General features: G+C 60.8%; 32 protein-coding genes and 1 pseudogene. 24 read left to right on the plus strand and 9 right to left on the minus strand.

Annotated features, from left to right (window positions below):
* The 12 genes and pseudogenes from NKG60_RS29640 to NKG60_RS29695 all read left to right on the plus strand — a co-directional run.
* Positions 1-902: pseudogene (locus NKG60_RS29640) on the plus strand (type VI secretion system baseplate subunit TssF); the annotation flags it as partial.
* The gene (tssG, locus tag NKG60_RS29645) at positions 866-1,927 is read left to right on the plus strand and encodes a type VI secretion system baseplate subunit TssG (RefSeq protein WP_352976345.1); all 1,062 of its coding nucleotides are present in this window, start codon (positions 866-868) and stop codon (positions 1,925-1,927) included. The pseudogene NKG60_RS29640 and the gene tssG, both read left to right, overlap by 37 nt.
* Complete coding sequence (gene tagH, locus NKG60_RS29650) at positions 1,924-3,396, plus strand: type VI secretion system-associated FHA domain protein TagH (protein WP_352867001.1); 1,473 nt, start codon at positions 1,924-1,926, stop codon at positions 3,394-3,396. Before tssG ends, tagH (NKG60_RS29650) begins: the two co-directional genes overlap by 4 nt.
* 3 nt (positions 3,397-3,399) lie before the next feature.
* Positions 3,400-3,855, plus strand: coding sequence for a type VI secretion system lipoprotein TssJ (tssJ, locus tag NKG60_RS29655; RefSeq protein ID WP_352867004.1), 456 nt, complete (start codon positions 3,400-3,402; stop codon positions 3,853-3,855).
* 39 nt (positions 3,856-3,894) lie between these two features.
* On the plus strand, positions 3,895-5,229 hold the full coding sequence (gene tssK, locus NKG60_RS29660) for a type VI secretion system baseplate subunit TssK (RefSeq protein ID WP_352867007.1): 1,335 nt from the start codon (positions 3,895-3,897) through the stop codon (positions 5,227-5,229).
* Positions 5,230-5,233: 4 nt separating this feature from the next.
* Complete coding sequence (icmH, locus tag NKG60_RS29665) at positions 5,234-6,556, plus strand: type IVB secretion system protein IcmH/DotU (protein WP_352867010.1); 1,323 nt, start codon at positions 5,234-5,236, stop codon at positions 6,554-6,556.
* A gap of 1 nt (position 6,557) precedes the next feature.
* Complete coding sequence (gene tssM / locus NKG60_RS29670) at positions 6,558-10,094, plus strand: type VI secretion system membrane subunit TssM (RefSeq protein WP_352976349.1); 3,537 nt, start codon at positions 6,558-6,560, stop codon at positions 10,092-10,094.
* Positions 10,076-10,618, plus strand: a complete 543-nt coding sequence (gene tagF / locus NKG60_RS29675; RefSeq protein ID WP_352867016.1) for a type VI secretion system-associated protein TagF — start codon at positions 10,076-10,078, stop codon at positions 10,616-10,618. The genes tssM (NKG60_RS29670) and tagF overlap by 19 nt, the downstream gene beginning before the upstream one ends.
* Positions 10,618-11,721: a DUF2169 family type VI secretion system accessory protein gene (locus NKG60_RS29680; RefSeq protein WP_352867017.1), complete on the plus strand. Its 1,104-nt coding sequence runs from the start codon at positions 10,618-10,620 to the stop codon at positions 11,719-11,721. Before tagF ends, NKG60_RS29680 begins: the two co-directional genes overlap by 1 nt.
* Positions 11,718-12,740: a 3-oxoacyl-ACP synthase gene (locus NKG60_RS29685; RefSeq protein WP_352867019.1), complete on the plus strand. Its 1,023-nt coding sequence runs from the start codon at positions 11,718-11,720 to the stop codon at positions 12,738-12,740. Before NKG60_RS29680 ends, NKG60_RS29685 begins: the two co-directional genes overlap by 4 nt.
* A complete protein-coding gene (locus NKG60_RS29690) occupies positions 12,740-13,687 on the plus strand; it encodes a DUF4150 domain-containing protein (protein ID WP_352867021.1) in 948 nt (315 codons plus the stop codon). Before NKG60_RS29685 ends, NKG60_RS29690 begins: the two co-directional genes overlap by 1 nt.
* Positions 13,687-14,610, plus strand: coding sequence for a beta propeller repeat protein (locus tag NKG60_RS29695; RefSeq protein WP_352867022.1), 924 nt, complete (start codon positions 13,687-13,689; stop codon positions 14,608-14,610). Before NKG60_RS29690 ends, NKG60_RS29695 begins: the two co-directional genes overlap by 1 nt.
* A 1-nt stretch (position 14,611) precedes the next feature.
* Here the strand turns inward: NKG60_RS29695 and NKG60_RS29700 are convergent, their stop codons facing one another.
* Genes NKG60_RS29700 through NKG60_RS29710 form a run of 3 tightly spaced genes read right to left on the minus strand, consistent with a single transcriptional unit; the run spans position 14,612 to position 17,722 of the window.
* Positions 14,612-14,959, minus strand: a complete 348-nt coding sequence (locus NKG60_RS29700; protein WP_502911902.1) for a hypothetical protein — start codon at positions 14,957-14,959, stop codon at positions 14,612-14,614.
* A complete protein-coding gene (locus NKG60_RS29705; protein ID WP_352867023.1) occupies positions 14,959-15,381 on the minus strand; it encodes a DUF6484 domain-containing protein in 423 nt (140 codons plus the stop codon). The genes NKG60_RS29700 and NKG60_RS29705 overlap by 1 nt, the downstream gene beginning before the upstream one ends.
* A gap of 10 nt (positions 15,382-15,391) precedes the next feature.
* The gene (locus NKG60_RS29710; protein ID WP_352867025.1) at positions 15,392-17,722 is read right to left on the minus strand and encodes a type VI secretion system Vgr family protein; all 2,331 of its coding nucleotides are present in this window, start codon (positions 17,720-17,722) and stop codon (positions 15,392-15,394) included.
* Positions 17,723-17,998: 276 nt separating this feature from the next.
* Between NKG60_RS29710 and tagH (NKG60_RS29715) the strand changes: the two genes are divergently transcribed.
* The 3 genes from tagH (NKG60_RS29715) (at position 17,999) to tssM (NKG60_RS29725) (ending at position 24,438) form a co-directional block, all read left to right on the plus strand.
* Entirely contained in the window at positions 17,999-19,054 is a 1,056-nt protein-coding gene (gene tagH / locus NKG60_RS29715) for a type VI secretion system-associated FHA domain protein TagH (RefSeq protein WP_352867027.1), read from the plus strand.
* 457 nt (positions 19,055-19,511) lie between these two features.
* The gene (gene tssL, locus NKG60_RS29720; RefSeq protein ID WP_352867054.1) at positions 19,512-20,852 is read left to right on the plus strand and encodes a type VI secretion system protein TssL, long form; all 1,341 of its coding nucleotides are present in this window, start codon (positions 19,512-19,514) and stop codon (positions 20,850-20,852) included.
* 22 nt (positions 20,853-20,874) lie between these two features.
* Positions 20,875-24,438: a type VI secretion system membrane subunit TssM gene (gene tssM, locus NKG60_RS29725; RefSeq protein WP_352867029.1), complete on the plus strand. Its 3,564-nt coding sequence runs from the start codon at positions 20,875-20,877 to the stop codon at positions 24,436-24,438.
* A 67-nt stretch (positions 24,439-24,505) separates the two neighbouring features.
* Here the strand turns inward: tssM (NKG60_RS29725) and NKG60_RS29730 are convergent, their stop codons facing one another.
* Both NKG60_RS29730 and NKG60_RS29735 read right to left on the minus strand, forming a co-directional pair.
* Positions 24,506-25,339 (minus strand): RES family NAD+ phosphorylase, encoded by an 834-nt coding sequence (locus NKG60_RS29730; protein WP_352665786.1) that lies wholly within the window; start codon positions 25,337-25,339, stop codon positions 24,506-24,508.
* A complete protein-coding gene (locus NKG60_RS29735; RefSeq protein ID WP_352976355.1) occupies positions 25,336-25,938 on the minus strand; it encodes a DNA-binding protein in 603 nt (200 codons plus the stop codon). The genes NKG60_RS29730 and NKG60_RS29735 overlap by 4 nt, the downstream gene beginning before the upstream one ends.
* Positions 25,939-26,475: 537 nt before the next feature.
* Here NKG60_RS29735 and NKG60_RS29740 point away from each other — a divergent pair.
* Genes NKG60_RS29740 through NKG60_RS29755 form a run of 4 tightly spaced genes read left to right on the plus strand, consistent with a single transcriptional unit; the run spans position 26,476 to position 32,686 of the window.
* Complete coding sequence (locus NKG60_RS29740) at positions 26,476-27,249, plus strand: PP2C family protein-serine/threonine phosphatase (RefSeq protein ID WP_352665788.1); 774 nt, start codon at positions 26,476-26,478, stop codon at positions 27,247-27,249.
* A gap of 5 nt (positions 27,250-27,254) precedes the next feature.
* On the plus strand, positions 27,255-29,837 hold the full coding sequence (locus NKG60_RS29745) for a serine/threonine-protein kinase (protein ID WP_352665789.1): 2,583 nt from the start codon (positions 27,255-27,257) through the stop codon (positions 29,835-29,837).
* A 12-nt stretch (positions 29,838-29,849) separates the two neighbouring features.
* On the plus strand, positions 29,850-30,356 hold the full coding sequence (locus NKG60_RS29750) for a DUF1036 domain-containing protein (RefSeq protein ID WP_352665790.1): 507 nt from the start codon (positions 29,850-29,852) through the stop codon (positions 30,354-30,356).
* A complete protein-coding gene (locus tag NKG60_RS29755; protein WP_352665791.1) occupies positions 30,353-32,686 on the plus strand; it encodes a M23 family metallopeptidase in 2,334 nt (777 codons plus the stop codon). The genes NKG60_RS29750 and NKG60_RS29755 overlap by 4 nt, the downstream gene beginning before the upstream one ends.
* Before the next feature lie 224 nt (positions 32,687-32,910).
* On the opposite strand, the gene NKG60_RS29760 is transcribed toward NKG60_RS29755, so the two are convergent.
* Positions 32,911-33,447, minus strand: a complete 537-nt coding sequence (locus tag NKG60_RS29760; protein WP_352665792.1) for an OmpA family protein — start codon at positions 33,445-33,447, stop codon at positions 32,911-32,913.
* 187 nt (positions 33,448-33,634) lie between these two features.
* Here NKG60_RS29760 and NKG60_RS29765 point away from each other — a divergent pair, with 187 nt between their 5' ends.
* Positions 33,635-34,228, plus strand: a complete 594-nt coding sequence (locus NKG60_RS29765; protein WP_352665793.1) for a DUF6931 family protein — start codon at positions 33,635-33,637, stop codon at positions 34,226-34,228.
* 1,325 nt (positions 34,229-35,553) lie between these two features.
* Here NKG60_RS29765 and NKG60_RS29770 read toward each other — a convergent pair.
* Both NKG60_RS29770 and NKG60_RS29775 read right to left on the minus strand, forming a co-directional pair.
* Positions 35,554-36,804, minus strand: a complete 1,251-nt coding sequence (locus NKG60_RS29770; protein WP_352665794.1) for a caspase family protein — start codon at positions 36,802-36,804, stop codon at positions 35,554-35,556.
* An 11-nt stretch (positions 36,805-36,815) separates the two neighbouring features.
* On the minus strand, positions 36,816-38,081 hold the full coding sequence (locus NKG60_RS29775) for an OmpA family protein (RefSeq protein WP_352867040.1): 1,266 nt from the start codon (positions 38,079-38,081) through the stop codon (positions 36,816-36,818).
* Positions 38,082-38,467: 386 nt separating this feature from the next.
* Here NKG60_RS29775 and NKG60_RS29780 point away from each other — a divergent pair, with 386 nt between their 5' ends.
* The 4 genes from NKG60_RS29780 (at position 38,468) to NKG60_RS29795 (ending at position 41,246) form a co-directional block, all read left to right on the plus strand.
* Entirely contained in the window at positions 38,468-39,421 is a 954-nt protein-coding gene (locus tag NKG60_RS29780) for an NAD(P)/FAD-dependent oxidoreductase (protein ID WP_352665796.1), read from the plus strand.
* Between the two features lie 91 nt (positions 39,422-39,512).
* Positions 39,513-39,818 carry a hypothetical protein gene (locus NKG60_RS29785; protein ID WP_352665797.1) on the plus strand — a complete coding sequence of 102 codons (306 nt, stop codon included), beginning with the start codon at positions 39,513-39,515 and terminating at the stop codon, positions 39,816-39,818.
* Between the two features lie 668 nt (positions 39,819-40,486).
* Positions 40,487-40,684 (plus strand): hypothetical protein, encoded by a 198-nt coding sequence (locus NKG60_RS29790; protein ID WP_352665798.1) that lies wholly within the window; start codon positions 40,487-40,489, stop codon positions 40,682-40,684.
* Positions 40,685-40,988: 304 nt separating this feature from the next.
* Positions 40,989-41,246 (plus strand): DUF982 domain-containing protein, encoded by a 258-nt coding sequence (locus NKG60_RS29795; RefSeq protein WP_352665799.1) that lies wholly within the window; start codon positions 40,989-40,991, stop codon positions 41,244-41,246.
* A 282-nt stretch (positions 41,247-41,528) separates the two neighbouring features.
* Here the strand turns inward: NKG60_RS29795 and NKG60_RS29800 are convergent, their stop codons facing one another.
* Complete coding sequence (locus tag NKG60_RS29800) at positions 41,529-41,894, minus strand: low affinity iron permease family protein (RefSeq protein WP_352665800.1); 366 nt, start codon at positions 41,892-41,894, stop codon at positions 41,529-41,531.
* Positions 41,895-42,237 lie beyond the last annotated feature (343 nt).

Here is a 42,237-nt window from a genome sequence, read left to right on the forward strand (position 1 = left end):
TACGCGCGCGCGCTCGGCCCACCCCGGGGCAGGGCCTGCCTCCCGACCGCACGCGAGCGGGGGACTGCTAAATCTTTCGGGTTGGCGGCGCCGCGCCCGCCCACAGCGAGGGGAGCGACGCCGCAATCCCGGAGCTCTTCAGCCTGGGACAGAACCGCGGCAGCGGTTGGGTTTATTCCACCGAACGGCGCCCACGCCGCCCGACGGAGGAAGAACGGCGCGACGGCCTCACCCGCACTTCATACACCGGCGACGACGTTTTCCTGGCGATTTCACGTCCGGCGGAAAGTCCAGCGAACCGGCCGCTGAAGCGCCTCGACATCGTGGCGCTCTGCACCAACCGCGATCTGCCGATTCTTGACGACAACCCTACCTTGACTCTGGAAGCCGGCGATCCGGTCGAAACGATCCGGCTTCTCGGCGCATTGCGCCCGCCTCGCCCAGCCATCCCCGCAGCGCTGCCGGCGGGCGCGGCGGGTGAATCGCGAGCTGACAATCTCGCCTGGCGGCTTGTAGCGCAGCTCGCCCTCAACTTTCTAAGCCTTGCAAAGGAAGGTCGCGGCGTCGATCCGCTGCATGCGCTGCTTGAGCTTTACGCCGACAGGGGAGACCCGAGCCTCGCCCGCAATGTGCACTCGATCGTGCGTATCGACTCCCGGTCGGTCATCGAACGGCTGCAGATCGATGGGCCGATGTGCTTCGGACGAGGCACGGAGGTGACATTGCATGTCGATCAATCGGTTCTGGCGGGGCAGAGCACCTTGCTGCTTTCGGCCTTGCTGGCACGGCTGTTTGCCCGTCATGCCGGAATAAACGGCTTTGTGCGAACCCGCACATGGCTGCTGCAAAAGCAGGAGGATGTGCCATGGCCGATGACGCCCGGCAATCGCTACCTGATCTAGACAAGCCTGGCCGGTCAGAAATGCTGTCGGATGCATTCGACTTCTTCGAGTTGTTGCGGCGACTCGAACGAAGAGGCGGGCTGTTCGGCTATTCCGGCCCGCCGGAGCGCGAGCCCTCGCGGCTCGGGCAGCATGTCCGTCTCAGCTTTTCCGCCAAGGACCTGGCAGAATTCCGCGAAGCGACTGACAAAGCGCCCGCTCGGGTTACGGTCGCAAACATCGGTCTGATGGGACCTGAAGGTCCGATGCCCCTGCATTTGACGCGCTGGGTACTCGATCGCCTGTCGCAACGCTGGTTCACCGGCGCCGATGCGCAGCAGACCAGCGACACGACGTTCATGGACTTCGTCAACATTCTTCAGAGCCGCATGATTGCGCTGTATTACAGGGCGTGGGCGGACGCCCATCCGGCGGTTCAGGTCGAGCGCCGGGTAGGTGGGCGCGTTCGCGCCATGCTTGAAGCCATGGCGGGAATAGGGCTTCCCGGCACCCACAATCCCGAACTGGACCCCGTGAAGGTGCGCCAGGCCGCCTCGCTTGCCAATCAGGTCGACGGCCCCGAGCGGCTGACGCTGTTCCTGGCTGAGGCGTTCAAGGTGCCGGTCCAGATCAGGGAGTTCATCGCTGCCTGGATGACCATACCAGCCGCGCTCCAGACCCGGCTCGGCAAAGCCTACGCAGGGCTCGGTCGGGGAGCGACGATCGGTCCGCGCGTCTTCAACCGTCAAAGCAGGATCGAGCTCCGCGTCGGCCCGCTGGGCTATGAGGAGTTCAAGGCGTTCCTGCCGGGCGGTCAACGCCTCAAATTGTTCAAGCAAGCCGTTAGCGACATGGTCGGCGAATCGCTCGACGTCGATCTACGCATCGTGCTGGCGCGCGATGCCGTTCCGCCGCCGCGTATTGGAACCGTGCAACTCGCCCGGACCGCGTGGCTTGCGCGGCCCGCTGAAAGGGGCGATGCTGACGACATGCGGCTGCGGACATTAGTCGGCTGGCGGCAGGAAGGGGCGGAGGTCGCGGCATGAGTCTGCTGCTGACGCTGGAGCAAGGGCCACGCACCCAGGCGGTACGGCAGACCCGGCTTGACGAGGGGGAACTGGTGATCGGCCGCAGCGCCGACGCCGGCTGGCAGATCGACGATCCCGATATGTTCGTTTCACGCGCCCATTGCAGGATCACTGGTGGGCGCGATGGATACTTCGTCACCGATACGTCGAGCAGCGGATTGTTCATAGACGACTCCGACAGCCCGCTCGGCGCAGGCAAGTCGACGCGTCTTCGCAATGGCATGCGGCTGAAACTGGGCGATTACATCGTGCATGTCGATCTGCAGACGTCGAGTGCCCAAACCACAGCAGCAGCCGCAGCCCCAGTTCCGGAGCGCTCACCGCCGGCGTCTCGGGCGCCGGTCAGCATCGGCCGTGATGATTTCTTTTCAGCCGCCGTGGAAGAAGAGCCGCAGCGGCCACGTCCAGCCGAGCTGCCGAACCCCTTCGAGCAGCCGATCCCGGGAGCGTTCGAGCGCGCCAATTCCAGACAGCGCAGCTCGCCTGCTTTCGACGACCCGTTCAGCCTCGATCCGGTCGCAACACCGGGGTCCAAAGGCAGCGCAAACTATCCAGAACCAGCCAGCGCACCCAAGCAGACAGACCCATTTGGCCTCGAGTCGGGAGCGTTCCCCAACGGCTCAACGGAGCCCGCGACGGCAAAGCTGCCGGAATTCAACGACGACTTCGGTTTTGGGCCAGCGGCGGCCAGCCCGGGAAGCGATGCGCGCTCGACCGGTCAGCGCGAGCGCGACACCCCGCCACTGCAAGCGGCCAATTCCTGGGACCTGCCCGTGCGAGCGGCAGATGCCCCTCCCCCGATGCGGGCAGGCGCAGCCGCCAGCCCCGCCCGCCAGCCGCCTGCGAGACAGCACGCCGACATGGCGCTTCGCACCGCATTCCTGCGCGGTATGGGTGTGGCGGAAGCCGATTTTCCCGGGCGCGACGCCGTCGCCGAGATGGAGAAGTTCGGCCGCGAATATCGGCTTATGATGGAAGGATTGATGCAGCTGCTGCGCAAGCGCGCCGAAGAAAAAGGAAATGCCCGCGTTGCCCAGACAATGGTCGGAGCCTCCGAAGTCAATCCCCTCAAGTTTCTGCCGACGGTCGACGACGCAATCGTGACGCTTATCGCGGAGCGCAGCCCCGGGTTTCTCGCCGGCGAAGCGGCTATCGCGGATGCGGTTCGCGACCTCGCACAACATCACGTACGCGCCTGGCGCGGCGTGCAGGCGGCCCTGCGGCGGATGGTCGACCGTTTTGAGCCGGCTGCCATCGAAGAAGAGCTGAAATCGAGTTCCGCGATCGGCACGCTGTTGTCGGGCGGGCGCGGCGCCAAGCTGTGGGAGCTCTACCAGAAACGCCATCGTGAAATCGCCGAGAGCGCAGAAAAGAGCTTTCTCGGCGAAATCGGCGCCGATTTTCGGGATGCATATGAGGAGGAGTAAGACATGATCGATCGACGCGAATTTATCGTTGCCTTGGGTGCGACCGGGCTGCTTACGGCCTGTCAAAGCGCCGGGCCGCCAAAACCGTCGGTCATCACCGTGAAGCTGACAGGAGCGGCCGGCATGAACCCTGGACCAGGTGGCGGCGACCGGCCAGTGACAGTGCTGGTCATGCGGCTGCGCAGCACCGGTAAGTTCAACGCCGCCGACTACTTTGCCTTGCAGGGGGATGCCGGCTCGGCACTGGCAGGCGATCTGATCGGATCCGACCAGATTGCCGTCGGGCCTGGAAAAACCGCGACCAAGACCATTACAGTTGAACCGGATGCGACGGCCCTGGGCTTCGTTGCACTTATCCGTGAGCCTGGCGGGCGAAACTGGCGGACCACCAAATCGGTTTCGCCCGGATCAAACTTTACGGTCAATGTCACACTCGGCAGCGGCGGCATTTCCGCCTGACGGCCAAGGCGAGGGGAGCTCGATGCAGAGAGTAGCCGGATGAGCGATGCAAACAGGGTGCTGTGGTCCGAGGGCCTTTTTCTGCGGACCCAGCATTTCCAGCAGCAGGATCGTTTCTTTGAGGCGACTGTGCGCGGCGCGTTGGAGGCCGGCCAGCTGCATACGTTCGGCTTTCAGCGATTGACCCTGGATAAGGCATTGCTCGATGCCGGCCAGATCTCGATCCTGTCTGCACGAGGCATTTTCCCGGACGGAACCCCCTTCTCCATTCCTGATCTGATGGACGCGCCGCGTCCGCTGCCGGTCACCCCGGATACAGGCGCCGGCCCGGTGCTGGTCGCCTTGCCGCTCGAGCCGGCCGGCGGGGTTGGCTTCGATCCCGCGCATGCGCCACCCAGCGGTGCGCGATATCATGGACGGATCGTTTCGGTGCGCGATGCCGTCCAGGGCGGTTCAGACCCCGAAGAAATCGAAATCGCCCGGCCGCAATCGCTGTTGCTTGCACCCGGCAAATCGGTCGGCGGCTATACCGCCCTGCCCATAGCCGACATCAAGGGGATTCGAGCCGATGGCGGCGTTTCGCTGGACGAGACGTTCCTGCCACCGGCCCTGGTTACTGGTGCAGTGGCCTGGTACCGGCAACTGCTTCTGGAAGTTGTCACAGGCCTCGACCAGATCGCCGAGGCGCATGGCAAGATGGTCATGGGCGGGCCCGGGCGCAGCGTCGAAGACCTGTTGATGCTCAACCTCGCCAACGCGGCGCGTCCGCGACTGGCCCATATGCTGGCGCAGGATGTTTTCCATCCGGCCGAACTTTACCTGGAACTGGTCGGGCTTGCCGGTTCGATGGCGACCTACGGCTCGAGCGCGCGACGACTGGGCGAGCTGCCGGCTTACGATCACATGGCGCCCGGCCCACCGTTTTCGGCGCTGGCGGATGCGTTGCGCTCACTGATCCTGAGCCTGCGCTACGTTGAGCCGAAATCGCGCGCGCTGCCCGTCATGCGCCATTCGACCAATGTTTGGAAAATCCGCATCGACAATCCGAAGCTGCTGGTGGCCAGCCGGATCGTCATCCGGGTCGGTTCGGAACTGTCGGAGGACGCGCTACGCAAGATATTCGTCAACCAGGCGACCGTAGGCTCGGCGGATGAGTTTGAGGGCCTGTGGAAGTCCCGCCTGCCTGGCATCCCGCTGAAACCGCTTCATTCGCAACCGCGCGAGATTCCTTACGACGGCGATCGGCTCTGCCTTGAGCTCGATCAGAAAAGCGAGCACTGGGCATCGCTGCTCGGTGCCCCAGGCTTCGTCATTGGCGTTTCGGGTGTACTGCCGAGCGAACCGCAGGTGGACTGCTATTCGGTGAACAGGTGAAACCATGAGCCGGGATGATCCTTTCGGACTGTCGGAGGATCGCGAACGCACTCGCATCAGGCTGACCGGCACGCCGATGCCGCGACCGATGGCGGCATCCTTGCCGGGCGGGCCGGTTAAACGCTCGCGCACCCACCCGAACGGCCTTGTCAACGCCTTCGCACCCCTGCTCGAATTTGCGCCTGAGCTTGAAAGCGCGCTGCCACCGGAGAATCCGGAGGTGTTACGCACCCGGCTGCTGGAAGAACTGGTTCGGGCACGCGACACGGCAATGGCGGCGGGGTCGTCGATGGAGCGGGCCGATCAGGCAGCCTGGGTGGTGGCGGCCTTGCTCGACGATCTGGCCCTGAACACGCCCTGGGGCGGAGCCAGCGCGTGGCCGCGTCAGCCGCTTGTGGTCATGTTGCGCGGCGATGTCGACGCCGGCACGCAGTTCTTCACACGGCTCGACGAACTGGAACGCCATCCGAACCGAGACCGCGAATTGCTGGAACTCCAGTATGACTGCCTGGCACTCGGTTTTCGCGGCAAGTATCGCGTGCCCGGCCGGTCGGGCGATCGCTCGCTCAATGCCGTTCGTGTGGCCGCGGCACGTTTCCTGCGCGATGCCGACGCCGAGAATGCGCCGCTGTCGCCAAACTGGAAAGGCGTCATCGCATCCGACGAGCCGCAGCGCTTCATTGTTCCGATCTGGGTGATGGCCTTGGCCGCGGCGGTCATCGCCACCGCGACCTATGTCGGGCTCTCGATGGGACTAAGCAGCCAGGCGGTGGAGCTTTCAGCGCTGGTCCGCGCATTGCCGCCGCCGACCCGTGGCGACATCAGCCGCGTATCGCCAACCGTCGATGTCCCGCCGCCGGAGACTGTGGATTTCGCGCTGCTGCCCGAATTTGAGGCCGGCGCGCCGGGCAATCTCAGATCGGCTCTGAGCGGCACGGAGAGCGTTTCGCTGGCCAAGCTGGTCATCCAGGCCTCCAGCCCCGAACTGTTCCAGTCCTCGCGGCCAACACTGACGGAAGGATTCGAGCCGCTGATCGGCTCGATCGCCAAGGTGATCCTGGCCAATCGGGACCTGATCGGCAACATCACCGTGGTCGGACATACGGACGGCGTGCCTCTGCAAAGAACCAATCCGCTGTCGACCAACCAGCGACTTTCCGAGGCTCGCGCCCAGACCATTGCCGACATGCTGGTGCAAAACGGAGTGCCGCAGGAACGCGTCCATTCCGAGGGCCGGGCAGCCACGGATCCAGTGGCCGATGACGGCACGCGCGAGGGCCGGGCCCTGAACCGGCGCGTTGAGGTGCTGGTCGAAAAGAGGCTGTGAGATGTTCATCCTGCGCTTCCTCTGGGCGGTCCTGACATCACGCTGGCTGTGGACACTGATTGGCATCACGCTGCTTTCCTTTGTGATCTGGGTATTCGGGCCGATCGTCAGGGTCGGCCCCTACGACCCTTTCGCCTCCGACAATGTGCGTATCGTCATCATCGCGCTGCTGGTCATCTTCTGGCTGATCTGGCTGATCGCTGCCCAGCGTCGGGCGATCCGTGCCAACCGTATGTTCGTCGCCGAAATCGCCGCGCCGGCGGTAGAGAAACCACTCAGCCCCGGCGAAGAGAATGTCGCTGCCGTCGGAGCCAAGTTCGGCGAGGTCATGGCCGAGTTGAAGCGCCGCAAACTGGGCGGTCGCAAGTTCCTGCGCGAGATGCCCTGGTACGTGATCGTCGGACCGCCGGCCACCGGCAAGACCACAGCCTTGCGGCAGTCGGGGTTGAACTTTCCGATCGACCTGACCGACGACCTGCAAGGGGTCGGAGGCACGCGCAATTGCGACTGGTTCTTTTCGGAGAGCGCCGTTCTGATCGACACTGCAGGCCGCTATGTCCAACAGGAGAGCCAACCCGACGTCGACGCGGTGGAGTGGCTGGGCTTCCTCGACCTTTTGAAGAAGCACCGGGGCCGTCGCGCGCTCAACGGTGTGATCGTCGCGCTTTCGATCGATGTGCTTTCGGAGGGCGACGACGCCATCAAGGCGCATGGCCGCAAGATCCGCCGTCGGCTGGCCGAGCTCAACGATCGCCTTGAAATCCGCCTTCCGGTCTATCTGATGCTGACCAAAGCCGACCTGATCAAGGGGTTCGAGGCTTTCTTCGGCGGCTTGTCGACGGCTGCGCGCGAGCAGGTTTGGGGCACTACGTTCGCACTCGACGCGCATGTCGATGCAAAGACCATCGAGCGGGAAATCGCGACGTTAGCAACCGAGCTCGAGCGGCGGCTGGTGCCCCGGCTGGAGGACGAAGACAAGCTTGCTGCCCGCGCCGAAATCTTCAGGTTTCCCGCCCAACTCGCCAGCCTGTCCGAGCCGATCCAGGTACTGATCGAGGCGATGTTCGGGGAAAGCAGGTATGAGGAGGCCGCCTGGCTGCGTGGCCTTTATCTGACGTCGGCGACCCAGGAAGGGGCGCCCATCGATCGGCTGACCGCGGCGCTGTCTGCCTCCTTCGGCCTTCCGCCGCGCCGGGCGTTGGCCGCGCCGCGTGTCGATAAACGCAGCTTCTTCCTGAGGAACCTGCTTACAGAAGTCATCTTCAAGGAAGCCGGCCTAGGCACCTTCGATCCGCTGGCGCAACGCCGCCGTGCCTGGATCTGGCGTGGCGCGGCCGCCGCCTGTGCCGCAGCCGCCCTGCTGGTCAGCGGCCTGTTCACCTGGTCCTATTACGACAACCGCAACGCGATCACGGCCCAGGCAAGCCAGTTCGAGGCGCTGCAAACGCCACTGACCTCGGCCGCGGCAAACCCGGCATCCGTAGAACAGCCTGCGATCGATGGCGCTCTCAGTGCGATGGATGAAGTCGCAAATGCCCGCACCCCGCCGCCTGGCGCGGCACAGGATTTGCTGGGGCCATCAGCCTCGGCGGAACTGGTGCGGGCACAGACCGACACTTACGATCATGCTTTGCGCAACGTTCTCGAGCCGCACATGGTGGCGCTGCTCGAGGCGACGATGTGGCGGCAGATCCGCGACCCGGACTTCATGCTTGGCGCGCTGAAGACCTATCGCATGATGACCGGCCTTTCTCAGATGGATCCGGATTTCGCCCAGAGCTGGTGGGTCAACAGTCTGCCCGAATTCGCCGCGGCTGCCCCCTTTCCGACAGCTGACGCCGAACAGCACCAGCTTGCCGCGATCCGTCGCATGGCGGTTGACGCCAGTTATATCGCTCCGGACCAGGCGCTGGTTGCCGAGGCACTGAAAACCGTCTGCACGATTTCCTTGCCGGCGCGTGCCTATAAACAATTGCTGGCCGACCCGGCGGTGACTGCGCTCAAGGAATGGATTCCTGCCAACTTCGCCGGCCCCAACGGCGCCAAGGTCTTTGCGCGGCGTTCCGACAAGACGCTTAGGGTCGGCATTTCGGGAGCGTTTACCTATGCCGGCTTCCATGACGCCATTCTCGACCGGGTCGAGGATGTCGCCGCCCAGGCAGCACTCGACCGGGCAGTGTTCGCCGGCGGTTGCTCGGAAAATTCCGAAACCTCGGTGTCAGCGCTGTCAGAAGATATTCTGAAGCTTTATTACGACGACTACATCGCGCAATGGGACAGCTTCCTGCGCGACATGAGGCTGGCGCCATTGACCGATCTCAACGTCGCCAGTGAGAACCTCAAGGACCTTTCAAGTGCCGACTCCGCGCTGAAGCGCCTGGTCACCGCGGTGGTCCAGGAGACCGAGCTTACGCGATCCGATGAAGCGCCGACAAACGACAAGGCAGCGGCGGCAGGTGGCTCGAAACTGCTTGGCAAGCTGGGCAAGCTCGGCAAGATCGTAAAAACCGGAGCAAAGCTTTTGCCGCGTGCCGGCTCCGCCGACGAGGTGGATCTTACCGGCAGTCTGGTGGCCGAGCATTTCAAGCCGCTCAAGGGTGCCATTGCCGAGGTCGACGGCCAGCCGCCGGCGCTCGACGCCGCCATTGTCGCGCTTACCGCACTGTCCAACGTGCTGCAGACGGTGACGGCCAATCCCGATCCTCAGGACGCCATCAAGAAGCAGGGCGGCCTCGCCGAACTGACTGGAGCGGTTGCCAGGCAGGCGCAGATCCTGCCCGACCCGATCGATGATTGGTTGGGCGGTATTGCCGGCGATACTAGCGGCCTGACACAGAAGGCGGTCACCTCGGAGCTCAACGCCATCTGGCGCGCCGACATCCTGCCGTTCTGCCAGGCAGCACTCAACAACCGCTATCCTTTCAGCCCTGACAGCGCCGTAGACGTCAATGTCCGCGACTTCGCCCGTCTGTTCGGACCGGCAGGGCTGATCGACACCTTCATCAACGACCATCTGATCAGCTATGTCGACACGTCGGCGCAGCCATGGAAATGGCGTGCCGATTTCGGCCTCGACCCGTCGGCACTGGCCGCGTTCGAACAGGCAAGGCGGATCCGCGATGATCTCTTTCCGGCCGGTACAGGCCCGCTGATGAGCTTCACACTCGAGCCGAAGGATTTGTCGCCTAATGTCGCGCGCGTGACACTCAACCTCGATGGCCAGAACCTCGTCTACTATAACAACGCAACGAGGCCGCAGCCGATGACGTGGCCCGGCAAGGACGGCACGGGCGTCATCTCGCTTGCCTTCCAGCCGATCGATGGCTCGCCCGAGATCTTGCTCAACGAGACCGGCAGCTGGGCGTGGCTGAGGATGTTGCGCAGCGGTCGCTTCACCGGCACCTCGCTGTCGGACGTCTACAGCCTGCGCCTGGGCACCAAAGGCATGTACGCCGATTTCCAACTCAAGGCCGCCAGCGTCGAAAACCCCTACAACCTGCAGATGTTCAAGAAGTTTTCATGTCCGCCGCAGATATGATCCTGCCCGGCTTTTACGGCAAGATGCCTGCTACCGGCGATTTTGTGACGCGGCGGCTGCCAGGAGATTTTGTTCGCGCCTGGGACCGCTGGTTGGCGCAGCATGTCGTCCCGCTCATTGGCTCGGAATCCTGGCCGCGGAGCACCGCGCTGCAGTTCCTGTCCGGTCCGGGTTTTCTCGGCGCATCGGCAGGCATCATCGTGCAGAGCGCCGACAGGGTTGGCAGGCAGTTTCCGTTGAGCGTCGTCGTGCAGCTTTCCGAGGCTCCCGTCGAGCTTGCCTATGCCGATGCATGGTTTGCCGAGATCGAAAGGGTGGCCATAGCCGCCCAGGGCGGCGAGCTGACGCCGGATGAATTGGATGGCGCGCTGGCTGCGTTGCCAGTACCGCAGGTTGAACCGGGCGAAGAGCTCATCAGCGATATGGTGATGTGGACAGCGCGTTCGGACATTTTCGACATCGACCCGCTGTCGCCTCAAACGACGCTGGAGCAAATCTTCGCGGCGAGCTGGGAGACCAGCTGATGCAGATCTGGAACCAGATGGGCTATCCGCACCAATTCACCATGGGCATGGACAAGGCCGGCCATGAATGGATCGTCGTGGTGGTGAAGGGCACGTTCGACTTTCCCGCGACGCCAGGCGGGCCGGCCCAAAAATCTGCGGAGCAAGTGCCACTCGTCTTTGCCGACATCCAGACGGGAGAGCCCGGCTACTCCGCCACGCTCTGGGAGACCGACTTCGCTTTTCGCAAGCCGCGTTGTGATGTGATCGCCAATGGCTTTGCGTACGCACCGGGAGGACGTCCGGCCGAACGTGTACCGGTCGGCATCAAGGTGGGCCATTGGTCGAAATTGTTCGAAGCCGTCGGCCACCGCGAGTGGCGCGCCATCGGACCGGTGTTCACCTCCACCGCCCCGCAGCCATTCCTGAAACTGCCGATATCATATGACGTCGCCTGGGGCGGCGTCGACAGGCTGGACCCGGAGGACCAACTTCCGGCCAGCTACAAGTACAATCCGGTCGGAACCGGCTGGTCGCGCACGAAGAATCAGCGTCTCATTCCCGGCCTACGGCTGCCCAATACGCAAGCTGTCGGCGAAGAAATCCGCTCGCCGTTCGGCGACTACAAGCCGATGAGTTTTGGTCCGATGGGACGCGGCTGGCCTGGACGGATCGAATATGGCGGCACCTACGATCAGAACTGGATCGACAACATTTTTCCCTTCCTCCCGCCAGACTTCGACGAGCGCTATTTTCAAATGGCGCCGCCCGACCAGCAGATCGATTCTCCGCGTGGCGGTGAAGAGGTCCAGTTGGTCAACCTGACGCCTGAAGGACGCGTGAGTTTTCGGCTACCCTCGACGGCACTGCCCATCGCTTTGTTCAAGGGCCGGCAAAAGGCTTACGAGGCCGACATTTATCCTGACACCGTTCTCCTCGAGCCCGAAGAACGTCGCTTCTCGCTGGTCTGGCGTATATCGCAACGCATTCAGCGGACCATCATCGATTTCTCAGAGTGCTGGGTCGGCCCGCCGACGCCGGCTATGCTGAGAGCGAGGAGCAAGGGGAAACGTTATATTCGCATAAACCACATCACGCCGGTGCGAGAGAGCGAAGCCGCATGAGCACGAGGCTCGACATCGTCTCGATCGGCATGGTGACGGCTGTCGGCCTCGACGCGCCGTCCGCCTGCGCTGCGATGCGGGCACGACTCGATGGATTCCAACAGACGCGGCTTCTTGGGTCCGCCGGCGAATGGCTGACCGGTGCGCCGATCCCGCTGCCGCGCAATTGGATCGGCGACAGGCGCATGGCGCATTTGGCGGCCGGCGCAATTTGTGAAGCATTCGACAGCGTAGCCGAGGCGCGCGGCCAGACAGCACTGATCCTATGCCTTCCCGAGGAGGACAGGCCTGGTAGGTATGTCCGCGATGATTCCGGTTTGCTCAGGAGCATTGCCGAGATCGTCGAAATCGAGCTGCATCCAAGCTGCAAAATAATCGCGCATGGAAGACCTTCCGGCATTGTCGCGTTGGATCATGCTCGACGGCTTCTGGCGTCAGGCGATGTGCCCTTTGTCATGATTGCCGGCGTCGACAGCTATCTAACAAGTCAGACGGTCACCCATTATCTTTCACGCAACCGCATCCTTACGCCTCGAAATCCTAACGGGTTCATACCCGGCGAAGCGGCGGCGGCGGTGATTTGCACCCAACATGGGCAAACAGGAATGCGGCTGTTCGGGCTTGGGCTCTCACGCGAGAACGCGTCGATTTACAACACCGAAGATTTGCCATTTCGCGCCGACGGCATGACGGCAGCCTATCGAGCGGCGTTCGAAGAAACCGGAATCGAAATGAACCGCCTCGGATACCGTATCGCCGATCTCGTAGGGGAGCAGTACTGGTTCAAGCAGAGCGCGCTGGCCAGCCTGCGCATGCTGCGCGGCCGGCACGAATTCCAGGACATCTGGTCGCCCGGAGAATCCCTCGGCAACATCGGAGCCGCCGTGGTGCCTCTCATGCTCGGCATGGCTTTTACCGCAGCGCGCAAAGATTATGCCGCGGGAAATCCGGTTTTGATTGAGGCATCAAACGATGCTGGCGCCTGCGGCGCAGCAATCGTCGCAGGGAGGCCGCTGTGATGGGCGCAGTGTTCGCCAACGGCTTGGAAATTTCCGGCAAGGCTGTGAACGCGCAGACGATCGCCGCATTCCCCGACGTCTGTTTCACACCGCCGGAAAACCCGGCAACGCCGCCTGGAGTACCCATCCCCTACCCCAGCTTCGGAATGGCCAGCGACACCGAGCAAGGCACAGGCACCGTCAAGATCGGCGGCAAGACCGTCAACATCAAGAACAAGTCGGACCTATCCAGAACATCCGGAACCGAGGCCGGCTGCGCCGCCAAGAAAGGCGTTATCACATCAAAGAATACCGGAAAGGGCTACTTCAATTCCTGGTCCAACGATGTGAAGTTCGATGGCGAGCCGGTCATCCGCATGACGGATCTGGCCACCAACAACCATGCATCGCCCATCGGAAATACGGTTACGTGGCCGCACACCGCGGCAATAAGCGTCAATGGGCAAGACTGCGCGACAATTTTGAACAGCGTTGGGATATACATCCATCAACACAAGGATTCCGATTGCCAGCACCCGACCGAGTCCGAGCACTGCTTCGAGAATCAGATGTTCCAGCGTAGTCGCGGCGGCGACAACTATTCCGGCTGGGGAAACTACGACGTCGACACAGCGCCCTGCATCTGCATGGAATCCTACAAGAAAACCAAGACCGGATATCGCAAATCCGGCTCCGGGTCGAAACGCGGCTCGCCGCACAACAAGAAGACTAAAGATGTCCGCGATTTCTTGAAGAAAAAGCGCAGCCCGACCCTAGGCGATGCGATCAAGAAGGTGCAGCAAGCGGTCGGCGACCATCATGAAAAGCTGCAGAGCTGCACAAAACAGGAGAAGGAGGACGCGCTCGAATGTCTCAAGCTTGTTCTCCTCGACTACCTTGCTGACTGCGCCAGAGCACCGAAGCCGACGCACGCTGAGTTGTTGGCTAAACCGATAAGGAAGAAGTGATGCGTGAACCCGAAACCATCGCCGATTTCGACCCCGAAGAAATCGATGTCCAGGCCGTTGACGGATTCCATCATGGCGGCAATCGCTTCAGCGCGAGCTTCGAGTTGAGCGATCCCGATGACGAGTTCAGCCGGTCCTATCTTCTCGAAATCGAGCTGGGGCGAACTATTCGCTTCAACGCAAGGCTTCAGATCGAGGACGCGTTACGCTCGCACGTCAGTTTCGGGAGTCAGGATCATATTGCGCTCGAACTCGGCGGGATCATCCACGACCTCCCGCCCGGGGCGGCGTCACGCACGGAATTGCCCGAAGGTGTGCTGACGCGTTTATGGGCGCCGTCCCGCGACCGTGTCTTCGCAATTGGAGGGCTCGGCGTGAGTTATCTGCGTGAGCGAGGCCAATGGGACCAATTGGACACCTTTGAGAAGGCTGTGCTCAACGATATCCATGGCCGAGATGGCGGGCCAATCTATTGCGCTGGCGACCGAGGACTTCTTCTAAGGCTCAACGGGCGGCACTGGGATCGTATTGATCTTGGTGTCGAGGAAAACTTCAACACCGTCCTGGCCGGCGCTGCAGGCGAGGTATACATCGGTGGGGCGAACGGGGCGGCCTACGAGCTGCGCGACAGCCAATTGATTTTGCTGAAGGCCGATGAGGTCGACTACTACGACATCTGTGAATTTCGCGGCAAACGATACTGGTCGGACATGAGCTATGGCGTTTCGGTGCAGCAGGGACGTGAGCTCGTGCCCATGCTGGAAACGGAACAGGGCTTTACAATGTCGGCGACCGATGAGTTTCTTGTTGTCGCGGGCTGGCACGAATTCTTTCTGTTCGACGGCACCAACTGGTCTGGCTTCGAAATGGGCTATGACGGCAACATTTTTCTGCGAGCGGTCGACATGAACAACTATCGCTAGATTAAAGTTGTTTCTGTTGCAGCGCCATCGCCAGATACTGCCTCACTTTGACAAGGTCTAAATCCACGACCCTAATTGGCTTGGGCGCCACCAGCATCCGCAGCACGAAGAGTTCTCCAGCCTCATGGAATTCTTCATAGCGCTCCTGCGCGATCTTGTGGCCGCGGTCTCCGGCTACCCGCAGCCCATCCAGATGGGCCTCCAATCTTTCGATCAGGCGGGCAAGGCGCACTTCGTCCATCTCCGGATTTTCGTCGGGATGGAGTAGGTGATGGTCATAGATCATCCAGAGAAACGCCGCCATTTCGGCATGCTGTCGGACAATATCGCGCAGGATTGGCGGCGCCATCAGTTCAAGTTCACTGAGCCACCACGGATACGATTGGCGGCGCTCGCGTGGCTCGTAACGTAGGTACCCCGGATAGTGATATGGCCGTCTTTTTCGAGAATGATCGTGGCCTTGCCGCAACGCAGCTCTATGCGCTCGTCGCCCACAATGCGTACTTCTTTGCCATCGCGTATGACTTGCGCCTGAGGCGTGCGGCTAAGTTCCACAATGCGTCCGACGATTAGCGGCCGGCCGACATCGCCACCTTCAAATAACAGCGCAACTTCGGAACCGATCATGTCGGAGCGCATCTCGGCCAGACTTCGCGCTCTCACGGCTGTCTCGCTTTCATTGCCTGGGAATACGACGAGCGGCGCTTCGTCGTCGAAGCCAAGAAAGACTCCGATTATCACACCTTCGATCCGCTTTCGGGTCTTGTTCATCCAGCCGCCCTCAGTTCTGCTTGATCTCCGAACCCTTCATCGTGATGTCACTTGAAGCCTTCACGTTAATCTTGCCCGAGGCTTTCACGGAAATGTCCTTGCCTTCGATGTTGATGGTCCCGTCCTTTTTCATGGAGATCGCCGCTGATCCGCATTTGATCACGATAGAATCGCCCGCTTCGATCAACAAATCCTTGCCCACCTTGATGGCACCGTCCTCACCAATCTGAACAAGGCTGCCCTTGGCAATCTTCAGCGAGCGCGCACCGCCGACATCAGTCGCATCGTCCTCGGCAATGTTGGCGTCTCGCCCCTTACCTATCTGCGAAGAATGTGCGCCAGCGACCTTGAAACTCTGGTCGGCACCTATCTGGACGGATTGGTTCGATGCGATCTGCCAGCTGTCGGCAGCACCAATGGCATGGCTCTGCCCCGCCCCGACGGTGACCGACCGCGACGCGCCGATTGTGTTCGTCTGTACCGCGCCGACGCTTCGTGTCTCCGAGGCACCGACCGTATCGACGCGCGCCGCCCCAACCGTGATTGTCTGGACAATAGCTACGGTCTGCGAATGGTTGGCGTCTATGTTTTCGGTAGAGTTCGCGCCGATGTGGATCGTCTCGTTCGATCCGACTGTCAGCGACCGATTCACCCCAACCGTCTCGGTGTCGTTCGACCCGATGTTGGTTGTCTGGTCGACGCCGACCTTGACCGTCTTGTTGTTGCCGACGTCCTCGTCGAGGTTGTGGCCGACGGAGTGCTTGGCGTCGTGGTCGATGCGGTCGGACTGATCGTGCTGAACCAGCTTGTTGCGGTCGTGCTTGATCAGGAGGTGATGGTCCTTCTGCGCCTGGAAGTTGACCAGCTCGGAGCCGGCCTTGTCCTCGAACATCAGTTCGTTGTAGCCACCGCCTCCTTTTGACGAATCGGATTTCCAGCCGGATTGCGTGGCGTTGCCGGGCAGCCCGTAAGGCGGCATCTGCGCGGCATTGTAGACCCTGCCGGTGATAATCGGCAGGTCAGGATTGCCTTCGATAAAGTCGACGATGACCTCTTGCCCGATGCGCGGTATCTGGATGAAACCCCAGCCGCTCCCGGCCCAGGTCTGCGAAACTCGCACGAAGCAGGAACTGTTCTGGTCCTTCTTGCCCAACCGGTCCCAATGAAACTGGACCTTCACCCGCGCATACTTGTCGGTGAATATCTCCTCGCCGGACGGACCGACCACCGTCGCCGTCTGGGGACCGCGCATGATCGGCCGTGTCGTGACCCGCGGCGGACGATAGGGCAAGGCCGTGGGTGCCACGCCAAGGATCACCTTGAAGTTCTCGCTGTCGACGTCGGCATGGGGTCTGTAGCCAGGGTCAAAGAGCCTGTATTCGGCGCTGACCACCAGATACTCCTGGTTCTGGTCCTCGCGCGGAAAGCCGTCCAGCTTGAACGTGCAGCCTGAGTACAGGCCGCGCACTGTTCCAACCGCGGCGATGCGCTGGTGCACCGCCTGGATTTCCTCGCGCCGGATCGCCGCCAGGCTGTCGCCGCGGCCCACTTCCAGATGCGCGCCGGGTTGCCGGTAATTCTCCCCCGCAGCCAACTTGTGACTGAACGGCTGGGCCGACTTGGCCATCAGGTCGGCGCCCGGTTTCTTGAAATCATAATCGGTATGGACATAGGAGCCCGGCCGCACCGAGCTGCCCGGGATCCATTCGGTGATATATTCGACATCGCGCCGGGAGCCCTGCCCCTCAAAGTGGTACGGCACTTTTTCATAGCCCGGCGCCGGCTTCAGCTTGCTCATCGCATCGGCCAGCACAAGGGTATGCTTGCGCTCGCCATGCTCGAAGAAATACAGGATGCCTTCGTGCTCGAGCAGCCGCTGCACGAAGTCGAGATCGGTCTCGTCGTACTGGACGCAGTACTCGCGCGGCGGATAGGACCCTTGCAGGCGCTTCTCGAATCTTGCCGTGTTGTATTTCGAAAATACCTCTTCAACGATTTCGATGACACTCATGTTCTGGAAAATGCGGCAGTCGGTCGTATTGCCGAGAAACCAGAGCCATGGCCGGACGACGGCTTCGTAATAGGCCAGCCGGTCTTCGATCCGGGTAAGGCGAAAGTCCGACACGATGCCGCTGAACCAGCGCTGGGGGTTGGATTCACCTTCGATTGAAACGGCGCCGCCCAGCATCTTCAGCGGATCGATATCCTGGCTGGGGCTCACGAACCCGACCGTATAGGCCAGACAACGACTGATCTCATCGCGCCCGACGAGATGTGTGAAGGTCAACAGCTCATCGCCAACCGGCGTTTGCACCACCGCGGCGCGTTGTTCACTCGGCATGGGTCGTGCCCCTCCTTGGCCCGGCAGCCAGCGCGGTGGATTTGAATATCCGGTTCAGGAGATCGAAATCGCATCGACCTCGATGGTTGCCAGTCCATATGGAACGTACCACATCTTGTTGTGCTGGCCAAAGAGGACATGAAGAGTCGCCCGGCCTGCGTTGCCAAGGTTCGCTCGCTGCGTTGCGCCACGTGATGCGAAATTTGGGATTAGCCACTCTAAAAACATGGAGTATCGTGTCGGCAAGGCCGCCAGCGATCACACAGGCGATTTCGCATGTTAATCAGTCTGCAGATCAGCAATGTCGATGCCCTGCCCGCTGGCGTGTCGCCCGGCTACCGATCGCGTAATCGCAGCTTCAAAATCGGGCGCGAACATTGCGACTGGATCTTGCCTGATCCTGACAAGTTCATCTCAGGCCGGCATTGCCAGATCCGATACGAGGCAGGCGCGTTTTGGCTGCACGACATTTCGCGCAATGGCACTTTCATCAATGGATCGAGCCAACGCATCACCGGTCCGCGCCGGCTAGACCACGGCGACAGGCTCCTGGTCGGTCGCTACGTCATCTTGGTATCGATTGACGACGAGCATGCAACGCCAACTGATCCGGAGGCCGACCGAGGTTCGACGCAAGGACAGATGCCGGCCGCGGCCGATCGGCTGCTTGATTCCGGAGGCGAGCCTCTCTTCCGTTCGGCAGAGCGATGGCTGGGGCAAGCACCGCCATCGACATCATCGCTGCCTAGGGCCGTCCCCTCGACTACAGACGAGGTGCTGCGGGAAATTGCAATCGGCGCAGGCATCTCGCCGGAATTGTTTCAATTGCGTGATCCGCATGAAGTCGCTGCCGAAATCGGCGCAGTGCTTCGCACGGTGGTCGAGCAGCTGGCCATGCTGCTGAAGGCACGTGCGGCTGCAAAGACATTGGCCAAGAGCCCACATCGAACGATGATAAGCTCCGCTGAAAACAATCCCCTCAAATTTGTCCCCGGCACCGACGACATACTCGAAATCATGTTCGCGCGGCGCAGGGCCGGCTATCTCGATGCCAGGCGCAGCGTCGAGGACGCGTTCCGCGATCTCAAGGCGCACGAATTTGCCACCTATGCCGCCATGCAAGCAGCGCTCTCGCGACTGCTTGACGACCTGTCTCCGGAAGCGATCGGCAAAAAGCTCCCGCCGACATCGTTTACCTCGAAGAAGGCCCAAGCATGGGACGCTTTTGTCGGGACGTGGAGGAGCATGGAGGAAGCACACGAAAACGGCATGCTGGATATATTCTTGGCCTATTTTAGCGATGCCTATGCCAAAGCTGCCAAGCACAAATAGACCGGCGCAACAGACTGCGCCGCTGTAGCTGACGAAGAAAAGAGCGTCGGCGCACCGCATCATGTTCCAATCGGGAACATCTGGGACTACGATCACATGCGACAGTTCGCCAAGCGGGTAAGCCTGATTGACCTGGGGGTCTGCGGCAAATGTCACATTGCGGCACCATACTTTCTTGTAGCTCCGGACCGCCTTGCCGGAAGGACCATTGCGTGCCCTATCCAGCCAGGAAAGATCTGGCGCCTCTCGCACGTGAGCGCGGACACTGCACGGCAGCGGCATATCGGCGATGAGCTCGAAGGACGATCCTTTCGGCCCGGTCGGCAAGACCGTCATCCGCACCAATCCACGACGCGGGCAGAATACGAAACCAGCCGCAAACGAACCGATTGCGAAGACCGTCGCGCCCCCGCATGTCAAGGAATCGACAGTTTTCGATCCTGACATAGGTCGGCATATGCCGCCGGACTGGACATCCGGAACCATTCTTTATCAGGGAGCATCGTCCGGTACAGCGGCCAGAGCCGAGGCGGCCGGGTCAAGGCCGACCATTCAGCAGGAGGTGCTGCTTGGCGCCGCAGACACGGTAAAATATTCGACGGCAAATCCGATCCTCGCTGCGTCAGCGCCGTTGCTCGTCCTGTTCGGGCATCTCAGGCTCGTGCCGGTCGAAAGACAGGCGGCGCCATTGGCCGAACATATCGCCGATGCAATCGAGAGGTTCGACTGGACGCTGGAGAAGTCAGGGGTTCCCGAAGAGGATGCGCGGATCGCGAAGTTTGCCCTTTGCGAAACCGCCGATGATCTTGTGGGCAACCTGCCTTGGGCCGGCGAGGACACCTGGGCACAGCACAGTATGCTGTCGCGGTTCTTTCACATCGAGCCCACCGGCGCCGGCTTTTATGAAGCACTGAACAAGGTGCTGGCCAATCCTGAGCCACACTTAGACCTGCTCGAGCTGATGCATGTGTGCCTGTCCCTGGGATTTGAGGGCCAGTATCGTGGCCTGGCGCGCGACGATACCAGTCTCGAACGTGTGCGGCGCGACGTCTACGAGACGATTCGCTACTTCAGGGCCCGTGCCGGAGAGGACATCTCCCCCCGCTGGCAAGGCATGGCCGCTACGATGGTGCCGTCTTCGACCCGCCTGCCGCTCTGGGGTGTTGCTGCAGCGGCGTCAGCCCTGCTGACGGCCGCGTTCTTCACGCTGCGGGCGTTCATGACCGATGAAGGCGATGCTGCCGCCAGACAATTGCTGGCGCTCAATCCCTCGACGCCTGTGACGATCGAGCGCGCCAGTGTGGTACCCCCACTTGCCAAACCGGTGACAGCCGCCTCGCCTGCCGTGACCGGCCAGATCGACCGCATCCGCTCAGCACTGTCCACGCAAGTCGAGCGCGGCGGGATCACCGTCGGCACAAAAGGCGACTTCATCGTAGTGGAGATCAACAATCAATTGTTGTTTCAGCCCGGCAAGACCGAAGTGAAGCCCGAGTTTCTGCCGCTGGCCGCACAGATTGCCGCAGCCCTTGAGCACGAGCCAGGGCCAATCAGGATCGTTGGCCACACGGATAATGTGAAACCACGGAAATCAAGCACGTTCAAATCGAACTTTGACCTTTCGGTCGCCCGCGCGAACGCTGTCGAAACAATGATCGCCGCGAAGCTTAGCGATCCCTCGCGAGTAATCGCCGAGGGCAAGGGCGAAGATGAGCCAATTGCCGACAATGCGACGTCCGAGGGCCGCGCCAAGAACCGCCGTGTCGACGTTATGATCCCCAAGGAGGAAACGCTGTGAACACCGCCGGTGGGAAACGCCAATGATGCGTTGGCTGCCGCGGATATCCAGCACGGCCGCGTTAGGCGGTTTTGCGGCGGCGATCTGGTTTGCTGGACCTTTGATCCGCTTCGCCGATATCCGGCCGCTGGGACCTGTCTGGTTGCGCGCGACAATCATCGGCACGATCGTGGTGGCCGCGGCCCTCGTTTACGGAGTGCGCGCCTGGCATGTGAGGAAGGCGGAAAAAGCGCTCGAGACGATCATTGCCCGCAACGACGGGGGCAATGACGATTCACCGGTGCTCGAGGCGCGCATGAGTGAGGCCATCGCAGCACTCAAGCGCTCGAGCGGTAAGCGCAATTTCCTTTACGATATTCCCTGGTACATCGTCATTGGCCCGCCGGGCGCCGGCAAAACGACGGCACTGGTCAATTCGGGTCTGAATTTTCCGCTTGCCGGTTCAGGAGAGGCCCAGCCGGTGGCCGGAGTTGGCGGCACCCGCTCCTGCGACTGGTGGTTTACCGAAAAGGCTGTGCTGATCGACACGGCGGGACGATACACCACGCAGGATTCCAACACTGGAAGCGACAGCAAAAGTTGGCTTGCGTTTTTGTCACTGCTGAAGAAACACCGCACCAGACAACCGATCAACGGGGTTATCCTGGCCATCAGCCTTGCCGATCTCATCAGCCTCGATGACCAGCAGCTTGACGCCCATGTCGTTGAAATACGCAGTCGCCTGAGGGAGATCCACGAGACGCTGAAAATCCAGTTTCCGGTGTACCTGCTTTTCACCAAGGCCGATCTTGTTGCCGGCTTCATGGATTATTTCGGCAGTTTCGAGGAGCCGCGCAGGCGCAAGGTCTGGGGCGCGACATTCCAGACCACAGACCGCAATAAGAACATGGCCGGTGAGGCTTCGGCCGAATTCGATGCACTGGCGAACCGCTTGGCGGACGAGATGCCTGATCGCCTGCAGGAAGAGCCTGATCCGGTCTCGCGCATATCGATTTTTGGCTTTCCGGCCCAGTTTTACGCGCTGAAGGGCCGAATTGCCAATTTCGTGACCAGCCTGTTCGATCCGGTCCGCAGCCAGGTGAACGTCAGCTTGCGTGGGCTCTACTTCTCGTCGGGGACCCAAGAGGGAACGCCTATCGATCAGGTGCTGGGCGCAATCGGCCGCAGTTTCGGCAACAATTCCCGCCCCCACCTGTCCGGGACCGGCAAAAGCTTCTTTTTGCACGATCTCCTGACTGATGTCATTTTCGCCGAATCCGGGTGGGTTTCCTATGACCGAGCGACCGAGAGGCGGGCAGCGGCCCTCAGATATGGCGGCTTTGGCATCATAGCCTTGATCACTGCAGCGGCCCTTGGCGCGCTCGGGATGAGCTTCATGGCCAACCGCTCGCTGATCGCCTCCACCACGCAGGCGACGAGCCAATATCGCGAGACAGCCGACGCCCTGCTCAAAAGCACCACGGTCACCGATGTCGACCTTGAAAACGTCATCGGCCCGCTCGACCAGTTGCGCAAGATGCCGGCCGGTTTCGAAACCAGTGACTTACCGATACCGATCGAGGAAACGGTCGGCCTTAGCCAGCGGGAAAGGCTTCTTTCGGCATCGACAACAGCCTACCGGCAAGCACTGGAACGAATGTTGCGGTCGCGTCTGCTTGTTCAGGCCGAGCGGACCGTCCAGGCGACGATGGCTGAGCCCGCCGCGCTCTACGAACCGCTCAAGATCTACCTGATGCTTGGCGGCAAAGCACCCAAGGTCGATGACGCATTGATCATCTCCTGGATGAAGCAGGATTGGGAACAGAACCGGTATCCAGGCGAGAGCAACCGCGAAGGACGCGCGCAGCTCGAAAAGCACCTGCGCGCCATGCTTGCGTTGGACGATGCCTATGATCCGGCTTTCGAACTCAACCAGCCGCTTGTGGAAGCCGCCCAACGTTCACTCGGGCGCATGAGCCTTACCGATCGTGCGTCCGCATTGATCAAGTCGGCGGTGTACGCGGCTGCGCTGGACGATTTTTCTGTTTCGCAAAAAGGCGGGCCGGAAGCGCAGCTTGTGTTCGAGCGCGTCGATGGCGGCGATCTGTCGAAGCTCCGTGTTCCCGGTCTCTACACCCATGCCGGATTCAACAACTTTTATCTCGGACAGCTTTCGCGCATTGCGCAGACACTCGTCGACGACCAGTGGGTCCTGGGCGGTGGCGGCGAGCAAGGCGGGATCGATCAGGAGTTGCTCAAGCTCGGCCCCGAACTTCTCGATCGCTACGGCAAGGAGTTCGCAGCCGCGTGGAACAGCGTTCTCAATGGTTTGAAATTCAAAGCCATGCTGAACGACAAGCCGCACTATGTCGCGCTTTCCGCCGTTGCCTCACCAAGCTCGCCGATCGAACAGCTTTTTGCCGCGATTGCCGAGGAAACAGCCTTGGCGCGCGACCCTGTCTCCGGTGAAGACTCAGGCAATGGGACGCAAGCCGGCACCGTCATGCGCCAGTCCCAGGACGCTGCGGACATGGCCAAGGGCCTGGCTCGCATCGGCATTCAAATTAGCTCCGCAAAGTCGCAAAGCCGTGCCGGTATGGGGTCGGCGAAATTTCAAACCCAGAGCCCCGGGGCAAACATCGAAGCGCAGTTCAGGTCCTTCCAGGCTCTGGTAAGCGGGCCTTTTGGACACCGACCGATCGATGCGCTGACCCAGAATTTTCGCGATATCCAACAGAGCCTGCAACTGGCAACCGAGGTCCCTTCGCAGACGGAACGTGTCAACGCCAACCTTCAGCTGCAGATAGCCACCCTTCGCGCCAATGCATCGCGTCTGCCCAAGCAACTCGGCAGAATGGTCAACGCAACTGCAGACGAATTTGAGGGCAACGCGGCTGAAATTTCGTTGACGAATCTGAACGAGATGCTCGACCAGGCCGTCACGCAGCCCTGCGAGGAGGCGGTCAACGGCCGCTACCCGTTTGCCGGCGATGGTACCGAGGATATTGCGATGGCGGACTTTGCCAAGCTGTTCTCTCCGGGCGGCCTGATGGATCGGTTTTTCGCACTAAACCTTGCTTCCTTGATCGACATGAGCGGCCAGGACTGGAGCTGGAAACAGAATGCGCGCTTTGGGCGCGATCTGTCGAAGTCGACGCTGAAAAACTTTCAGGTGGCTGCGGAAATCCGCAACGCCTTTTTCCCCTCGGGCGGATCAATGCCCTCGGTCAACCTGACGTTTACTCCGTTCTCGCTGAACGGCGATGCAGATTCTGCGGTGCTCGACATCGATGGCCAGATCGTGCAGAGCAACCAGGCGGGTAACACGCCAAGCACGGTGTCCTGGCCGAGCGGCGCGGCCTCGGCGTCCGCCAGTCTGAGACTTACACCGGAAATGCCGGGCCGCGAATCCGTTATCAGCTTCGACGGGCCGTGGTCGCTGAAGCGGTTGCTGGACAAGGCGACGATCACCAGCAAAGACGGCACTGTTGAGGCGCGCTTCGTGGTTGGTGGACGCGACGTCAGTTATACGATCCAGACCGGTCCCGGACCCAGCCCCTTCTTCCTTCCCGCACTTTCTGTATTCAGCTGTCCGAAGGCTTTCTGAGAGGATTTGAGCCTCGCCGAGGGCAAGTGGGATCGCGAAATCTAGTCGATCTGAGGTTTGTCTTGCATCAATGAGCGGCATCAGCGAACGCCTGGTTGATGTGCGTATCCAAACCATCGCCTGCCAAACGGTGCCTTCCCCATCCGGGCAAGAACCCGCCTCGCCAGGGCCCCACGAGCGGCGTTCGTCCGAAGGACCGTATCGAGAACCGTCGCCGGCAGCACTGGCGGCGTGCTACTTGGCGGGCAGCAAAACGGATTTCCGATAAGTCTCGAGCACTGCTGCAACCTTCGTCGAACATGCTCGATAAGGATCGGGTCTCCTTTGGCAGAAGTTGAAAGTCAGCTCTCTTAAGTTGAAAGTCAGCTCTCTTAAAGAGAGCGAGGCACATCTCGCTGGAATGGTGTCGCGATTGGTAGGCCAATCCATCCGGCTGATCTCGATGCGCCCACAGCGCATCAGACCAAAGGCCGCAAGGTTCATAGGGGCCCGTCGAAATCGCATTGTCAGTGCCCATGGTTTGAAGGCCCGGCCCATACAGACGCGCAACGCGCAAGGGCCGGTCCGCGACCAACCCCGATGCCGAACGCTCCACTATATCCGCCATGCCGACCATGAGGCGTTGCGGATTGCGCAGCTGTGGTTCGGCCAACGCCCGGCGAAGCGTCAGACCGGCATAAAGGACCACGAACCGTCCGCCCGCGCTGTCAAAACGGTTCGTCGGTGGCACGCCCCGTCCCGGTCCGAAAAAAATCGGGTCGAGCCAAGATCGGTGAACACGGTGCAGCACCTGACCGGCTTCTATTTTGTCAATAGAAAGCGAGATATCGTCAAGCCAATCGGGAGGAGGAGGCGCCAGGCCGGGTGGACCGCGGCGCGGGGCCCGATCCACGGAAATCATGCAAACCCATCCACAGCCTCACTGCGTAGAATGCGCAGAACTGAATCCGCCTCGCCGGCCCTCAACGCCTCAAGTGGCGTGCGCCCTCCGAGCACCGAGTCGGGGGCGAGCAAGAAGTCCAGCGCCATCCACGATCCGGCTGAAGTGTAGGCCCGCACAACGTCCGCGATGCCGGCGACCATATCCGTTTCGTCAAATTGGCAAGCAGGATAGTGCCAGTCGCTCCCCTGCCGAACCGCAAGCAACGACCCGGCCCGCCGGCGCTTGTCCACTGCCTGACGCGAGATGCCGAGCAGCCGTCCGGCATTCTCGGCCGACAGCGTGCCGCCCGCACGCTCAATTAGAATTTTGCGGTGTTCGACGTTTCTTGCCAGGGCGGGGACGAGTGGATCGAGTTCTATGACGGCTGACCCGATGACGTCCGACTGGCTGAGATGCCGGGCGAGCGAACCGGCATCGGTCGGGGCCGACAATGCGTCCAGAACCTTTGGTGAGGCAGTGGCTGCAATGCGCTCAAGCTCCGATGTGGCGCGTCGAAGAAACACTGCCTGCAGACTATCAGACCCGATAATATTAGTGTTTGGCGCTGTTCGAGCCATGCTGATCTCACTGGTTGACATCAGGAATATATAGAAACGATGTTGCCTGCGTTAACCAGCCGGATGTCACGGCGAGGATCGATAGTTGGCTATTATCTACCCTCCTGTTTGAACTGCGTCGGCAATGCGCGCTGGGTGGGCACGCTGCTCACTCGGATCCTGGAAGAAGTCGGGCTCCTGGCAGTGGCATCCAGGTGGTCTTCTGGGGAGCCGATAATGGCGAGATCCTACGACGTCTTTCCGCACATTCCGGGGTACTGACCGCTGCTTGGTTGGTTGTGAGATGAGCTGGAACGCTTAGGGACCGGCAAGCCGTGCCAGATGGGAAGATCGCAGCATGCGCAGTTGAGCAGGCAACTGAGCGCTGCCGCTCCCTCAAATCATCTCTTGAGCTCTTTCTCGTGGTGACCCGCCACAACGGTCAGGCGCTCAAAGCTAGATTTCGATATTTTAATATTCGAGCCTGTGGCAAAGTGGCGCCAGCGAGCGCCTGAGAGTGCGCTGCAGAGGACGCTTCGAGAAGCGCTTGGTGGCAAGTTGAGCGATGTCGCCCTTTCCTTTGAAAGCTTCGGCGTGAGCCACAATGGCTGTGTCCGTGAGCACAATGAAGACAACTATCTGGTCGAGCCGCGAACCGGCCTGTGGGTGGTGGCCGACGGAATGGGTGGGCATGAAGCCGGAGAGGTTGCTTCAGCCAGCATCGTCGATCATCTGGCCACGATCGGCATTGCCAGTTCCGCCCCGGATCTTCGTGCACGCTTCGAGGACAGGCTGAGCCGTGCCAACGCCGAGATCCGCAGGATCTCCGAGTCCCGCGGCATAACCATCGGCTCCACCGTTGCCGCCCTGTTGGCGATGGATGGGCGATTTGCCTGCCTGTGGGCGGGCGACAGCCGGGTCTATCTGATCCGCAACGGCGCGATCTCACAGATCTCGAAGGACCACACCGAAGTTCAGGAACTTCTCGACCGCGGCATGATCAGCGCAGCCGAGGCGCTCACCTGGCCGCGCCGCAATGTCATCACGCATGCGGTAGGCGTCAGCGACGAAATCGTCATCGATTTCCAGCAAGGCGAAATCATGCCCGGAGACATCTTTGTGTTGTGCACCGATGGGCTGACGGCGCATCTGACCGATGCCGAGATCGGCGCCACGGTTGTGACTGCGACACCTCAGGCGGCCTGTGAGGCTCTGCTGAAAACGGTGCTGGAGCGAGGCGGGACAGACAATGTCACGATTGTGCTGGTAAAATTCGCAAACAGAAGCAATGGGCACCCCCCCTACCCTGATCTGTCCAGAGCGGAGGGTTGAGGCCGATGAGCGCCGACGACAAGACGCGAATATCGCCGCAGCTGGCCAACACCGCCGTCGGTACGCAGCTTAGCGGCATCTACGAACTTGACGAGCGGATCGCATTCGGCGGCATGGGTGAGGTCTACCGCGGGCACAACATTCAGACTGGCGACCATGTCGCGATCAAGATCGTCCTGCCCGAATTTGCCCGCGACCCGACGATCTTGTCCTTGTTCCGCAAGGAAGCGTCGATCCTCAATCACCTCTCGCATGATGCCGTCGTGAGATATCACGTCTTCACCATCGACCCCGGAATCGGTCGTCCTTACCTTGCGATGGAATTTGTCGACGGCGAGTCGCTTTACGACATCATCCGGCGTGGCCCGATGCCGACTGAAGAGGTACGCAAGCTCTGCCATCGCCTCACGTCGGGTCTGAGCGCCGTGCATGAGGCGGGAGCAATTCACCGCGACCTCTCTCCGGACAACATCATCTTGCCAGGCGGGCGGGTTGACCGCGCCAAGATCATCGATTTCGGTATCGCGCGATCGGCGACCGTCGGCGGTGAGACCCTGATCGGCGGAAAATTCGCGGGAAAGTACAACTACGTTTCCCCCGAACAGCTTGGGCTATACAGCGGCGATGTCAGCGAGCAGTCCGACATCTACAGCCTGGGGCTAGTGCTGGTTGCCGCCCTGCGCGGCAAGCCGATCGACATGAGCGGGTCCCAATTCGAGATCATCGAAAAGCGTCGGACCGTGCCTGACCTGTCCGACATCGACGACGATTTTCGCGGCATCGTTGAAGCCATGCTGCAGCCGGATCCGCGAGACCGCCCGGTAAGCATGGCGGAGATCGCCAGGATGACGCGTGACGAGGACGAAGGGACATCGCCACCGACGTCCATCCCAAACCGCGACAGGCCGGGTCTGCCACGAGCGGGGCAAACGCTTGCGCCCAATCCGAAGGCCTCGTCCCCGCCATCCAATGTCTTGGGCCACGAAGCGCCTTTGGCAACAGGCTCGACTGGGCAGCGGTTTGTCCCGCATGTCCGGCCGGCGCTGTTGTCCGAACCGCGAGCCTCACCGGTCGCCGCGCCGCCACGTGCGGTCGTGGGCGCTGTTCCTGGACGATCCACAAAGACGCGAACCATCGCAATCTCTGCCTTCGCGACATTGGCTCTCGCCTCAGTTGCCGGCGTTTATTTCAGCGGCTTTACAACGCCCTCCGCGCCGAGCGCCAGCAAGACCTCGCTTTCCGCGCCAGAGCCCCCACAGCCTGCCCCACGAGCAACGATACCTGTCCCCGAAGCATCAATGCCAGAGGCAGAGGCATCGAAGCCGCTGGCGACGGACAATGTTGCGGACACCCTTGAACCGCCACAGGAAGTTCCAGCCCCAAAGCCGCAAACGGAGACTGCGTTAGCACCAGCCGAAAATCAGGCAGGGGCCGCAGATCGAATGCCGCCGCCGGCAGCGTCGCCCAAGATACTCCCGAAATCCGAGGAAACGTCGACGCCGTCAGCAAGTGCGGCGCAACCGCCGGCCGAAAACGCAACGCCGTCAATTCAGCCCGAAACGCCCTCGCCACCTGCCAAGCTTGTTCCTGCCCTCCCGCCGGTCGAAAAGGCTCCGACGCCGCCCGAACCAGACGCCGCGGCGAGCCAAAAGCCTGAACAGCAGGCAAGCCAACAGGCGGAGGCGAAACCGGCCACGCCAGCTCCCGAACCGGCTGCAGGTCAGGCAGATGCGACGAGCGCAAAGGAGCAGCAGGCCGACCTGCCGCCGCCCAAACACCAGGCGAGCCGGCCGGCGAAGGCGATACCCGCAGCGCCCGTTCCCAAGCCGGCTGAACGCCAGCCGGATGCGACGAGGGCAAAGGAGCAGCAGGCCGACCTGCCGCCGGCCAAAGAACCAGACCAGGCCGTGGTCGCCCTGAACTTGCCTAAGCCAGAAGTTGCCCCGGTAATCGACGATATAGCGCAACGCGTCTCGTGGGTTCGCGACTTCAGCGGTGGCGACTGTTTCTACGCCGCCGTGACCTCGATAACCGATAAGACCGCTGCCATCGAAGGATTTGGAACCGCGGTCCAGCCCTTCGAGCAGATGTTGGCTGATTTCCAGGCAAAGTTCCACGTTGAGCCGGACATCAACGTGCGCCTCATTGAGCCGAGCCAGTGCGAAGTCACCAACTTCCTGCGCTTTCTGGGGCAGACTGCTGGCGAAAAGCCGCAGCTTGTCCTCGATCGAACATCGGTGCCGAACGGTACGCCGATCAGCGGTACGCTGGTGACGCGTGGCGGGCTCATTTCCAGCGTGCTGCTGATCGACCACAAAGGCATGATGTTCAACCTCGACGACCGCATGGTCGTGCAATCGGACAAGGCTACCTTCAGCATCCCGATCGGTCTCGGCGCCGCCGACAGGGCAGCAGGCAAGGCCGTGCCGCAGATCATCATGGTGATTACCGGGCCCCAGGATATCCAGTCGGCTGCATTCTCCACGCCAATGCCAGCCTCACGGCTGTTGCCCAAAATTCTCGAGGAAATCGAGGCCAAGGGATCCAAGTTCTCGGCCAGTGCCAAGTATTTCCGGCTCGGCGGGTAGCATGGGCGTCCGATGGAACTCCATAGCTCGATTCTGCCCCGCTCGTCTTCCGACCTGCCTTTGAAGCAGCGTGGTCGGCTTCGAACCTTGCTTGCCTCGAGGGGCCGCACGAGGCTTGCGGTCGTTTCGGCCGCCGCGTTGCTGGCCGTGCTCTCATGCAACGAAGCGCGCGCCGAATTCACGGTGTGCAATCAGACGCTCGACGTTGTCAACCTCGCCGTCGGCCAGGAGGTCGACAATGCCGACCAGACCGATGGCTGGTGGACCATCGGCGCAAATCAGTGCGTGAATGTCATCCGCGAGGAACTGGCGAACCGCTACATCTACCTCTACGCCACTGACGTTTTCGGCCATGCCATCCTGACCGGATCGACCGAAATGTGCATTGAGCGGCGACGTTTCTCGATACGCGGCATCGACGAATGCTGGCAGCGCGGCCATATTGCCGCGCGATTTGTTGAAGTCGATACGCTTGAACAGGTGCGTTGGACGTTTTTCCTGACCGGAAACAGTCCGTGACGCACGCTATCGACACCACCTTCAAGGAGAAGAAGCAAGCACGCGCTGCCCTTCGCCGGCGCACGTTTTGGCGCAGGCTTCTTGCCGGCTTCGCCACGGTTTTCCTTTGTTCGATTGCCGCCGGCTTCTATCTCACCGCGGACTATTGGTCGTTTGGCGACGAAGACGAGGAGCTGCATGCGGTCGAAGGAGCCGACGATGTGCCGGCTGATGCCTCTGTTTATGTACCTGCCATCATCGGCCTGCCGGGGGACCCGATGTGGATCACGCTCGCACCCGATTCCGGCGCCGCAACGAAAGGCCGTGTTGTTCCACGTCCGGCCGAACTCGACCTGGCCGGGGTTTCGCCACAGATCGAGATTTTGTCCGACGTCATGCTCAGCGCCAGCGAGAAATTCATGACGACCATACCGTCGACGCAGGAGGATTTTGCATTCTTCCAGGCGCAACGAAAGACGGCTCCCGCCGCTTCCAGCGATCTGCAGAACAACCTTCAGCCATTTCCTGCCCCGGATGAACCCGCGCCTGCTGCCGATCAACTGGCCGAAGCCGACGACCCGGAGGCCGGCTGGGGTGAAACAATCGATGCAGGCGATGCAGCTCTTCCCGCGTTCCACAAGACCCAGATCGAAAACAACACCAGCGTCGTAACCGTCACGAACGAATATCAGCGGTTCGAAACGACGCAAGACACGTTCGTGAAGATCCTCAACGATCGCAGTCTGGACAGCGTTGCGCTCGATGCACATTTCTCCGCCGACGACGCCAAGCAGGCAGGCGAGGCGCTGAAGGCCCTCTTCGGCCGGGACGGCCTGGAACCGGGCTATGTCGTGGCCATGCGTGGATACCGGCCCAACCGCGAGACGACAACGATGTCCCTCATGCAGGTGTCGATCTACGCCAAGAACGTCTTTGTCGGTACGCTGACGCGCAATGCCGCGGGCGTGTTCGTATCGGGCGTTGATCCTTGGGTACGTGAAGATCTGTTCAACTACTCGGGCGCGCCCGCCGAAGGCGCCCACAAAAGGCAGTATCGTCTGCTCGACGCGATCTATTCGACCGCGGCACGCAATAGCGTTCCGACCGGCGTGATCGGCGAAGCCATCATGTATCTGTCGAGAGGACAGGATCTGGACGCCTTCGCAAGCGAGGACCAGCGTCTTGTGCTGATCTATTCGCAGACGCCGCGCGGCAAGGACGAAGGCGCCGGGCGCGTGCTGTATGTTGGTGTCCAGGGCACGACAAAAAGTCTCGACTGTTTCGTCTTCCAGCAGGGCGATGGCCAGTTTGCATGCGTGACAGGCGACGATCAGGTCCGCTCGCTGACGGTCACCAACGGCATGGTCACACCGGTCAACGGGGTCTTGACCTCGACCTTCGGGCCGCGCAAGCATCCAATTCTGGGCACCGTTCGCATCCACAAGGGCGTCGACTGGGCGGCGCCGGTCGGCACGCCGATCGCAGCCGCCTTCGATGGCGAAATCAGCTTCCAGGGCGATGGGGGCGGCTATGGCAATCTGGTCAAGATTTCGCACGGCAGCGGGCGCGAGACGCGCTATGCGCACATGCAGAAATTCGCAATCGTCGGAGGTGTCGGCACCAAGGTGAAGGCAGGCGACATCATCGGCTACATCGGCACCACCGGACTGTCGACCGGACCGCACCTGCATTTCGAACTTTACCAGAATGGCGCGGCGATCGACCCGCTGGGCACAGTTACCGCGGTCGCGTCGGATCTTTCCGCCGTGGAAACGCTCACCGACCGCATCGTCCACGTCGAAAGTGGCGGCAGTGCCCGTGCCAAGAACCCGAATTCTTCAGCGACCGGCGCCGGCCAGTTCATTACCAAAACCTGGATCCGGATGATGAATACATACCGCCCTGAACTGGCACGCACGCTCTCGACCGCCGACCTGCTTGCCCTGCGTTACGACGCCACGATCTCGCGCGAGATGGTTCGCAATCTGGCGCGAGAGGGCGAAGCCTATCTTCGGGCGCGTGGCCACCAGATCACAGCCGGCCGGCTCTATCTGTGCCATTTCCTCGGCATGGAGGGGGCGCATCAGGTGCTGTCGGCGTCGGGTTCGGCGCAACTGAGCGCCGTGCTCGGATCAGCCGTCATTCAGGCCAATCCCTTTCTCACCGGCAAGACCGCCAGCTATGTCGTGGACTGGGCCGAAAGGAAGATGGGTCGAAAGCTCAGCCCAGCCACGACCGCCGCAAGCCAGCAGTCCACGACCACGACTGAGGTCCGGCAGACATCGCCCGAGTTCGCAAAGTACAAACAGGTGATCACGGCGATGCTGAGCTCCGTTCAGAATGCGCTTTGAACCAGGGCCGGCGTCGGCAAGTCGCAACCGCTTCGCAGACGCAGCCCGATTAGTTCCCGGGTCCGCGATTTCCCGACCAAGCCGCTGCACCTCAGCGCCAGGGTGGTGGTGGGCGGCGAGCTGGAGGAACTGTCAGCAGGCGTTCAAACGACTGCCCTGCCCGCCGCAATGCCGTTGTGGCTCGAAACTGCCGCACAGTTTCCGGCGGCATGCGCCAGCGTTCGCTACTCGGTCTTTATGCGCATTTCCACACGGCGATTGACAGCATCGTACGGATTGGGGCTGCGCGGATGCGCTTCGCCCAGGCCAATCGGGTTAATGCGGGCAGCCTCAATGCCGCTTGCTGTCAGGAAGGACGTCACAGATTGCGCCCGCCGCTGTGAGAGCCGCTCATTGTAGTTTGCCGGACCGGAGGCGTCGGTATAGCCTTCGACGACAAAGTGGAAAGTGCTTAGCCGGTTGTCCTTCAGGGCCTTGGCAAACTCCGCAAGCTCGGCGCGCGCGGTCGCGTCGAGTTCGGCCGAATCGAGTCCGAAATTGATCAGCATGTCGAGACTGGATTTGTCGGCGGGTCCGTCTTTTGCCTTGGTCCTGCTCTTGCACTGCTCATCGGTGCCGACACAAATTCCACGCGACTTGCCAAGATCGGCCACGCCGGCAAAAAACTTCACGATATCTTCTGATTTCTGGACCGGGTCGGCGTAAACATGGGTCGAGAAAACCAAGACCGCCAACACCAAGGGTGAACTGGCCCACCGCATAGCGGTTACTCCTGTTGAGCATCCGATATTAACCAACCGTGAACATACCAAATTCCGAAGCAATTGTCTGCGGGAAATACCGAGCCGCGGCTGTGTCACCGGTCATCACCCCGCCGCAAGTTGAGACTTGACCCGCGCCGCGCTGCGGGCTTGAGTGCCGGCAGGCTCTCGATGAAAGCGTGGCGTCATGGCCAACGGGCTCCGATTCAAAACGGCACGAGATCTTTTCATGGCTTGTCCTGCGGCTGCCCTGGACATGCGAACCCTTCCAACCGAACAGCGTTCGATCGAGTTTTGCCGCGGCCTCCTCGCCGGGCGCGTTCCCGAAGAGGCAATCACCTTTTGCGCCTACCTGCTGCCGGATCGGGCTGCGGTCTGGTGGGCTCATGAATGCCTTGGGCATTTGAGCGAGCTGCTCGATGAAACTGATCAAAAACTGCTCGCACTCGTCAGCAACTGGGTCAGCGAACCGGGCAGCGCCCACCATCGCGCCGCGCTGGGCCAGGCAGCGGCAGTGCCACCTACAACCCCGGGCGCCTGGATTGCGTTGGCTGCGGTACGGCGTAGCAATGGCTTTGGTACTGGCGGATCCACCGGCCGCACAGCAGTGCCACCGGCCTTACAGCCGTTGCCTGCCGCCCATGCCGTCAATGCCGGAGTTCTGGCAGGACTCGCGCGTGTTGCACTTGCGGACCGTTTTGCCGTCCTATCTGCCTTTGTTGAAATGGGCTTACAGATGGCCGAGACCGAGGCGCTGCGCCAATCAGCGGACGCATACTAGCCTCGCATGTTTTCTGTCAGGGCTGAAGGCGAGAGGGAACAACTGCTTGGCGCGGGTGTCCAAAGGAGTCGGGATTGGCTGGAACTGCGCAGGGCCGAGGGGGGGCTCAGAGATGACGTTGATCAGATTCTCATCCGCGGGTTGGCTACCGTCGTCCGCCTCTTCGCCTCGGTGCTTTCCTCGGTCTAGAGGGCGACGTCGGGTGGATTTTGCGGGCCACCAGTCTCAGCCCCGGAAGATGAGTTCTAGCAATGTGCTGCTGTCCCTGCTCGCCGCGATCTAGGTGTTCTCTGGGCAACGTTGCCATGACGGCCATATTTGAATCAATTCGAGGTACGAAAGCGTACTGAAGGCTCGTCAGCCAGTTCCTGCTCACGCTGGTCAAGCGCGGTTAGCAACCCGGCAAAGTGCTTCGGCATTTCTGCATCGACTTCCAACCCTAGCCGCTTGCGCAAACCTGACGATTGCCTTCCGAACTGATCAAACGTCGGTAGGCTGTTCGTGCTTCGTGGTGGCGGCATCAGCTAGACCCACGCTCCACTGACGGCCACGCTTGGTCCACTTCATGAGTTACTTGCTGTTGCCCTGTGAGTTGCAGACGTAGATTGACGGGACCGGAGCAAACCAGTCATGCGATCACTCTTTGTCGACCCTATCAATTTCATCAAGCAAAGACTTGTGCTCATCCGGAAGCCCCTGATCTACCGGAAGATTTAGCGCCTTGCGGAGGTAGTCGCGGATGGCTTCTGACGTGATCCACCGTCGTATGAGATCGGCGATAACCTTCTGTTTCTTTCGTCGAACTCAACCATGGCCGGCCTACATGCGAATAGGTCCGAACCATCCCGTGATCCGATTTGTTCCTTAGCTATTCTGGCTATTCTTCGGTGTCGAGCAGGACGGCCCTTCCATCATATGTCGCCAGATCGATCAGAATTTCACACAGTTCGAGGTTCGTCTCGTCTGCGTGTGGGCCCAGGTCACGGAGGGCCGCTACGGCCGTTCTAAAGGCACACCAGGCACGATTAGATCGTTTAGATCGTTCCAGTTCCGCGAGCGGGTATCGCGCGGGCACTTTCGGTGCAGACTGTCGAGCGTTGCGGACCCTTCAACATCCGCCACTAATAGGGTCCCCTTAGAGGGCTTCGTGCAGCAAGGAATGCTTTTCATCTCGATCAGGATGGCGCGGGCCGACACGCTGTTGTGGAGCTCATCCGTGGCTCTCAATCGGGCCGTTTTCTGATTTCCGCACACGACGAATGTCTATGCGGGGATTGGCCCCATAGCCTGTTTGACCGAGAATTTTCGAACCGAAGGTCCAGATCTTACTTGCAGCCGCCTTGCGCCCACTTGGCCAGCGCCACCTTGAAGCGCGTCCCGAGCGGATGCTGCAGGCGCAGCACGGAGACATCGTTGGCGGCGAAATTCTTCGCCTGTTCGCACAGCCGAACCTCATTCCACTCATGACAGCCATTGCAGTGCTTGCCCTGCCACACCGCTTTGTCGAGCCCTTCCACGGGAGCAAAGAGCGGCTTGCCCGTGATCAGCTCGGCGATACTCTTGCCGTCGATCTTTGGATCTCCAAAATCGACAGGTCGGTCGAAAAAGATCGGATCGTCCGAAGCCAGTTTCGGGATTTTCTGCCGCAGGACATTAAGTGCAAGCTGTGCCTCATCCTCGCCTGACGAATTTCCGGTGGCGTTGCGCCCATCCGAGCCGCCTTCCGCTGGTTGCGGACCGGTCGCTTCGCCGACGATCAGCGGCGCGTTGAGATCGACTCTGTGCAATACGACCTCGGTGGTCAGCGAGACATTGATCCACGGGCGCTGCTTGCCGGCGGTTGCTTTGAAGACATCGGCGGTGACCATGTTCATCGCATCGGTGATGGAGACGTTCGAAGCTCCGATATGGGCAAGCAACGCAGACGTGAACGGCGAATGTTCGCTCGATCCGTCATAGGCGACCTGATTGGGACTGGTGGAGAACGCGACCAGCGTGCCGGCGCCGCCATTCTCGATCGGGATTTCGGCAAGCCCGCTTCTCGCTCCCTTGCCGGCCGCCTTTGCCAACACTTCGGCCAGGGGATTGTCGCGACAGGCATCGAGGAAAATCAGTCTTATGCTGGTCTCGCGCGACATTTGCCGCAAAACGAACTCGACAGGCACGGCCTCGAAATCAAGCGAGGTCTCGTCTTCCAATGCGGCATCGACCGGAAGGAGGTAGTTGCTGCCTGAAACCTGCAAACCATGGCCGGCGTAAAAGAAAAGGGCAATGTCGGCGCCGCGAACCTGCTTTGCGAACTGCGCAATGGTCGTCTGGGTCTGCAATTTGGTCAGATCGAAACCGGAGACGACTTCAAAGTCCAACGTCGCAAGGCGGTCGGCAACAGCCTGCGCGTCGCGGACCGGGTTGGTCAGCGCCGGCGCATGCTGGTACTGGGAGTTGCCAAGGACCAGAGCAACACGGCGTTCCGCATTGGCCGCCGTCAATGCCAACAATAGAGAGAGCGTCACCAGCCCGATCATGCGCGGGGTGCTGCCAAAACAGGCAATCAGCTGGAAGCCCCGCCGGAACAAGAGGTCCTTCCTCAGTTGACGAGCTTGGTGGCGGAAAACTCGATCCGCCGGTTGAGCGCCTTGTCCTTCGGCGTATCGTTGGCCGCAACAGGCCGCTCCTCGCCATACCCGGTCGCCGTGATCTGCGTTCGTGCAATACCCGCGGCAACGATGGCGTCGGCAACAGCCTGAGCCCTGCGCTCCGACAGCAGCTTGTTGGCCTCAGGCGAACCGTCGGAATCGGTATGGCCGGAAACCTCTACCTTCAGGCTGGGACACTTGCCGACCACGCCAACCACCTCCGCCAGCAGCGGGCGGCTTAGGTTGTCGAGGCGCGCGCTCGCCGACCGAAAGTAGATGGCACCAGTGCGGGAGAGCACCGCGAACCGGTTGAGGCACTCCTCGTCGCTGAAGTTCGCCTTCGCGGCATCGGTGGAGACGGGTCCGACGTCGGCAGTACTTGCCGCGACTGTCTGCACGGCCGCGGGCTTGCTGCCGTCAGCGTTGAACACGAAATCGAACGATACCGAAGCGGTCGGAACAATGTTGGTCACATTGGCGGCCTGCTGCAGTTTGTCGACATTCGGCAGCAGTCCGAAGTCCTCGACATGCACGGCAACAGGCGCCTCCGAAGCGACGGAGACCATGCTGTCGCTGATCATGGTCACCACAACATTGGCCTCGAGATCCTTATCGACCCCGTGCAGGTTGAGGCGAAATGGCAGTACTGCCTTCACCCTTCGCTTGGTCGCCAGGTCTGCAAATGCGGCAGGGTCCACTTTTGCGGTCAGTTCGGCGGACGGATATTTGAATGTCTCAAAGAAGAGGAACCGCATGCGGACATTGCGAAGGTCGACACCGGTGTCGACGGAGTTGAGGTCAAAGGTGATCTTGGCCTCACCCGCCGAAGAAAGAGTGCCGGCTATGTTCCTGATCTTGTTGGTTTCGACGATCGTGTTCTTCTTGACCGACTGGTAGGTGAGCACGGACGCCGTCGGGTCGAGCGTCCAGTTCGTCTGTGCATTGGCGCTTTCCAGCCCAGGTACCAACAGCACCGATAGCGCAACGATCAAGCCAAGGGTGGTGTTTAGGGCGAAGCAGCTTCTCGAGCCCGTCTTCCACCAGTCTCCGACGACTTCGAACATGGAACCCCCCACAGGACAACAGCCTTCTGTGTCGCAATCACGACCATGCCGTGCCAAAGAGAGCATAGAACAATTGTCGAGGCTTGGCGAGCACCGGCGAATCGACCGCAACGGTGTAAATCCGCTCTGGTCCGGGCTGCGGAAGTCCGGCAAAATGGTGATGGACGAACACTGGCTGCGCAGCAGTCTTGTTGGCGGATATTGGAGCTGATTGAAGAAATCGCTACAGCAGCTGCCGCCGTCTCTGAAGGCCGGTCATGTTGGCCCAGGCCAAGTGAGGGAAACGCCCGCCTACTTCATCCTGCTTGTGCCGCGGACGCTTACTCCGCCAGCCCGTCGTCGACCTATTCTGTCGGTATCCATCCGGATACCGCGCTGAAGATGGCTTCCCCTCCGCAGGTATCAAAGCATTGTCTCAATAGCTGAACTGTCCGACCAATTGGGAGCTCCACATTTGTAACCAAATCGCCAGCTCCGCGTTCCTTCAACGGCGTTCGGCTGTGCCCTCGCGATCCAGCCTTGTGATTCAGGATTTCTGAATGGCCAACCGTGACACGAACCGGCATGAAGGAAGCTTCGACTGCCTGATCGTAGGTGGCGGGCCAGCGGGCCTAACGGCTGCGACTTACCTTGGAAGATTTCGAAGGCGAGTAATTGTTGTCGACGCAGATGAAAGCCGTGCAAAGTGGATTCCCTTGACACGCAACTGCCCGGGCTTCCCAGATGGCATTACCGGCCCTGACCTGCTTGAGCGCCTCGAACTGCAGGCTCCTCGATACGGCGCAAGCTTGGTCCGCGACAGGATCGTATCCATTCGCAAAACGAAGGCTGGGTTTTTGGCGGCCGCTTCGTCTCCCATTCGTGCCCGCTCGGTGCTCATTGCAACCGGCGTTGTTGACGTCCTCCCGGATCTTCCTAGCGCTACCGACATGATCCAAGCTGGCGTCTTGCGATTGTGCCCTATCTGCGACGGCTATGAAGCAATCGACAAGCGGGTGGCCATCATCGGACCGACCGAACACGCAATGAAAAAGGCGTTGTTCATGCGCACTTTCACTCAGGATCTCACCCTGCTGATTACCGATCCATCCGAGCTCTCCCCGGACAAGCGTAACAAACTCAAAAGCGCCGGAATCAAGATCGGCATATGCAGACCCAATGCCGTTTGCGCCACGGGCCGGGAGGCGGTAGTGGAACTCATCGACGGCGCAACGCTCTCGTTCCAGACCATCTACCCTGCGATGGGCTCAACGATCCGCTCGCAGCTTGCGGTCGACCTTGGTGCATGCTGTGACAAAGCGGGCAATCTCGTCGTGGATTCGCGCCAGCGCACTGCGGTCCGCGGACTTTATGCAGCCGGAGATGTGGTCGACGAGATCAATCAGCTTGCCGTAGCATTCGGCCACGCAGCGGTCGCAGCAACCGACATGCACAACTATCTTGCAAATGGCGAGAGCGAACATTGGTCCCAGGCCGAACACGGCCCACGGTGACATCAAGCACACGGCGCCCGGCGCCGACGCCGAGAACAAAGCATGAGGAACGAAGAGACACGGCGACCGTTCATGATCATCGGGATTCAGCATGTATCTTTTTCAAATCCTCCTACCTCCCGCGGACAATTCCGGCAGACCGTTCCCCAAACAGGAATTCGACCGGCTGAAAGAGGAACTGGCCCAGCAGTTCGCCGGCGTTACGGCTTTTTTGCAGGCACCTGCCGAAGGTCTGTGGCGGCAAGGCGACCAGTGCAGCAACGATGAAATCGTCATCTTCGAGGTGATGGCGGAGGACAATGATCTGCCAGCCTGGCGGATACGCCGTGCTGACCTTGAGCGACGCTTTCGTCAGGACGAGGTGATCATCCGTTACTCATCGATCGGCGTCGTGTAGGACGCATAGAGCTTCGGTTCCGGCGGCGGGCAGGCTCGACGCAGGTTGACCAGAGCGGCAAAGGTGCGGCCTCGAAGTCCCTCACACGATACAGTCAGCTCCCGGCGATCAGCAACTTCTTTCCAGTTTCGCGTCTGTGACGGAATCTATGCAGTAAGGCCCGCGTCTTCGGAGGGATGAAAGACGCGGGCCTCGACCGGCTTGACCGATCCTGCAGCCATCAGGAGTAAACTTGCTGCCAGCACCGAACCTTCGGGGTGGCTCGGTTGTTCCCGCTAGTGGAATAAAAAGCCCGCCGCATATGAAGCACGGCGGGACTGATGATCGATCGAATGCTATTCACCAAGCATGGGTCAGGGACGTTGCGCCGTTCAAACCAGCCTTGACCCCGCCGACCTAGGTTTGTGCCACCGCGTACTTCAACGGCACTGCGTCGACGAAACGTCGAACCTCGCCCTTGGACGGCGACGTCTCGCATCTCGCGTTTTGACCTTTGTTGGAGGGCAAAAGCACGAGGGCGAGCTCCTCGAACTTCTTAGACCGAAATGATATACTGTTCTTCCCGGCGCCGAATGCAACGAAAGCTGTTACCGAGCGTTGCGATGCAACTAACTCGAGAAACGAGTATCACGGCGACCGACACACGCAAGCGTGGCTGGGAGTTTACTATGGACGACGACAAGAGCGATCATGACGACCTCAAAAGTCTCGTAGCGAAGTCTGTTGCGAAGGAAACCGGCATAACGGCGGCCCAGGTCCTGGATCTGATAAACATGTTCGGCACGGACCCCCCGTCATTGCTACGCGAAGCGCGCATGCTGAATGCCCGCCAGCGGCCGGCCGAGAAGTCGCAGTCGCCGCGCTAGACACCGAATTGGACCGTCCGGCAGCACCACGGTGGAACCTTTCAGAGCCGCCGTGATTCGAATTTACCGGCCTTCCTACGGCGATCATCTTGCCCATGGTTCGTAAACCGCGCGGTGGAGTTTGTCGGCGAATTTGTTCGCCGACCCGCGAACGGGCGTTCATTTGAGTTTAGCATGCCCCGAGCACAGCCTGTTCAGTCTCAATTGCATCGTGTAGCGGGGCTTAAAATCGCGAAGATGCGCGTCATGCAACTTCCGCCCTCTCTTCGCGTTTAGCCGCCTTCAATCCTGGTGAGCGAGAAAAATGCAGGCGTTCATTCCGATTACAATTTACCTGAATTGCAAGCCGATGGTGGTTGCATCAATTTCCGACGCTGCGAAAGCGCTTGAACAACCATGGCCATACGCGGCCAAGCCGCGGCGGGTCGAAGCCGTCCGAATGATCAAGGAATGCTTGGCCGGTCATTGCAACCAACAAGCTGCGATCGATGCCTTCAAGGCGGCCGCAATCGAACAGGGACTTTTTACGCAAAGGCCTCCGAGCGTTGGCCTCCGAAATTAGATGCCGTTATTAGAGACGTGGTGTGAGCTCATATTGCTCTCGCCATCTGGACCGCAGGCAGGCTTCGCCGGCATCGCTATGCCGACGGCTTCCGCGGCGTCGACGTTCCCGGGAAAATGCGGCAGCGCTCGACGGCGGTGTGCTTCCACATAGCGCGGGCAAAGCTGGCAAACCTGCCCATAACTTGGAAGTGCTTTCGCCAGCTCTGCGAAAGATGCACTCCCTCGGAAGCGACCGCCTCGTGCCGGACTCAGCTTGCCCATGATGGCTTTTGAGTAGGGCTCACGGGCCAGAGACTCCCCCGTGCTTGGTTTCTCGATCCGCCGCCGCCGCTTCCATTTCGAGCCGCGCCAAATGGGCCTTAATTTCCTCAGGCTCGGCGTGCTCCAGCCCGACCACATTGTTCCTCGTTTCCTTCAATGCAACGATAATTTCATCGAGCTTGGCATGGATGGCAGCAGTGTCGCGATAACCCTGGATCAGAACAACGCCGGTAATCACAATCGCAGCTACGGAAAGCGCATAGGTGATTACGCTTGTTAGGCCGAAAGGGACCATCGCAGTGCAGGCTATCATGGCCACGATGATCACATAAAAGCCGGGCGGCCGGGACAGAAAGTCAGCCATTACAAAGAGAAATCGGTTCATGTGAATCCCCAAACAAATGATGTAATCCGATTGGGGCTCGATTTTGGGTGCTCGTCAATGCGGTCCGCAATGCGGGGGGCTCTCGCCTATGAGCCAGCGCACTGAGGCTCCTGGACTGCGCATGAACGGTTGCTGTGCAGTCGTGGTTACTTTTTCGCTTCTGCGGAAACGTGGCGTCCCCATTATCCTCTCCGGATAGGACGCGATGGTTGGCGCTAGAGATGCCGTCGTTCGTTCCCCCTCTATGGTTCTTCTTTGCAACCGCGCGCTCACCGCCATCGGCACAGGACAAGATCCCGCCTTGAGGCTGGTTAGGCTTCGCTTACCAAAAAAGATGACGCTT

The organism is Mesorhizobium sp. M1428 (assembly GCF_040317515.1).
Taxonomy (GTDB): Bacteria; Pseudomonadota; Alphaproteobacteria; order Rhizobiales; family Rhizobiaceae; genus Mesorhizobium.

Excerpts from the sequence above, each read along its gene's own strand:
- NKG60_RS29780 (WP_352665796.1), top strand. The coding sequence starts at position 38,468 with ATGGCCAACCGTGACACGAACCGGCATGAAGGAAGCTTCGACTGCCTG.
- NKG60_RS29800 (WP_352665800.1), bottom strand. The coding sequence starts at position 41,894 with ATGAACCGATTTCTCTTTGTAATGGCTGACTTTCTGTCCCGGCCGCCC.
- icmH (WP_352867010.1), top strand. The coding sequence starts at position 5,234 with ATGAGCCGGGATGATCCTTTCGGACTGTCGGAGGATCGCGAACGCACT.
- NKG60_RS29680 (WP_352867017.1), top strand. The coding sequence starts at position 10,618 with ATGCAGATCTGGAACCAGATGGGCTATCCGCACCAATTCACCATGGGC.
- tssM (WP_352976349.1), top strand. The coding sequence starts at position 6,558 with ATGTTCATCCTGCGCTTCCTCTGGGCGGTCCTGACATCACGCTGGCTG.
- NKG60_RS29785 (WP_352665797.1), top strand. The coding sequence starts at position 39,513 with ATGTATCTTTTTCAAATCCTCCTACCTCCCGCGGACAATTCCGGCAGA.
- tssL (WP_352867054.1), top strand. The coding sequence starts at position 19,512 with ATGCCGCCGGACTGGACATCCGGAACCATTCTTTATCAGGGAGCATCG.
- tssK (WP_352867007.1), top strand. The coding sequence starts at position 3,895 with ATGAGCGATGCAAACAGGGTGCTGTGGTCCGAGGGCCTTTTTCTGCGG.
- NKG60_RS29705 (WP_352867023.1), bottom strand. The coding sequence starts at position 15,381 with ATGAACAAGACCCGAAAGCGGATCGAAGGTGTGATAATCGGAGTCTTT.
- NKG60_RS29695 (WP_352867022.1), top strand. The coding sequence starts at position 13,687 with ATGCGTGAACCCGAAACCATCGCCGATTTCGACCCCGAAGAAATCGAT.
- NKG60_RS29760 (WP_352665792.1), bottom strand. The coding sequence starts at position 33,447 with ATGCGGTGGGCCAGTTCACCCTTGGTGTTGGCGGTCTTGGTTTTCTCG.
- NKG60_RS29685 (WP_352867019.1), top strand. The coding sequence starts at position 11,718 with ATGAGCACGAGGCTCGACATCGTCTCGATCGGCATGGTGACGGCTGTC.
- tssG (WP_352976345.1), top strand. The coding sequence starts at position 866 with ATGGCCGATGACGCCCGGCAATCGCTACCTGATCTAGACAAGCCTGGC.
- NKG60_RS29735 (WP_352976355.1), bottom strand. The coding sequence starts at position 25,938 with ATGGCTCGAACAGCGCCAAACACTAATATTATCGGGTCTGATAGTCTG.
- tagH (WP_352867001.1), top strand. The coding sequence starts at position 1,924 with ATGAGTCTGCTGCTGACGCTGGAGCAAGGGCCACGCACCCAGGCGGTA.
- NKG60_RS29730 (WP_352665786.1), bottom strand. The coding sequence starts at position 25,339 with ATGATTTCCGTGGATCGGGCCCCGCGCCGCGGTCCACCCGGCCTGGCG.
- NKG60_RS29795 (WP_352665799.1), top strand. The coding sequence starts at position 40,989 with ATGCAGGCGTTCATTCCGATTACAATTTACCTGAATTGCAAGCCGATG.
- NKG60_RS29790 (WP_352665798.1), top strand. The coding sequence starts at position 40,487 with ATGGACGACGACAAGAGCGATCATGACGACCTCAAAAGTCTCGTAGCG.
- tagH (WP_352867027.1), top strand. The coding sequence starts at position 17,999 with ATGTTAATCAGTCTGCAGATCAGCAATGTCGATGCCCTGCCCGCTGGC.
- NKG60_RS29700 (WP_502911902.1), bottom strand. The coding sequence starts at position 14,959 with ATGGCGCCGCCAATCCTGCGCGATATTGTCCGACAGCATGCCGAAATG.
- NKG60_RS29690 (WP_352867021.1), top strand. The coding sequence starts at position 12,740 with ATGGGCGCAGTGTTCGCCAACGGCTTGGAAATTTCCGGCAAGGCTGTG.
- NKG60_RS29710 (WP_352867025.1), bottom strand. The coding sequence starts at position 17,722 with ATGCCGAGTGAACAACGCGCCGCGGTGGTGCAAACGCCGGTTGGCGAT.
- NKG60_RS29750 (WP_352665790.1), top strand. The coding sequence starts at position 29,850 with ATGGAACTCCATAGCTCGATTCTGCCCCGCTCGTCTTCCGACCTGCCT.
- NKG60_RS29745 (WP_352665789.1), top strand. The coding sequence starts at position 27,255 with ATGAGCGCCGACGACAAGACGCGAATATCGCCGCAGCTGGCCAACACC.
- tssM (WP_352867029.1), top strand. The coding sequence starts at position 20,875 with ATGATGCGTTGGCTGCCGCGGATATCCAGCACGGCCGCGTTAGGCGGT.
- tagF (WP_352867016.1), top strand. The coding sequence starts at position 10,076 with ATGTCCGCCGCAGATATGATCCTGCCCGGCTTTTACGGCAAGATGCCT.
- NKG60_RS29765 (WP_352665793.1), top strand. The coding sequence starts at position 33,635 with ATGGCCAACGGGCTCCGATTCAAAACGGCACGAGATCTTTTCATGGCT.
- tssJ (WP_352867004.1), top strand. The coding sequence starts at position 3,400 with ATGATCGATCGACGCGAATTTATCGTTGCCTTGGGTGCGACCGGGCTG.